We start from the raw sequence: 45,729 nt of genomic DNA, 5'->3' as shown, positions 1-45,729 counted from the left end.
GTCGCAAACGGCTGCCAACCACCCCGCGGGAGAAAAAAACCGCCGCCCCCCCCCCCCCCCCCCCCCCCCCCCCCCCCGCTCTCCTGCGCGGACCGTCTGCACGCAGACCGTCCTCCGCGCGGACCGTCCTACACGCAGCTGAACTTCGCCGCCGCCCAGTCCCCGTGGTCCCCGCTCTTGGAGCCGTTGGTGTCGGTCACCTTCAGCTCCACGTGCCGCGCCCCGCTCACATCGACGTCCACCGGCACGGTCGCCGAGGCCCCCGTCACCTTCGGTGAGGTCCACAGCACCTTGCCGTCGGCCTCGACCGAGAAGGCCACCTCTCCGTAGCCGTTGATCTCGTCGTCGATGCCCACGTCAGCGGTGAACCTCGCGCACTGCCCGCCCGCGTAGACCTCGACGGCGGAGTCAGCGTGGGTGCCGATCCCCTTCTCGTACGTCTTTCCGGCGAGAGTCAGCGGGTGACCGTCCGCGGCGCCCGACTCCCCGTTGCTGCGGTCGCGTTCGGCGGGGCCGTAGCCGTTCGCCGACTTGAGCCACACCATGTCGCTCGCCCAGGTGTCGCCCTTCGGCGCCGGAGGCATGACGGCGACCGCGATCCGCTGGGTCGCGGTGCGGTCCTGGCCCGCCGAGCGGTGCCGGGCCGTCGCCGTCAGCGGCTGCTCGCCGGGCTCCGCGTCCTTGGGCGGGGTGACGGTGACCTCGACGCGGCGCGTGGTGCCCGCCGGGACGCGGTCGGCGTGCGCACTCCCCGCGGTCCAGCCCTTCGGCACGTCCAGGGTGACGTCGACTCCGGTGGCGTCCCGCGTCCCGGCCGTGACGTCGACGGCGACCTTGCCCGCCGCTCCCGCGCCGAGTTCCTGTCCGACGGGGGCGCTCAGCGCGGCGCTCGCGCCGGGCACCGCGCCACCGACCGCGCTGGTGTCGTCGAGATCGAGGTCGAACGCCCGGTCCGTACGGAGCGCCGCCGTCTTCACCTTGACGACACCGCCCCGGTCGTCCCGGTCGTAGAACCAGCCCTGCGAAGCCTGCTCGTACGCCTCCTTCGACGCGAGCCGCGGCAGCTTGTGGCCGCCGAGTTCCACGCGGCTCGGCGCGTCACCGGTGTGCAGCGTGAACGCGTACGGCCGCTCGGTCTGCTTGCCGGCGAACTTCCCCTTGCTCGCGCCGATCCGCACCCGTACGTCGCCCGCGCCGGAGCGGGGCGCCTCGACGTCGGCACGCTGGGTGGCGTACTCGCCGTCGCGGTGCTGCCGGGTCACGCCGTCGTCCTCGTACAGCTCGAAGGAGGTCTTCCCCTGCGGGTAGATGTCCCAGGCGAGCGGCGATTCGGCGGTGCGGTCCTTGTAGGACCTGATGCCGCCGGGCCACATCGGCACGGTGGCGCCGCCCTTGACGAAGAGCGGCAGGGTGTCCAGGGGCGCGCTGTAGCCGTCGACGGTCGTCGGCCCCTTGTAGGTGCGCCCGCTCCAGTAGTCGGTCCATGTCCCCTTGGGGAGGTAGATGCCGTCGCGGACGGTCGTGTCCTTGTAGACGGGCGCGACGAGGAAGTCCTCGCCCGTCAGGAACTCGTACTTGGCGGCGTCGGTGGCCGCCTTCGGGTCTTCGGGGTGTTCGAGGGCCAGCGGGCGCACGGCGCCGACGCCGGTCTTCGTCGCCTCGTGGCCGTACGAGTAGAGGTAGGGCAGCAGCGATTCGTGCAGCTTCAGGTACTTGCGGTTGATGGAGGTGTAGGGCTCTCCGTAACGGAAGGGCTGCTTATCGTCGGCCGCCCAGCCGTCCATCGTCATCGTGACCGGCAGGAACGACTTCCACTGCAGATCGCGCGCGTACGTCTTGGCGCTGCCGCCGAAGATGCCGTCCACGTCACCGGTCGTGTAGGCCATGCCGGACATGGTCGCGCCCGCGTACGTCGGGATCTGCCAGCGGATGTACTCCCAGCTGCCGCTCTGGTCACCGGACCACTGCACCCCGCAGCGCTGGGCACCCGACCAGCTCTCGGGGGCCCAGGTGAAGCCGCGGGCATCGCTGTTGTCCTCGATGCCCTTGTACGCGTCCTTGCAGCCGTCGAGCGCCTTCTTGTAGCCGTCGCCGACCCAGGCGACATCGAGCTTGGCGACGCGCTGCCCCGCCTTGACCTGGTCGGCGATCTTGTCGATGCCGTCCTCGGTCCACAGGCCGAGCTGCATGTCGCGGTCCTGCAGGCCCTCGGCGGTCTCGGCGAGGTCTTCGTAGCCGCAGCCGTAGCCGTCGTTGACGAGCATCCAGCCGTTCGGCATGTCGTGCTTCTTGTACTCGTCCGCGATCTTCAGGGAGTCCAGGGTGTGCCGTTCACCCTGGTTGGCGTTGTGGAGATAGCAGTCCGCGTCGCCGATCTCCAGGCCGTAGACGGGCGGCAGGAAGGGCTTGCCCGTGAGCTTCGTGTACTGCCCTATGACTCCCTTGACGTCCTTGTCGGCGCGTCCCGCGAAGTAGTAGGCGTCGAAGCGCTGTTCCTTGGCGGTGGCGGTCACCGGCTCCGCGAAGTCATAGGTGTTCGGCGCGTACGTGTTCCGGAAGACGCCGTAGCCCTTCGAAGACAGGTAGAAGGGAACGGAGTTGGGGTGGCCGCCGTCGTCCCAGTCGTAGTCGACGCTCACCTCGACCTTCTTGCCGCGGTGCGAGGTGTTGCCGCGCCCGTTCTGCATCCCGGCGCCGTAGTACTGCTCTTCGGCGCCGCGGGCCAGGCTCTGCGTGGTGGCGTCCTTCGTCCAGCTCAGGCCCTTGGACTCGGCCCAGACCTGGGTGCCGTCGGCGCGGTACAGGGCGAAGCGGAGCGGGGACTTGTAGGCGCGCAGCGTCACCTTCGACGTGCTCAGTTCATAGCGGTCGCCCTTGTCGGCCCACTTGGTGCGCGGCGGGGCACCCTGCGGCAGGACGATGTCCTTGCCGGTGGGGTCGGTGAAGTCGCCCTCGGGGGCGAGTTCGAGGCGGAACGTCTCCGCCGACACGAAACTGACGCGGGCCTGGGCCTTGCCCGCGGTGAGCCGGTAGACGGAGCCGTCGGCGGTGAAGTCCGTGACGTCCCCGACCGTGGTCGCGGGATCGTCGGCGGCCTGCGCGGCGCCGCCACCGGGACCGGCGAACACCGCGAGGAGACCGAGCAGGGCGGCGGCGACGGCCGCCCGTCTGAAGCGGGTGGGTGATCTCATGCCCGGTGGTCTAGCGCCTCGACAGGTGCCAGGGCCATGGACTTTGATGGGCCGCTCCTGGACTTCCGGAGCGGCCCATTCGGTGGACCGGTGACTACTGCGGTGGCCCGGTGGCTACAGAGCCACGCCGAGCAGCGCGTCGACCGCGCGCGACACGACGCCGGGGGCGCCCTCTTCCGTACCGCCTTCGGCCTCCTGGCGGGCCGCCCACGCGTCGACCGCGGCGAGCGCGGCCGGTGAGTCCAGGTCGTTGGCCAGGGCTTCGCGGATCTCCTCGACGAGGGCGTCGGCGGAGGGTCCGTCGGGACGCGAGACGGCGGCACGCCACTTGCCGAGCCGTGCCTCGGCCTCGGTCAGGACGGCGTCGGTCCACTCCCAGTCGGCGCGGTAGTGGTTCGCGAGAAGGGCGAGGCGGATGGCGGCCGGGTCGGTACCGTCCCGGCGCAGCTTCGACACGAAGACGAGGTTGCCCTTGGACTTGGACATCTTCGCGCCGTCCAGGGCGACCATGCCCGCGTGGACGTATGCCTTGGCGAACGGGTGCTCACCGGTGAGGGCCTGGGCGTGCGACGCGCCCATCTCGTGGTGCGGGAAGGCGAGGTCGGAGCCACCGCCCTGCACGTCGAAGCCCATCCCCAGGTGGTCCAGGGCGATGGCCACACACTCGATGTGCCAGCCGGGGCGGCCGCGGCCGAGCGAGGCGCCGTCCCAGCTCGGCTCGCCCTCGCGGGCGGCCATCCAGAGCATCGGGTCGAGCGGGTTCTTCTTGCCCGGGCGGTCCGGGTCGCCGCCGCGCTCGGCGGAGAGCAGCTTCATCGCGGCGACGTCGAGGCGGGACACCTCACCGAAGTGGGGGTCGGACTCGACGGAGAAGTAGACGTCACCCTCCAGGTCATAGGCGGCGCCCATGTCCCTGAGGCGTTCGACGAGCGGCACGATGCCGGGTATCGCCTCGACGGCTCCGATGTAGTCCTGCGGCGGGAGCAGTCGCAGGGCGGTCATGTCCTCGCGGAACAGGGCGGTCTCGCCCTCGGCGAGCTCGACCCAGTCCTTTCCGTCGCGGATGGCACGTTCCAGGAGCGGGTCGTCCACGTCGGTGACGTTCTGGACGTAATGAACCTGCCGCTTGGTGTCGAGCCACACGCGCTGCACGAGGTCGAACGCGTTGTAGGTCGCCGCGTGACCCATGTGGGTCGCGTCGTACGGAGTGATGCCGCAGACGTAGATACGGGCGACGGGACCGGGGTCAAGGGTCACAAGACCATCGGTCGCGGTGTCGTGGATCCGGAGGTCGCGGCCCTTGCCAGGCAGGACGGGGACCTCAGAAGCGGGCCAGGCATGCATGCCTTGAGCGTAACCGGACGGAGCGTCCGTATACGAGCGGGGATCAAGGTTTATCCGGGCGGGGGCGCCTCGGGCCAGGAATCACACCGCCGGTTCGCGGCGGATTCCTCCCCGCCCATCCACCCGTTCGCCCGGCATCGGGACGGCCGGATCCCCCGCGCCGAGGCCGCGAAGCACCTACACCGGCGGCCACGGAATCGCAGGCCACTCCCCGCCGGGCACGGGATGCTTCCCGTTCGCCAGCAGCGCAGCGACCCGCGCGCGCACCGCGTCCACCTCGGCCCCGGTGATCAGCTCCCCCAGCCGGAGGCCGAGCGGCGCGTCGCCCGCGAGCCCGTCCCGCAGGGACTCCAGAACCCCGACCGCCTCGGAGGTCAGCGGCTCCCCCGCCCACCCCCACAACAGCGTCCGCAGCTTGTCCTCGGCGTTGAACGTGACCCCGTGGTCGATCCCGTACAGGCGGTCGGCGTCGGCCAGCAGGTGCCCGCCCTTGCGGTCCGCGTTGTTGATCACGGCGTCCAGCACGGCGAGCCGCCGAAGCCGCTCGTCGTCCGCGTGCACCAGCAGCGCGGTCCGCCCCTCGCCCACGTCCGCGAAGCCGATCGCCTTCCAGCCGTCGGACGGCTCATCGCCCTCGACCAGGGCGAGGAGCTCCGCGTCCGCCGAGCCCTCGATCCACAGCTGGCACATGCCCTCGCCGTGCGGCCCGTCCCGCAGCACGGTCGGCGGGACGAGGCCCCACCCCGTCGCCTCGGAGACCTCGTACGCGGCCACCTCACGCTGCGCGAGCGTCCCGTCGGGGAAATCCCACAGGGGGCGCTCCCCGGCGACCGGCTTGTAGACACAGGCGGCCTCACGGCCCTCGTACGAGACGGAGCAGTAGAGCACCGCGTTCGAGGCCTCGGGGATCCGCCCCCGGACGGTCAGCTCACCCCGGGTGAGCAGGTCCACGACACCGGCTGACGCGTCCACGCCGACGGAGCTCACGCGCCCCGCCGGTATCCGTTCTGCCGCGGGCATACATGTCCTTCCGGGTCGAGCGGGAGGCTGCACAGCGGGCACGGCGGCCGCCCCGCGTTCACGACGTCGAGGGCGCGCCTCGCGAACGCGCGCGCCTGCGCCCCGGTGAGCCGGACGCGCAGCATCGGCGGCCCGTTCTCGTCGTCCTGCAGAAGCCTTTCCTCGGCCTCCGCCAGATCCTCGTCGGACTCGGCGTCCAGCTCGACCAGAGCCTGCGCCTCGACGATCATCCGCTCCTCGTCGCCGTCCCAGGCGAGCGCCATCGTGCCGACGCGGAACTCCTCCTCGACGGGTGAGTCGAGCGGCGCGCTGTCACTGACCTCGGTGGGTGCGACGGCGGGCACGGGGGCATTGCCGCCGCTGCGGCGCACGACCTCGTCGAGCAGTTCTTCCATGCGTTCGGCGAGCGCGGCCACCTGGGTCTTCTCCAGGGCCACACTGGTCACCCGGACTCCGGCGGAGGCCTGGAGGAAGAAGGTACGCCGGCCGGGGAGCCCGACCGTTCCGGCCACGAAGCGTTCCGGCGGGTCGTAGAGGAACACCTGACGCGACACGTCCTGTCTCCATTGGGATCGACTGCGGTTGATCATTTGCGCCTGTTCGGCGCGACGACTGCACCCTACTGCGGGCGACGATCACGGTGCTCCCGCATCGCCACCCACCGCCGCGTCGCTGCCGGGCGGCTCCACGCGGGGCGCGAGCGACCCGAAGTCGCCGGTGTCCCCGAGGCGTACGAGGAAGGGCCGCAGGCGCGTGAAGCGGATCGCGGTGACGGAGCAGGGCTCCACGGAGATGCGCTGGAAGAGATCCAGGTGCAGTCCGATGGCGTCCGCGACGAGGGACTTGATGATGTCGCCGTGCGAGCACATCAGGTACACGGCGTCCGCGCCGTGCTCGCGCTCCACGCGCGCGTTCCACTCGCGTACCGCCTCGGCCGCCCGCGTCTGCATGGCCCGCATGGACTCGCCGCCCGGGAAGGCGGCCGCCGACGGATGCTGCTGTACGACCTCCATCAGCGGTTCGTCGGACAGCTCGGCCAGCTTGCGGCCCGACCAGTCTCCGTAGTCGCACTCCCCGATGCGGTCCTCGGTGTGCGCCGTGAGGCCCGGACGGGCGGCGAGCAGCGGCGCGACGGTCTCCTGGCAGCGCTGGAGCGGGCTCGTGACGACTTCGGCGAGCGGCAGGTCCGCGAGGCGTCCGGGGAGCGCCGCGGCCTGTGCGGCGCCGCGCTCGTCCAGGGCCACGCCGGGGGTCCACCCGGCGAGGAGACCCGCGGTGTTGGCGGTGGATCGTCCGTGCCGGACGAGGATCAGCGTGGGCATGCGGGCCAGCCTAAGCCGCCGACGAGGTGCGCCTCGCGCCGAGGTTCGGAAGAATGCGCTCCGTGATCGTGGACTGCGCGATGTACCGGGAAGGGCGCCGCACCGAGTGCGAGGCGGACTTCTCGGACGCCCTCGACGAGGCGCGCGGCGCGGGGGACGCGTTCGTCTGGGTGGGCCTCTACGAGCCCACCGAGGAGGAGTTCGACGAGGTCAGCAGGGAGTTCGGGCTGCATCCGCTGGCGGTGGAGGACGCCTTGAAGGCGCACCAGCGGCCCAAGCTCGAAATGTTCGACGACTCGCTCTTCGTGGTCCTGAAACCCGTCATGTACGAGGCGGACAGCGACGTCGTCTCGTCGGGCGAGGTCATGGTCTTCGTCGGCGACGCCTTCGTGGTGACGGTCCGGCACGGCGAGGGCTCGCCCCTCGGTGTCGTACGCCATCGTCTGGAGGCGGAGCCCGACATGCTCAAGCACGGCCCGACCTCCGTCCTGTACGCGGTCGCCGACGCCACGGTCGACCACTACCTGGACGTCGCGGGCGAACTGCAGACCGACCTGGAGGAGCTGGAGGCGGAGGTCTTCTCGCCCGAGAACGGGGGCAGCCGCAACACGGCGTCCCGGATCTACCGGTTCAAGCGCCAGATCGTGGAGTTCCGCCGGGCCACGGGACCGTTGGCGATGCCCATGATGCGCCTCTCCGGAACGGGCCCCTTCGCGCCCGATGTGCCCTTCGTCAAGGGAGCCGCACAGCCCTTCTTCCGGGACGTCAGCGATCACCTGACGCGCGTGAACGACTGGGTGGACAGCCTCGACCGCCTGGTGTCCGACATCCTCTCCGCTCATCTGGCCCAGATGAGCGTGCGGCAGAACGACGACATGCGGAAGATCTCGGCGTGGGCCGCCATGGCCGCGGTCCCCACGATGATCGCGGGGGTCTATGGCATGAACTTCGACCACATGCCCGAGCTGCACTGGGTGTGGTCCTACCCGGCCGTGATCCTGCTGATGGTCGCGCTCGAATTCTTCCTCTACCGGCAGTTCAAGCGCCGCGGCTGGCTCTAGCGCTCCGCCCGGTGTCTGGTACCTGGTAACTGGTGCCCGGTGCCCGCTCAGGCGAATCCGGGCGCCGGGGCGGCAGGCCCGCCGAGGGCGTCGCGCCGTCGGGGCATCTTCAGGGACACCATCCGCCGCCAGCCGCCGAATCGTTCGTACGCGCAGACGGCGTGGACGCCCGAGGCGAGCGCCGCGGACTTGGGCTTCGGCCAGCCGAGGACGCGCCCCATGTGGCCCATCACGGCGAGGCTGACGTCGCGGTACACGCGCGTCTCGGCACGGGCGCACTCGTGCAGGGAGTCCAGGATCGTCCGCCCGTGTCCCGCGGCGGCCAGGCGGAGCAACTCCTCGTGGCAGTAGGCGAGGTGGTTGTCCTCGTCGTGGCAGATCATCCTCATGGCCTTGCCGACCTCGGGGTGGTCGCCGAAGTACGTGACCAGCATGTTCATCTGGTCGGCCGCACGCTGTTCGGTGACGCGGCTGTGCGAGAGGTAGACGACGACGTCCTGCTCGGTCAGCGGCTCTTGGCGGCGCAGCTTCTCGTGCGCCAGGCCGATGCCCCGCCGTTCGAGGAGCATGGTGTAGTCGGTCTCGGGCGGGATCGGGACGGGCTCGAGGCCACGCTTCTTGAGAAGGGCGTTGAAGATCCGCCCGTGCTTGTCCTCGTCGGCGCCGTGCCGGGCGACTTTGGGAGTGAGGGCTCGCTGGCTCTCGGGGAGAAGCGCCGCGATGCGCCCGTTCTCCCAGCCGCCCTGCGACTCCCCGCTGGCCGCGATGGAACAGAAGAGCCGGAACGACTCGTCGTTGTCGAGGATCTCCTCGAAGACACTCCTGGCCGAAAGCATCACTGGCACCTCCATGCCCTCTGCGCGATCTCCGCAAAGAACAAGTCAAATGCGGTGGCGCGGGTGTGGCAACAGGTGTCAGGTACAGCTCCGCCAAACGAAGGACAGCCGACCGCGGGCGCGGCCGTAACCGAGAGGCGCCGCGGCGCGTTGTGCTCCGTGACGGCCGTGGCGGGGAAGACCCCCGAGCCCCCACCACGGCCGCAGAACTCCTCTTACGGTCGCGCCGGTACGGTTACGCCAGCCCAGCGCGCTCCAGCGCCTGCGGACCCGCACGCAGGGCCGTGATCCGTTCATCGAGCGTGAAGCCGGCCGGCGCCAGTGTGAGCGTGGTGACCCCGGCAGCCGCGTAGGCCCGCATCCGGTCGGCGATGCGGTCCACGGAGCCGAGCAGCGTGGTCGAGTCGATCAGCTCGCGCGGCACAGCGGCCGCCGCGCCCTCCTTGTCGCCGGACAGGTACTTGTCCTGGATCTCGGCCGCTTCCTTCTCGTACCCCATGCGCTGGGCGAGCTGGTTGTAGAAGTTCTGCTTGCGGCTGCCCATGCCGCCCACGTAGAGGGCGGTGTACGGGCGGAACATGTCCGCGAGGCCACTGACGTCGTCGCCCACCGCGAGCGGCACCGTCGGAACGACGTCGAAGCCCTCCATCGTCTTGCCCGCCTTCTCGCGCCCCGCGCGCAGATGGCGGATGGCGGTGTCCTCCAGGTGCTCGGCCGAGGGGAAGATCAGCAGGGCTCCGTCGGCGATCTCGCCGGTCTGCTCCAGGTTCTTGGGGCCGATCGCGGCGACGTACAGCGGGATGTGCTCGCGCTGCGGGTGGACGGTGAGCTTGATGGGCTTGCCCGGGCCGTCCGGCAGTGGGAGCGTCCAGTGCTCGCCCTCGTAGCTGAGGCGCTCGCGCGTCATCGCCTTGCGGACGATCTCGACGTACTCGCGGGTGCGGGCGAGCGGCTTGTCGAACTTGACGCCGTACCAGCCCTCGGAGACCTGCGGCCCCGAGACGCCGAGGCCGAGGCGGAAGCGTCCGCCGGAGAGCGAGTCGAGCGTGGCGGCCGTCATGGCGGTCATCGCGGGCTGCCGGGCCGGGATCTGGAAGATCGCGGATCCGATGTCGATGCGTTCGGTCTGCGCGGCCACCCAGGACAGCACCGTCGCGGCGTCCGAGCCGTAGGCCTCGGCGGCCCAGCAGACCGCGTAGCCGAGCTTGTCGGCCTCCTTGGCGACGGCGAGGTTGTCCTGGTCCATCCCCGCGCCCCAGTAGCCGAGGTTGATCCCGAGCTGCATGGCCGAATCCCCTTACTGAGCAGTAACGTCCCTGTGCCGGGGACTGTAGCGCGTGGCCCCGCATGCCGTCAGCGGCGGGCAGGGCGGGTGACGGAGCCGGCCGAGTCGTTCAACAGGACACAACTTTGTCCACAGCCCCTCACGCCGCTTGAGCACGCCCAGTAATCTCAGCGCCCATGGAGCAGAGGCATCTCGGCCGCACCGGCCTTCGCGTGTCCCGGATCGGACTCGGCACCCTCACGTGGGGGCACACCCAGGAGAGCGACGCCGCCGACCTGTTGAAGGTGTTCTGGGAAGCGGGCGGCAGCCTCGTCGACACGGCCGATGTGTACGGGGACGGGGAGGCGGAGTATCTGCTCGGCCGACTCATAGAGCGGCTCGTGCCACGGCGTGACCTGGTCATCGCGACCAAGGCGGGCAGCGTGCCCGACCCCGACCGCCGCTTCGACGGCTCGCGTGGCCACCTCCTGACCGCGCTCGACGAGTCCCTGGCCCGCCTGGGGACGGATTACGTGGACCTGTGGCAGCTGCACGCCTTCGACCCGCGCACGCCCCTCGACGAGACGCTCCAGGCCCTGGACATCGCCGTCAGCAGCGGCCGGGCGCGCTACGCGGGCATCTCGAACTTCTCCGGCTGGCAGCTCGCCAAGGCGGCGACGTGGCAGCTCGCGGCCTCGGGGGCGCGGACGCGCCTGGCCAGTGCGCAGATGGAGTACTCCCTGCTGCAGCGGGGCGTCGAGCGCGAGCTGCTGCCCGCTGCGATGGACCTGGAAGTGGGCCTGCTGCCCTCGTCGCCGCTCGGTCGCGGCGTGCTCACCGGGAAGTACCGCCACTCCACCCCCGCCGACTCGCGCGGCGCCTCCGAGCATCTGGCGCCGTTCGTCGCGCCCTACCTCGACGAGGCCGCGAGCCGCATCGTCGACGCGGTCGCCACGGCTGCGGACGGCCTGGCGGCCACGCCGCTGCAAGTCGCCCTCGCCTGGGTGCGCGACCGCCCCGGAGTGACCGCGCCGATCGTCGGCGCGCGCAACGCGCAGCAGCTCGCGGCCGCATTGTCAGTGGAGACCCTTAGTCTTCCTGACGAGATCTGCCAGGCGCTCGACGACGTGTCGGCGCCCGTGCACCGCTACCCCGATCACGACTGGAGCACGCTGTGAGTACGGAGCCGGAAACCGCTGCCGCGCAGGAAGCGGAGGCCGCTGCCGCACAGGAGACCGGGGCACAGGCGCCGGAGGCCGCCGCACCGGAGGCCACCGTGGACGCGGCCGACACCGAAGCCGCCACCGACGGCTCCACCGGTCCTGACGCCGCCGCCGAAAGCGCTGCCGCCACCGAAGAGGCCACCGCCGAGGACGCTGTCACCGAAGACGCGGCCGAAAGCAAGGAGCTCTCGGAGACCGAGGCCGAGATCGCCGCCCAGCGTGAACTGCGGGAGCGGATCGCCGAGCGGAAGGCCGCCAAGCAGGGTCCTGTCGACGCGGGGGCCAAGCTCAGCGGCACGGCCGCCGACCTCCTCGCCGCCGTGCGCGCCGTGGAGAGCGGCGAGCAGCCGACTGCCAGTGCCTTCCGTGAGCCCGAGCCCGCACCGCGCAGGGCCGCGCCCGAGCCCGTGCGGCGACCGCAGCCCGTCGCACCGGCCGCATCGGGACCGGGCGACGAGGCCGTGGACGCGGTCCGTGCCGTGCTCGCCGAAGGAGGAGCCCCGGCCGCCATCGCCGAGCGGACGGCGGCTGCGCTCGGCGAGGGCGCCGACGCCCTGCTGCGGGATGACCCCTGGCAGTTGCTGCGGGTCGGCGGTGTGCGCACGGAACAGGCCGACGGGTTCGCGCGGGCGCTGCTCGGCGCGGAGTGCGGCCCCGACGACGAGCGCAGGGGGCGTGCGATCACCGCCTGGCTCCTCGAGCAGGCGGCCGTCGCGGGGCACACGGCTCTGGACGCGGCGGCGCTCACCGCGGCGCTCGGACAGCGTGCCGTGCCCGATCCGGACGCGGCGGTGCAGAGCGCCATCGCGGAGGGCGACATCCTGGTCTTCCAGGACGCCGTCGAGACACCGGGAGCTCCGGCTCCCGTGCAGCAGGAGGACGACGACGAAGGCGAGGAGACCGAGCAGCCGGTCCGCGTCCTGGTCGGCCTCGAGCAGTACGCCCTCGCCGAGGAGAGCCTCGCCGACGGGATCGCCCGGGTGATCAACTCCCTCTCCAAGGAAACGGGTTCGGGCCCGCAGGCCGACGGCTGGGAGTCGGCCGCGGGCGAGGCGTCCGGTTCCACCGCCGAGCTGATCCGCGCGGTGGCAGGACACGGGCTCGTCCTGCACACCGGCGGCGAGGCGGCGCGCGCCGAGCCCGCCGCGCTCGTGGCGGCCGCCGCGGGCCTGGGCCTGCGGGCGGGGGCGGCCACGCACAGCTCCGCGGGGCGGGGGCGCCTCGCCGGGCTCACGGGCTCGGACGAGGCGGGCGCCGCGACCGTGGCGGGGCTGCTCTCCGGAGCGGAGGGCCCCGGACGGGACAGGGACGGAGCGCTCGACCTCGACCTCCTGGTGGTCCTGGACGCGCCGCAACTGGACGTGGAGACCGCCGCGATCCTCGTGGAGTCCCTGCCGGACGGCGCCCGTCTGGTGCTGAGCGGCGATCCGGGAGTGCTGTGGTCGGCGGGCCCGGGGCGGGTCTTCGCCGATCTCCTCGCGGCGCGCTGCTGCCCGCAGATCGTCTCGCGCGTCCCGGACCCCGGCCCCATCGGGGAGTTGGTCTCCGGCATCGGCATCGGCGAGCTGAACCAGGTCGAGGCGCCGGGCAAGGAAGTCGTGATCGTCCCCGTGCGCGACGCGGGCGAGGCGGTCCACCGCACGGTGCAGCTCGTGGCGGACTCGGTGCCCAGGGCGATCGGGGTGCCCACGCAGGACACCCAGGTCATCACCCCCGGGCACGGCGGCGCCGCGGGCACGCGCGCGTTGAACACCGCGCTCAAGGAGCGGCTGAACCCCGGCCCCGGCCGGTTCGGCGGCTTCGACCCCGGCGACCGTGTCGCCCATGTCCCGGCGCCCGGGCGCACGACCCTCGGCCGGGTCCTGCGGGCCGACGCGCAGGGGCTGCACCTGGAGTGTGACGGCGCCCCCGTCGTCGTACCGAAGGAACAGGTGGAGCAGACGGTGCGGCACGCGTGGGCGCTCACCGCGCACCAGGCCGTGGGCCTGAGCTGGCCCGCGGCGGTCGTGGTGCTGCCCGGCGACGCGACGGCGGCCCTGAGCAGGCCCTGGATCTACACCGCGTTCAGCCGTGGCGAGCGGCACCTGTCGGTGGTCCAGGGCGCGGAGCAGGCACTGCCGCGCGCGGTGGCGGAGATCCCCCCGAAGGCCCGCACGACGCGCCTCCAGACCCTCCTGCGCCCGCAGGTGCCCGCCACGCCCTGACCGTCCCGCGCCTCCGGGTGGCCGCCCCGTGCCCGGCGCCCTCAGGCGCCGGGCACGGCCGGGAAGGGCCGTGCCGCGCCTGAGGGATCAGCGATCGGCGTCCAGGGGGCTTCTGTCGTCGTCGACGTCGACCGAGTCCACCGCGTCTGCCTCATCGACGTCATCGACGTCATCGAGCTCGTCGAGTTCATCGAGGACCGCGATGGCGTCGGGATCGACGCGGACGTGAACATCGGCGTCGACGCCGTCGTCGTCCGGTTCGTCGTCGAAGACCGCGCTGACGTCGAAGCGGCACACGACCCGGTGCGGGTCGGCCTGGTCGAAGGGGGCGTCGAGCCACTCCCCCGGTTCCGCGGGCTCGTCCGCCGCGGTGACCCAGAGCGTGGAGTCGCCCTCCTCCAGGCCGAACTCCTTGTGCCGGGAGGCGATTTCGTCCGGTTCGAACTCGCCGAAGAGCACACCGAGAGCGGCGTGCACACTGCTGCCCGCCGCCGCGCCCGCGGGACCCTCGCCCGCCGTGTCCGCGTCGAGGTCCGCGACCCGCTGAGCCTGCGCGAGGAGCCGCTGCGGCTCCGCCACCGCGTAGTCCCTGCGGATCAGGACGCTCAGCGCGTTCGCGTCCTCCGGGCCCTGGTACGGCGGCAGCACATCGCTCTCCGAGCCGGGGATCTCGAAGGGGGTGACCTCGTCGTAGCGGTCGTAGAGGAGCTCGTCGTACTCCTCGGCCGCGGCGGCCAGCTCGTTGAACGCTTCGTAGACGGCCGGATCGTCCTCCCCCGACCTGCGTTCGACCGCGGCAAGGTGACGGTCGAGCGCGGTCTTGACCGCCTCGGCGGCGGCGCGTACCTCGGCAGCGGTGGGCTGCGCAGCATCAGACATAGTGCAGACGCTATCCGTACCGGGCCCGTACTTGCACAATAGATGCGATGCCGGAATACGAATTTGTCGACGTGTATGTGCCGCGCGGGGTCACCCGCAAGGAAGCAACGCGCCTGCTGACGGACCACGCCGAGTACGGACACTGGGAGTTGGACCGCCTGAGCCTGCACTCGGACGGCAGCCGCAGAGTGCGGCTGAAGCGGCGGATCATCCGCCAGCTGCGGGCCACCTGGTGAAGTGAGACGGCCAGAACGGAGGGCGCCCGACCAGGCGGGACGCCCTCCGTTCCATGCACCGGGTCAGGCGGCGACGCGCCCCCTGATCAGGCGGCCGACCGCGCCCTGCGGTACAGCACCGTCCCCGCGAGCAGCATGCCCGCGCCCACCGGCAGCACTACGCCCATCGGCAGATCGCTGCCCGTCTGAGCGAGCGATTCCGAGCCCTTCGGCATGTCGATGGCCTGCGCTCCCGGCTGGTTCGGCGACCCCGGGTGATTCGGAATCGCCCGGTCGTCCGACGGCTTCTCACCCGGCGTGCCGGGCTTCCCCGGCTCTCCCGGGTTACCGGGCTCTCCCGGGTTGCCAGGCTCCCCAGGGTTGCCGGGCTCCCCCGGATTCCCCGGCTCCCCCGGGTTGCCGGGCTCTCCCGGGTTGCCGGGCTCTCCCGGGTTGCCCGGCTCCCCCGGATTCCCCGGCTCCCCCGGATTCCCCGGGGACACGTCGCCCGAGTCGTTGGCGCATTCGTTGCCGGTGGTCGCGTTACCGAGGCCGCCGATGGTGACGCTGTTGCCGCAGACGTTCACCGGCACGTCGACCGGCAGCTGGACGTCGTTGCCCGAGCCGACGCCCGGCGAGTCGCTGCTGTGCCCGTGCGCCGCGGACCCGCCGCCCGAGGGCTTGTGCGAGCCACCCCCGTGCGAGGTGTTGGCGCAGCTGTTGCCCGCCGCGGGGTTGAGCACCCCGACGACGTTGACGGTGTTTCCGCAGACGTTCGCCGGCACGTGCACCGGAAGCTGGACCGAGTTGCCGGACAGCACTCCCGGAGAATCCGACGCACCCCCGTGGGCGCCCGAGTCGGCGTGTGCGTAGCCACCGCTGATGGCGAGTACGCCCGTCGCGGCCGCCACCGTGATCAGGCCTTTACGAGTGACCTGTCGCATAGGTTTTCCCTGCCTTATGACCTTCAGGAATGCGTACGCGCCTTGGGACACGTACGCGGAATGCCCGAAGGCCCCGGAGTGGCATTGCACGCACTCCGGGGCCGACGAACTCAGCCCCTCATGGGGCGAGACACAACAACGTCACTTGTTGACGCAGGTGTTGCCGAAGGCGGGGTTCAGCAGCCCGATCACGGAGACCGTGTTGCCGCAGACGTTCACCGGCACGTGGACCGGCGCCTGCACGACGTTGCCCGAGAGCACGCCGGGAGACTTCACGGCGGCACCCTGAGCACCGGCGTCGGCAGCAGCGATACCCGCACACGCGAGCACGAGACCACCAGTGGCAGCCGCAGCAGCGACGACCTTCTTGATCATTGTTCCTCCTTGTTGGCAATGCGATCCCAGCCGCGGACCGCACCACCTGTAACGAGGAGGAGGCAACGGGGCTACGAGCCTATGGTCCCTTTCACTCTTTTCAGTCAAGTACGTACGCGCTGACGATTATTGGAGTTTCGCTTAAGCACGTTTTTCCACCGCGCATCCGTCGCCGAAGGGCGCGTGGACCGGCGCTCAGGACGCGTCGATGAACCGGTCGAGCACGCGCACACCGAACTTGAGGCCGTCCACCGGCACCCGCTCGTCCACACCGTGGAACATGCCCGCGAAGTCCAGCTCCGGCGGCAGCTTCAGCGGGGCGAAGCCGAAGCCGCGGATGCCGAGGTCGTCGAAGGACTTGGCGTCGGTGCCCGCGGAGAGCATGTACGGCACGGCGCGGGCGATCGGGTCCTCGGCCTGGAGCGCCGTCTGCATGGCGTCGACGAGCGCGCCGTCGAAGGTGGTCTCGAGGGCCTTGTCCGCGTGCACGTCCGTGCGCTTGACGTTCGGGCCGAGGAGCCGGTCCAGGTCGGCGAGGAACTCCTCCTCGTACCCCGGCAGGAAGCGGCCGTCGACGTGGGCCGTCGCCTGCCCCGGGATGACGTTGACCTTGTAGCCCGCGCCCAGCTGGGTCGGGTTGGCGGTGTTCTTCAGCGAGGCGCCGATGAGCTTGGCGATGCCGCCGAGCTTGGCGAGCGTCTCGTCCATGTTCTCGGGGTCGAGCTCGGTGCCGAGCGCGTCGCCGAGCTCGTCCAGGAAGTGCCGCAGCGTCTTGGTGACCCGCACCGGGAACTTGTGCCGCCCGAGCCGGCCCACGGCCTCGGACAGTTCGGTGATGGCGTTGTCCTTGTGGATCATCGAACCGTGACCGGCCGTGCCGTCCACGGTGAGCTTCATCCAGTGCATGCCCTTCTGGGCCGTCTCCACGAGGTAGAGGCGCAGGTCCTCGTTCACCTGGAAGGAGAAGCCGCCGACCTCGCTGATGGCCTCCGTGACGCCTTCGAAGAGCCCCGGGTGATGGTCGACGAGGTAGCGCGCGCCGTACGTGCCGCCGGCCTCCTCGTCGGCCATGAAGGACAGCACGATGTCGCGCGGAGGCTTGCGGCCGGTGCGCATGCGCTCGCGGACGACCGCGAGGGTCATCGCGTCCATGTCCTTCATGTCGACGGCGCCGCGGCCCCACACACAGCCGTCCGCGATCTCCCCGGAGAAGGGGTGGTGCGTCCAGTCCTGGGCGTTCGCCGGTACGACGTCGGTGTGGCCGTGGATGAGCAGCGCGGGCCGGGAGCGGTCCTCGCCCTCGATACGGGCCACCGTGGAGGCCCGGCCGGGGTGCGATTCGAAGATCTGCGGTTCGAGCCCCACCTCGGCGAGCTTCTCCGCGATGTACTCGGCCGCCTTGCGCTCGCCCGGGCCCGAGTGGTCGCCGTAGTTGCTCGTGTCCATGCGGATCAGATCGCGGCAGAGATCGACGACCTCGTCCTCGCCGGTGACGGGCCGCGACCGGTCCGCCTCGCCCGCCCTGTCGGCCCTGCTCGACTCGCTCACGATGGTTCCTCCCGCTATCGCTCCTGGTGGTCCTCCTCATCCTCCCGCGCCGACCCCTCGACACCCAAGGCCGGGCACCCGCCGTCATACGCCGTTCACGCGGATGACCTGGGTGACCTGGGTGATCGCCCGGGTGATCGGAGGCCCTCGAATGTTTGCTATGGTTTTCCACGTCGCCGCGGGAAACCGCGACAGACCACCGGTCCGGGTGGCGGAATGGCAGACGCGCTAGCTTGAGGTGCTAGTGCCCTTTAACGGGCGTGGGGGTTCAAGTCCCCCCTCGGACACCAAAGATTGACCAACGGAGCGCCGGTCGGGAGAAATCCCGACCGGCGCTCTGCGTTGTCGGCATGTACAGCACAAGTCGGCTGCCGCCGCCACCCCCTTCGTGGAACTGGGCGCGATTACTACTCACGGACGGCCCAAATCTCCGATTTCGTTGTCAGTACCTAGAAAATCTGACGAAAACGACGACGGGGGTAAATATGTCCGTGCTGAGTGCTGCTCGCGACGGGGTGAACCGCGCGCTGCGGCCCTTCGGTGTGCAGATGGTCCGTGGGCACAGCGACGACCCGGCGATACAGCCGTTCCTGTCCGCCCGTAGGACGTTGGCGGCGGCCCGGCGGGCGGGGGTGTCCGTCGAGGACCACATCGACCGCTACAGCGCCGCTCCGGGCGCGACCGCCGAGACCGTGGACGCGCTGCTGCGCCTTGCGGACCTCGGTGAGCACGTGGAGCGCGTGTGCGAGATCGGCGCGGGCTCAGGCCGGTACGCGGCCAGGGTGACCGCGGCGACGCACCCGGACGCCTACGAGATCTACGAGACCGCCGGAGACTGGCTGCCCCGCCTGAGGTCGCTGCCGAACGTGGTCGTGCAGCCCGCCGACGGGCACACGCTGAACGCCACTGCCACCGAGTCGGTGGATCTCGCGCACGCCCACAAGGTGTTCGTCTACATCCCGCTGGTCGTGACCGTCGCCTATCTCGACGAGATGGCCCGGGTCGTACGCCCGGGTGGGATCGTCGCGTTCGACGTGGTGAACGAGGACTGCCTCGACGAGGCGACGACGAAGAACTGGGTCTCCGGTCGAGCGACGCTCTACGGCATGATCTCGCGCACGTGGCTCCTCGACCGCCTGGCTCAACGTGGACTGTCGTTGCTGGGCAGCCATTTCGTGCCGCTCAGCGGCGGGCGGACCGAACTGCTCGTGTTCCGGCGGGCATGAGCCCTGGCGCGGAAACCTGAGTGGTTGCCTCAAGTCGTCCGTTCGGTCCGCCGTCCGTCCGGTCCGTCCGGTCCGTCTGGTCCGTCTGGTCCGTCCGGTCCCTCGTCCGTCAGTCTGCGCCGTAGCCGCTGCTCGTGGACGAGGCGCCCCACCAGCGCCCCGCCGTACACGACGAAGCCCACCCCCACCAGCCAGGACTGCAGGATCAGCACGGTGCCGAACGGGCCGTACGTCACCGCGTTCGACGCGATCAGCGGAGAGAAGACGAACTGCGAGAAGATCCGCAGCCCGAGCAGCCCCAAGGCGGTCGCGGCGGCGCCGGGGGCCAAGGCACGCCATCGGATCCGGCCACAGAGGAGCAGGCGCTGCGACCACCAGAAGAAGAGGAAGACGCCGATGGCGTCGCCCGCGGTGACAAGGACGGTCTCGACGGCGGACGACTCCTTGGGCGAGGGCGCGGTGACGAAGAGCAGCAGGAACAAGACCAGCACGGCCAGCCAGACGACGTGCCGCCACATGGTGTGCCACCGTGCCGAGGGCAGGTCCCAGGCGCGTTCGTAGCCGGTCTGTACGGCGGATCCGAAGGTCACGCCGAACGCGGCAAGGGCGGCGAGACCGAACGCCGTCGTCCGCTGCAACGCCTGCCCCGGCTCGCCGAACAGCCGCTCGACGTCCTCCTCCGGCACCTCGGAGACCCCGAGCCCCTGCACCAGCCAGCGGGCGAAGCCCTCTCCCCTCGCCAGGTCGGCCGCGGCGACGACGACGAGGAGAGGCACGAGGGTCAGGAAGCTGAGCGCCGCGAAGCCCATGGCGCGGTGCATCAGCTCCATCTCGCGCCCACGGTTCCAGGCCAGCCCGACAGCCGACGCCAGGAGACGGCGGTGGAGTCGCCGGAACCGAGGTTCGTGCTGCGCGGAGCCGCCGTGGTGCGGCGTACCAGATGCTGGGGGCATGTCGGATCGCCTACCCGCAATCGTCGGGGAGCCAGTCCGGAGTACCGCCGAACGGGCATGACGTCCCGCAGTCAGATCATCGGGGGCGCGGCAAGCGGTCCGGCCCCGGGGGGCCGGTTCCGCGGTGGGTGTCTGCCTCTGTGCCGGGGTCCAGGGCCCTAGCCGTCCCACAGACCTTGGTGGCGGCGGTGCGCCGGTGTCAGACCCTGGGTGAAGTACTTGTCGTAGTACTCGTTCTCCACGTGGTGGGCCTGGAGCCAGATTCCGGGGACATGGATCGCGTCCGTGTGCGCGGGGAAGCGGCGGTGCGTCTGGAGGATGTACGCGCAGATGTCACGGGCGCAGTCGATCACCCGCTCGTCGTACTCGCTCGCCTCGGCCAGATAGCGCTGCCCGTAGTCCTCCCGGTAGATGCGGCTGAAGACGTCCCTGTCGCTGTAGACGCCCCCGGGGCCGAACTTCTCGCGGATCACCGCGTCCACCGCGTCGGACATCGTCGCGAACGCGGGCGGACACGCGGCGGAGATCAGCTGCTCGCCGCCCGGCGCCTTCAGGCCGACCGGGTGCGAGCGTACGTTCGCGTACTTGGGGAGCGGGATGTGCCAGCGCCACACGTCGGCCGGGCGCCAGCGCGGGGTGACGAAGGTGAAGCCGAGCATTCTGCCGTAGGTGCGAGTGAATTTCGGGTCGCCCAGGGCGATTTGAGGGTTGATGGACGCATGGATCCAGGCGCCGAGGCCCATCGCGTCGGCGACCAGCATCACGTTCTGGAGCAGCAGGTCCGCCTCGATCTGGGTGCGGAGCGGGCCGAGGGACCCCAGCGGCAGCTTCACCTTCTCGTTCAGGAAGCCGTTCTTGATCCACTTCTTCACGCCCGCGGGACGGTAGAAGTTCCGGTCGTCCACCAGGGTGGGCCGCGCCCCGTCCGGCTGTGTGAGCAGGTACATCAGGGCGTTGATGTACTGGTGGGACAGGTCCACCACCGGGAACAGGACCGTCGTGCCCGGCAGGTTGGACAGGAAGCGGTTCGAGTCCAGGTAGGCCGGGAAGTCCCGCAGGCCCTGGGCCACGTCCAGGCGGTGGTCGAGGACCTTGACCTTGGCCTCGCGGGCGCGGGCGGTCAGGGTCGGGGCGTCGAAGGGCTCTTCGGGCGCCGGGGGCAGCTTCCTCAAGTAGTACGTGCCGGTGTCGTTGATCAGGAAGAAGTGCGTGCCCTGTGCGTTGTCGGGGCTGCCCGCCGTACGTCCCGCCATGGTCAGGTTCGGCTTCGCCATGATCGGCTTGCCGTCGCGCGGGTCCTCGAAGGGGCGGTCCGGCATCGTGAGCCCGGTGCAGCCGGTGAGGGCGATCAGGACCGCTTCCTCCAGATCGGTCAGCGGCTGCGGGGCGTCCTTGGAGACGTAACTCATCGATCCCGCGGGGACGCTGGCGCCGCGGCTCACCCGGTGGGTGCGGCGGCGCCAGACCGTCTCCAGGAGGGGGCGTGCGAGGAGGTCGGCAAGGCCGGGGTGGTGTCCGTCCGCCCTGCTGTCGGGGCTGCTCCTGCTGTCCGGGCCGCTCCTGCTGTCGGGCCCGCCCGTGCTGCCGGGTACTCCCTCACCCGGTTGCATCGCTGCCGCCGTCCCGCATCGGCTGCACCTGCCGCCACGGCGCGAACGCGCTCGCGTCGCGCGGCAGCAGGCCCGCGAGGTCCGGGGCGTGCCGCTGGATCACGGACTTCATGCCGCCCTTCTCGACCCAGTCGATGCCGAGCGGTGTGTAGATCTCGGGGCGGTAGTCGACGGTCAGGAAGCGGTCGCTCTGCAGGCGCCGCGTGGCCATCAGGATGAAGATGCGGAAGGCCGTGTCGCTGAAGCCGAAGCCGGTCGGCGGGTTCTCTGCGAACAGGCCGACCACGGTGTCGATCTCGTCGACCGAGTCGTAGACGTCCTTGAGGCGCGCGACGGTCTCGGGGTCCTGACTCAGGTCCTCGAAGCGGCTGATGCGCGGCTTGTGCAGGCCCGCGCGGAAGTCGTTGTAGCGCGGCACGCCCCGCCTGCGGGTGCGGACGAGGTCGACGACCGACAGGTCGATGATCTCGCCGTCGCGCTCGAAGCGCTGGAGCGCGCGGGGGTAGTTGTTGAGGGTGATCGCGCCGGGGTGGGCGATGCCGAACGAGTAGAGGGTGTCGGCGAGGCCCGTCTTGCGGATGGCGGCCTCGGCCGCGCCGCCCTGGATGTCCTGGAAGCTGAGGTTCTCCAGGCGCTGCCCGAAGTGGTGCTCGCGCATCACGTAGTCGTCGGGGATCAGCGGGTGCATCCGGTAGACGGTGACGAAGTCCTCGGTGAGGGAGTACGGCGCCGACTGGTGGTCCGGCAGTGTCTTGGGGATGCCGGTCAGCGAGTGGGATTCCAGGAGCCACAGGCCGAGCTTGTTCAGCCACTTGTTCGGCGGACCCTCCCAGTTGGTGTGCAGACCGAGGTCGATGGCCTTGGTGGCGAGGATCGCCGGGGTCCACTCCACCGTGTGGATCTTGGCGATGAGCGCGGAGACGACCAGACGTGCCGTGTGGTAGATGCTGTCCTCGCTCATCGCGGGGTATTCGTGGCGCAGCGCCGCGCAGACCGCGTTGTGCTCGCGGGCGAAGAGCGTGTGCATCGCGCTGAGGCCGAGCCACCAGCTCTCGTTGAAGCCGGTGAGCGGGATGCCGTTCTGGCCGGTGGGCAGGTGGCCGTCCTCCAGGCGCAGGTCGGCGCTGCCGTTGGCCTCGCGCAGGAACTTCGCGGTGAGCTCGTCCGCGCCGTACACCTCGGAGCCGTCCCACCAGTGGGATGCGGTGTTGGCGAAGAGGATCGGGGGCTGGTTGCCGGGCAGGTGGATGCCGTCGTTCTCGGCGAAGCGCATCACGTTCTCGGCAGGGCCGCCGGGGGTGTTGTGCCAGGTGCTGCCGCCCGGCAGCGGGACCTCGACGGCCTGGCCGCCGACGGGGTGGCGACGGTGGTTGACCCAGTCGTGGACCTGGAACTGGATCCAGGCGGCGGCCAGGATGTTGAGCGAGGTCGCGGGGACGAAGGTCTCGCGCTGCAGGAGGGTACGGCTGACGGTGACCGGGTTCGGGGTGTCGAAGAGGTCGGGCCGGTAGTCGGGCTTCAGGTTGCGTCCGAAGGCCGCGCCCACGGCTCCCATGGAGGGCTTGGAGAGGTCGTTGTACGTCCCGTCGAACGACCGGGCCGTCCGCAGCCGCTCGTCGACCGGCGCGGGCACGGGGACGGCCTTCGGCGGCGCCTCGGGGATGTCGGTGTCGATGAGGTTGAGGCGCCTGAGCACCTTGCGCAGGTAGACCAGGTTCAGCAGGCTCGCGTCCACCGGCAGCCTGTACCACGGCACATAGCGGTTGAGCGCCGCGAAGAACCGGCCGACCGGGATGCCGAGCACCGTGTTGCGCAGCGGCTCCCCCGTGGTGAAGCGCAGGCCCTGACGGTGGGCGGCGCTCGCTTCGTACGCGGCTTTGCGGGCGCGGTTGAGATTGCCCAGGGGGCGGAAGTCCTCGGTCGTGTACCAGGGGTTGAAGGCGAGCTCCTCGACCCGTCCCGCCGCCGCCATGGCATCGGCGGTGGCCAGGTCCTGGCGTGGCACGGTGAGGCGTCCGACGGGCACCGCGGGCGTGATGATGTCCTTCCACTCCACGGAGCCGTCCTCGACGGGCGTGCGCTTCTCGTCCACGTACCGCTGGACGCACAGCTCGAAGGCGACGTCCGACGTGACGAGGCGGTGCGCGAGCTCGCGGTGGAGGAAGCCCGGGTCGCGGCGCTCGGGTTTCGGCTCGGGGGCGCTGCCCACGACGGGGCGCAGGAGGTAGCGGACCGGGCCCGCCTCACCCCAGAGGATGGCGCCGCGGCTCCAGTACGTCTCCCTGGCGAGGCTGTTGACCGTGTGCCGGGTGGCGGCCTGGATGTTGCGCCGCATCCGGGTCGCGGTGGACAGACCGACGGCGAGCGGGAGCTTCACGAGCAGGCCGAAGGCCTTCTGCACCGGATGGGTGGCGCCCGCCATGGCCTTGGCGAAGGCGACGAACTCACGGGCGTCACGGGCGTGCGACACCGGGAAGTTGGTGGCGAGCAGGTCGTGGCTCTCCTCGTCCGACACCGTCACGCGCACGGCCACGCCGCGCAGGTCGGCCGCGGCGTCGGGCTGCCGGGTGCCGCTCGCGTTGGAGAGCCGGACGGTCGCCCGGTACTCGGCGCCCGGCTGGGCGAATCCCGAGCGCAGGGCCTCGGGCAGGTCGTCGTGGAAGGTGAGGCGGGCGTTCTCCACGGCGAGCGCGGGTTTCGCGTGCTGGGTGCGCGCGAGGGAACCGGCGCCGCCGGCGCGCCGGTTCTTGTCCTGGACCTTCATGATGTCGCGGGCCAGGCGCTCGAAGAGACGGTGCTCCGCCTCGGGGCTGCCGCCCGCGTATCGCTCGTAGGTCTGCTCGTACTGTCCGGTGTCGGCCATCAGGCGCTTCCTTCGCACGCAGGCGTACGGGACGGGGCAGGGTCCTGTCGTCGGGTTCCCGCCCTCCGCCCGGTGCGGGGCAGGCGGGGATCCGACGACAGGGCCTAGGACGCTACTGGCGGGGCGGGACGACCGCAGCGTGGGTTCCCGCCTATGTGCGGGGCGCGGCCCCGGTGTCGAACAGGCACGCGGTGAAGGGCATTTGGGCCCGTCGGGGCGCTGGGGTGGCCGTGCGGGGGCGGCTCGGGTGATCGTCCGGTCGTCTCTCTGGGGTCTCCGCCCACAGCAACCCCACGAGTGGAGCGCACCGATGGCCGGACCGTGACGGGCGCACGCGGACGGAGCGCGCACGAGTTGACCGCGGGTCAGGCCCGGTGGTGTGCTCGCAACTCCCTTGCCGCCAGCGCACGTTCCGGGGGAAGACATGCGGGATCAGTACGCCAAGGCGCCGTCCTTCACCGATCTGCGCCCGTACAAGGAGGTCACCGGAACCGGCCCCACAGGGGCCTTCCCTGTCTATCCGGACCTGGTGGAGCGGCTGTTGGCGAACACGTCGCAGCCCGATCCGGAGGGCGTCGTCCCGCACGCCCTGGCGACCTGCGCGGCCTACGCGTACGCGGGCACCCCGCAGGCCGCCGACCCTCAGACGCTCGCCATGATCATGGCCAGGGTCGGCCTGGAGGAGAACCGCTGCCGGGTCTTCGAGCAGCGGGTGGACGCGCTCTACATCACCTCGGCGGCGTACCTGCTGCAGGACAAGGACCGGCGGGTGGTGATCCTCTGCTACCGCGGCACCCAGCCCGAGGACATCATCAGCATCCTCACGGACGCCGACGTACGGCCCGAGACGCTCCGCGTGGACCTCGACGGCGAGCGGTACGAGGTCCACGCGGGGTTCTACCGCAACATGCGGGCCTCGCGGTACCTGGTCATGCAGGCCCTGGAGCGGGCGATGCGCGGCGAGTCGGTCGACCCCGACGAGCAGGGCACGGTGGGCGAGGGGATGGAGGCGCTCTACATCACCGGGCACAGCCTCGGCGGTGCGATGGCGGCGCTGATGGGCGTCGTCCTGATGCACGAGCCCCGGTACGCCGCGGTCGCGGAGAAGCTGAGGGCCGTCTACACCTTCGGCCAGCCCATGCTCGGCGGGCCCGACTTCGCCGCCGCCTGCCACCGGGTCTGCGACCGGCAGGGCGTCCACGTGCTGCGCGACCGGCTCATCCGCTACATCTACGACCGCGATGTCGTGCCGGCCCTGCCGCCGCGCCCGGTGGGGCCGTACGCCCCTTTCGGCCGCGAGTTCCACTATCGGCGCCGGCAGGGCGTGGTCGACGGCGCCCTCACCCTCGTGGCCGACGCGATGATCGAGGCGCTGTCGCTGCCGGGTGATCTGCTCGGGGGCCGGCTGCGTGCCACGGCGCGGAGCCGGGTGAAGACGATGGGGCGGGCCGTGGCGGGGCTGGTGCGGGGGCCCGGCAGGCAGCCCGGCTGGGTCGAGGTGCGGGACCCGGCGCCGCACTACCCGCAGATGGACAGCCTCGCGGGGCTCGCCGTGGTGGCGCCCCTGGCGTTCTTCGCGGCCCGGCTCGCGCTGACGCGGAACGTCCCGTTCACGTACTCCTTCGAGGACCACGGTCCTGGGCACTACGTGAACGCGCTGGCTCCGCCCGGGGTCATGAGCGAGTTCGGGGACGTCCGCTAGCCCGCCGGTCCGCTAGTCGATGAAGGCGCCGTCGACGTACACCCAGGCCCCGTCGAGCCGCTCGAAACGGCTGCGCTCGTGCAGGGCGTCCTTGCGGCCCCCGTCGGTGTAGCGGGCCCGGAACTCGACCGTGCCGGTGGTGTGGAACGCGGTGCCGTCCGCCGTGTCCAGGATCTCCAGGCCGACCCAGCGCAGGTTCGGGTCGAACTCCACGCGCGGCGGCCGGGTGCGCGGATGCCAGGAGCGCAGGAGGTACGCCTCGTCCTTGGCGGCGAAGGCGCAGTAGCGGGAGCGCATCAGCTCCTCGGGCACGGCGGCCACGGCCTCGCCCCGGTGCAGCCGTCCGCAGCACTTCTCGTACGGCTCGGGGTGGCCGCAGGGGCAGCTGGTCTGGGGACGGGGGGCGCGTCGGGACATGCGGACCATTGTCCCCGACGCGGGTACGTGCTCCGGAGCCGCTACGGGGCGAGGATGTCCAGCTCGTGCAGGGCGCCCACGGCGATCTCCCGCGTCAGCTCCTCGGCACGCGCCGCGTCGCCCTCACGCACCGCCTCCGCGAGCCTGACGTGCAGGGTGACGGCCGCCGGGTCCGGGTCCTCGAACATGACCTGGTGGTGGGTGCGGCCCGCGAGGACCTCCGCGACGACGTCGCCGAGGCGGGCGAACATCTCGTTGCCGGACGCGTTCAGGACGATGCGGTGGAAGTTGATGTCGTGGAAGAGGTAGCCCTCAAGCTGCTGCCCCCGCGAGGTCGCGACCATGCCGAGGGCGCACTCGGTGAGGGCCGCGCACTGCTCGGGAGTGGCGTGCCGGGCGGCGAGCCCCGCGGCGGCCGGTTCGATCGCCGAGCGCAGGACTGTGAGCGAGCGCAGCTGGCGCGGCCGGTCGGCGCCCGCGAGACGCCACCGGATGACCTGCGGGTCGTAGACGTTCCACTCCGCCGTGGGCAGTACGGTCACACCGACCCGGCGCCGGGACTCGACGAGGTGCATCGACTCCAGGACCCGCACCGCTTCCCGTACGACGGAGCGTGACACCTCGAAGCGCTGGGCCAGCTCGTCCGTGCGCAACACGCTGCCCGGCGGGTACTCGCCTCCGGTGATGGCGGGCCCGAGGCTTTCCAGTACGCGAGCGTGCAGCCCACGGGCCTGTGCGGTCATGACGTCAGGGTATGCGGGGACCTTCGGGAACAAAAAGTCAGACTTTTGTGTCACAGGCTCTTGAATTTGTCAGACCTAATGGGTTTCAGTGACGTGAACGAGCCACGGGTCCCCCCCGTCCCGTGGCTCGTTCTCGGACCGATGTCGAAGAAGACAGCGAGGCAGGACAGCGATGAGCACCCCCCACGTCGTCGTAGTGATGGGCGTGGCAGGAACCGGCAAGACAACGATCGGTCCCCTGCTCGCGGCCCAGCTCGGCGTTCCCTACGCCGAGGGCGACGACTTCCACCCCCCGGCGAACATCGCCAAGATGTCGGCCGGGACCCCGCTGACCGACGACGACCGCTGGCCGTGGCTCGACGCCATCGGCGCCTGGGCCCACGGCAGGGCCGGGCTCGGCGGTGTGGTCAGCAGCTCGGCGCTCAAGCGCAGCTACCGCGACCGCCTCCGGTCCGCGGCCCCCGGCCTCGTCTTCGTCCACCTCACCGGCGACCGGTCCCTCATCGAGGACCGGATGTCCCACCGGGAGGGCCACTTCATGCCGACGGCCCTGCTCGACTCGCAGTTCGCCACGCTGCAGCCGCTCGGCGCGGACGAGGCGGGCGTCGCGGTCGACGTCACCGGCGGTCCGGAAGAGATCAGCGAGCGTGCCTTCAAGGCACTGGGCGCGCTCGGCCAGTAGTTCCCGTTCCCCCGAGTTCCCGTTCCCCCGCACCCCCCTCCCCTGACGCACAAGGAAAAGCACCGTGACCAGTCTCAGCGTTGAGATGCTGGCAGCGGACGCCGTCGAGCCGATCACCGACGCTGGCCATGCCCAGCTGGGTATCGCCGTCCTCGCGGGCATCGCCGTCATCGTCCTGCTCATCACGAAGTTCAAGCTGCACGCGTTCCTGGCCCTGACCATCGGGTCGCTCGCCCTTGGCGCCTTCGCGGGCGCCCCGCTCGACAAGGCGATCGTCAGCTTCACCAAGGGCCTCGGCGACACGGTCGCGGGCGTGGGTGTGCTGATCGCTCTCGGCGCGATCCTCGGCAAGCTGCTCGCCGACTCCGGCGGCGCCGACCAGATCGTCGACACGATCCTCGCCAAGGCGGGCGGGCGTTCGATGCCGTGGGCCATGGTCCTGATCGCCTCGGTGATCGGGCTTCCGCTCTTCTTCGAGGTCGGCATCGTGCTGCTGATCCCGGTCGTCCTGATGGTCGCCAAGCGCGGCAACTACTCACTGATGCGGATCGGCATCCCGGCACTCGCCGGTCTGTCCGTGATGCACGGTCTCATCCCACCGCACCCCGGTCCGCTGGTCGCGATCGACGCGGTGGACGCGAACCTGGGCATCACCCTCGCCCTCGGCGTGCTCGTCGCCATCCCCACGGTGATCATCGCCGGGCCCGTCTTCTCGAAGTACGCGGCGCGGTGGGTGGATGTCTCCGCCCCCGAGAAGATGATGCCGCAGCGGCCTTCGGAGGACCTGGAGAAGCGTCCCGGGTTCGGCGTGACGGTCGCGACCGTGCTGCTGCCCGTCGTGATGATGCTGGCCAAGGCCCTGGTCGACATCATCGTCGACAACCCCGACCACACGGTCCAGCGGGTGTTCGACGTCGTCGGTTCGCCGCTGATCGCGCTGCTCGCCGCGGTGCTCGCGGGCATGTTCACTCTCGGCCGTGCGGCGGGCTTCACCAAGGGCCAGCTCTCGACCACCGTCGAGAAGTCGCTCGCGCCGATCGCCGGTGTGCTGATGATCGTGGGTGCGGGTGGCGGCTTCAAGCAGACCCTCATCGACTCGGGTGTCGGTCAGATGGTCCTCGAGATCTCCAAGGACTGGTCGATTCCGGCGCTGCTCCTTGCGTGGTTGATCGCCGTGGTGATCCGTCTCGCGACGGGGTCGGCGACGGTGGCCACCATCTCGGCCGCCGGCCTCGTGGCACCGCTGGCCGCGGACATGTCCGACTCGCACACGGCGCTGCTCGTGCTGGCGATCGGGGCGGGGTCGCTCTTCTTCTCGCATGTGAACGACGCGGGGTTCTGGCTGGTGAAGGAGTACTTCGGGCTTGACGTGGGGCAGACGATCAAGACCTGGTCGGTCATGGAGACCATCATCTCCGTGGTCGCGGGTGGGCTGGTGCTGTTGCTGTCGCTCGTGATGTAGCGGGGGCGGAGCGGGGTTCCTGTCCGGCTTCGCCGAGTTCATCCTCGAATGCCGGACGGGCTGGAGTTCCAGCCCGTCCGGCGTTCGAGGACGTCTTGTACCGCCCCAGGCCCTACCTGCGCCACAGCGGATGCTCCCGCTCCGCCCACTCCGGGTCCACAGACCCGGTCCGCATCCCTCGCCTCGCCTCCGGGTCCGCCCACGCCATCCCCACATGGCCCGCGATCACCACGCCCAAGGCCAGCGCGAGCCAGTCGTGGACGAACGTGCTTCCCGTGCGCCAGGCCAGGGGGGTCAGGTGCGTGAACCACATCAGCAGGCCCGTGCACAGCATCACCAGGACCGCTCCCGCGAGCCAGCCCGCGTACAGCTTCTGGCCCGCGTTGAACTTGCCCGCCCGCCGGGTGCGGCGCCGCAGCCAGGCCCGGTCGTACGGCCCGAAGCGGTTCAGGAGGCGCAGGTCGCCGCGGAACGCGCGGGACGCCAGGCCCGCGAGGAACGGGGCGGGGAGCAGGAGGCCCGACCATTCGTGGACGGTCACCACGAGCGCGCGGCGCCCCACGAGCTCGGCCAGCTGAGGAATGTACAGGCACGCGGCGGTCCCGACGCACACGCCCATAAGGAGCGCCGTCATCCGGTGCACCCAGCGCTCCGCCGGGCTGAACCTGCGCACCCGCGCCGCAGCCGCCTCAAGCCGTGGGCTCGTCGTCCCTGCCATTCGAATCACCCACCCACGCGTCGACGTCGTAGCCCCGATTCTCCCAGTACCCCGGCTCCACCTCGTCGGTGAGCGTGATCCCGGAGAGCCACTTCGCCGACTTGTAGAAGTACATCGGGGCGGCGTAGAGGCGGGCCGGGCCGCCATGGGTGTGGCTCAGGTCCTTGTCCTGCATGCGCAGGGCCACCAGGACGTCCTTCCGCCGCGCCTGTCGCAGCGTCAGGCTCTCGCTGTACGTACCGTCGAAGCAGGTGAAGCGGATGGCGCGGGCAGTGGAACGTACCCCCGCCGCGTCCAGGAGGCGGGAGAGGCGTACGCCCTCGAAGGGTGTGCCCGGCACGCGCCAGCCCGTCACGCACTGGACGTCACGCACCAGACGGGTCTGCGGCAGGGCGCGCAGTTCGGCGAGGGAGTACGTCGTGGGACGGTCGACCAGGCCGTCGATCTTCAGGCGGTACGTCGACGCGCTCTTGTGCGGGACGGACGCGGCCACCGAGTAGTAGCGGAAGCCGCCGCCGTTCGGGAGCAGGTCCGTCAGGCCCGTGGGGTCCTTGTCGGACGCGGCGCCCAGGAAGGATTCCAGGCCCCGCTGGAGCGGCTGCGCGGCGGCCACGCCCACAGCGCCGATGCCGAGCATGCCCAGGACCAGGCGGCGGCCGACCGGCGTACCGCCGCCGTCCGTGCCGTCCGCGCCGTCCTGGGCGGGCCTGCGGAGAGGGGGAGTTGTCACCCCTCGATTCGAGCACCCGCGGCCCCCGGGGTACAGGGGCCGCGGGAATCCGTCAGCGTTCCGTCACACCTTGTTCCGTCACAGCGTGTTCCGTCACAGCGTGTTCCGTACCTTGCGTCATACCTTGCCGGACGGTTCCTCGGACGCCTTCTCCAGCTGGAACGCCTCGTTGCCCAGGCCGATCCGCGCGTGCGCCTCCGGCTTGGTCGAGCGCAGGATCGCGCCGTAGACCACGCCGATCACCGCCGCGAGCAGGATGATGCCCGGAAGGACCCAGCTGAGCGCCGAGCCGGGGCCCGCGCCGACCAGGACGTCGAAGTCCTTGACGGTGAAGCCCGCGATGACGAGCAGGCCGACCGCGGCGAGCGCCGACGCGGCGATGCGCCAGGCCTGCGTACGCGCGGCCCCGCGGCGCACGAAGAACACGATGACCGCGACGGAAGCCGTGGCCATCAGGAGGATGACGCCCAGGGCGCCGATGTTGCCGCCCCAGGTGAACAGGTGCAGGACCGGCGCGGTCGGGTCGCCGAACCCGCCGTCGTCGGTCACCGCGAAGGCCACCACGACGACGACGGAGACGACCGTCTGGAGCAGGGAGCCGGTGCCGGGTGCGCCGGTCGATGTGTTGGTCCTGCCGAACGTGGCGGGCAGCAGATTCTCCCGGCCCATGGCGAAGGCGTACCGCGCGACGACGTTGTGGAAGGAGAGGATCGCCGCGAACATGCCGGTCACGAACAGGACGTGGAGTACGTCGGTGAAGGTTCCGCCGAGCCGGGACTCGGTGAGCCCGAAGAGCAGCCCGGCGCTCTGTTCCCGTGCCGCCGGGACGATGCCGGAGGGGCCCGCCGCGACCGTGAGCGCCCACGAGCTGATCGCGAAGAAGAGGGCGACGAAGCCCACCGCGAAGAACATCACGCGGGCGACGACGACCTGTGGGCGGCTGGTCTCCTCCGCGTACACGGGAGCCTGCTCGAAGCCGGTGAAAGCGGCGATGCAGAAGCAGAGCGAGGTGGCGACGCCCGCGCCCGTGAGGGTGTCCGGGTTGAACGCGTGCAGGGACAGGCCCTCCTTGGCCGGGTCCGCGATGGCCGCGATGTCGAAGATGACGACGAGCGCCACCTCGATGAGCAGCAGCACGCCGAGCACGCGCGCGTTCAGGTCGATCTTCAGCCAGGCGAGTACGGCGACGACGGCGACGGTGACGAGTGCCGGTATCCACCAGGCGACTTCGACGTCGAAGTACGTGTGGAGCAGCCCGGAGACCTCGAAGCCGAGGAGCCCGTAGAGGCCGGCCTGCAGCACGCTGTAGGCGACGAGCGCGACCAGCGAGGCGCCCGCTCCTGCGGTACCGCCCAGGCCCCTCGATATGTACGCGTAGAAGGCGCCCGCGTTGTGGACGTGGCGGCTCATCTCGGCATAGCCGAAGCTGAACAGGCCGAGGACCACGCCGAGGATGAGGAAGAGCAGCGGCTGTCCGACGACGCCCATCACGCCGTATGTGGTGGGCATGACACCCGCGACGACCATGAGCGGGCCGGTCGCCGCGAGCACGGACAGGAGGAGGCCCGCCGTGCCGAGACGGCCGGCGCGCAGTGCCGTCTCCTGACCCTTGTAGGTACTGATCCCGCTGCCGTCGGCGGCTTCGCTCGCGGATCTCGTGCTGCTCGAACTGCCCGTCGCCATGGCGCGGTTGTCCTTTCGGGTGGGCGGGTTGGTGCGGTGGGTCAGGCGGAGCCGAGTGCGGCGCCGCGCGCGGCGGTGAACGCCTTGTACGGGTCCCGGTCCGGGTACGACCAGGGTGCCGGGGTCGCGTGCCGCCCGATGCGGTGGAAGAGGGCGGCCGACTCGGCCGCCCTGCCCCCGCAGAATGTGGCGTGGGCGAGGAAGTTGAGGTCGACGCGACAGCGCGGGTGGGCTCTGCTCTGAGGCATCTCCCACTCCAGCCACCAGTCGAAGGCGGCCTTCATGACCTGGCGGGCCCGGCGTCCCGTCCAGTGCCCGGAGGCCACGGGGTCGGCGGGCTCGCTGCCCGCGGTGGCCAGGACGCGGTAGCGCTCGGCGTGCGCGACGACGGGCAGGACCGCCAACGGCGAATCCGCGGGCGCCTGTTCGGCCGCCCAGGCGGCGAAGTCGTACACCTCGTGCAGCGGATCCTGGCCCGCGCCGGGGCGCCGCTCGGCGAGCCTCGCCACCATCAGGTGGTGGGCGTGGTGGTGCTGGGGGTGCCGGTGGCGGACCTCGTCGAAGAGCCGGACCACGTCCTCCTCGAGGCCGAGGGAACGCTCCAGGGTCAGCAGCGCGAGCCACGGCGTGGGGTCGGCGGGAAGCAGCGCGGCCGCTTCGCGGCAGGCGTCCCGCGCCTTCTCCGAGCGCCCCTTGCCGCGCAGCGCGAGGTGCACGGAGGCGTGGGCGAGCAGCAGGACGGCGTCGGCGCTCTCGGGCTCGGCGAGCCGCCAGTCACGGGCCCAGGCGGTGGTGGTGTGCTCCTGTGCGAGTACGTCGAACCGGTGGCCCCTGCGGTCCCAGTCGTCGCCGGTGTCGGCGAGCAGCGCGCGGACCTCGGTCCAGCGGCCCTGGGCCAGTGCGGTCCTGGCGGCGGCGAGTTCGCCGTCGTCGAGCGCGGGGTCGAAGGCGTGGGCCGCCCGCTTGCGGGAACGGCCCAAGGGGGGTGGAGGTGGTGACACCGCGGGACTTCCTCCCCGGCGCGGTTCGCGTACGGATGATCACACACAGCAAACCGGTCGGTAGCCGTCCAGTCAAGGCGCACCCGTGTCCGGGGCTTTCACCAACTCGTTTCAGAATCCGCAGAATTCGCCCCCGACCTGCGCGGTCGCAGGACGGGACACGAATCGGACATGAGGCGACGATCATGCCGCGATACGACGAACGCGCCTTTCAGCTCACCGACTTGGCGGCGGCACGGCCCGCCGCGCGTCCCGAGAAGAGGCAGCCGCCGAGGAACGTGCCTTCGAGCGAGCGGTAGCCGTGCACTCCCCCGCCGCCGAATCCGGCGGCTTCGCCCGCCGCGAACACGCCGGGAAGCGGCTGACCGCCCTCGGTCAGGACGCGCGATGACAGGTCGGTCTCCAGGCCGCCGAGGGTCTTGCGGGTGAGGATGTTGAGCCGCACGGCGACGAGCGGGCCCGCCTTGGGGTCGAGGATCCGGTGCGGGGCGGCGGCCCGGATGAGCCGGTCGCCGAGGAACTTGCGGGCGCCGTTGATGGCGGTGACCTGGAGGTCCTTGGTGAAGGGGTTGCTGACTTCCCGGTCGCGCGCGGTGATCGTGCGGCGCAGCGCCGCCTCGTCGATGAGGGGCTCCTTGGTGAGCGCGTTCATACCGCGCACGAGGGAGGAGAGGTCCTTCTCCACGACGAAGTCGGCGCCGTTGTCCATGAACGCCTTCACCGGGGCGGGCACGTCGGCGCGGGCCCGGTCGAGGACGCCGCGCACGGACTTGCCGGTGAGATCGGGGTTCTGCTCCGAGCCGCTGAGCGTGAACTCCTTGCCGATGATGCGCTGGTTGAGCACGAACCACGTGTACTCGTACCCGGACTTCATGATGTGTTCGAGCGTGCCGAGGGTGTCGAAGCCGGGGAAGAGCGGCACCGGCAGCCGGTCGCCGCGCGCGTCGAGCCAGAGCGACGAGGGGCCGGGCAGGATGCGGATGCCGTGGTTGTCCCAGATGGGGTTCCAGTTCTGGATGCCCTCGGTGTAGTGCCACATGCGGTCGCGGTTGATGAGGCGCGCTCCGGCGTCCTCGGTGATGCCGAGCATCCGTCCGTCGACGTGCGCGGGCACGCCGGAGACCATCCGCTCCGGTGGCGTGCCGAGCCGCTCGGGCCAGTTGGCGCGTACGAGATCGTGGTTGCCGCCGATGCCGCCGGAGGTGACGATCACGGCCTGGGCCCTGAACTCGAAGGACCCGGTGACCTCGCGGCTGCTCGCCGTGCCGCGCACGGCGTCGGAGGGTTCGAGGATCTCGCCGGTGACCGTGTCGATACTGCCCGCGCTGCGGGAGAGCCCGGAGACCCGGTGGCGGAACTTGAGCTGGACGAGGCCGCGGGCGACGCCTTCACGGACGCGGCGCTCGAAGGGGGCGACGAGGCCCGGGCCCGTGCCCCAGGTGATGTGGAAGCGCGGCACGGAGTTGCCGTGCCCCTGCGCGTCGTAGCCACCGCGCTCGGCCCAGCCCACCACCGGGAAGAACCGCACGCCCTGCCCGTGCAGCCAGGACCGCTTCTCGCCCGCGGCGAAGTCGACGTACGCCTCGGCCCATTTGCGGGGCCAGTGGTCCTCGGGCCGGTCGAAGGCGGCCGTGCCCATCCAGTCCTGCATGGCCAGGGCGTGCGAGTCCTTGATGCGGAGCCTGCGCTGCTCCGGGGAGTCGACGAAGAAGAGACCGCCGAAGGACCAGTGCGCCTGGCCGCCGAGCGACTGCTCGGGCTCCTGGTCGACGAGGATGACCCGGCGGCCCGCGTCGACGAGTTCCGCGGTGGCCGCGAGACCGGCGAGACCGGCGCCGATCACGATGACGTCTGCGTCGTGGGCCATCCGGGGGTTCCTCCTCAGCAGGGACTTACTGGTGAGTTCAGATCCTGAGTAACCGCGGGGTCGGCGTCAACCGTCTGGCTCGCTGAACAGCGTCTCGCTTTTAATAATGGCCAGCATTACAGTGGCGCCATGGCCAGGACCTCAGGACCCGAGACCCGGGAGAAACTGATCCGCGCGGGCGAGGAGGTCTTCGCCGCGCAGGGCGTGCACGGCGCGCAGCTGCGGGACATAGTCCGGCTCGCGGGGCAGAGCAATCCCTCAGCCGTGCAGTACCACTTCGGGAGCCGGGCCGGACTGCTCGACGCCGTCATGGCCGAGCGCCAGACCCGCACGGAGAAGGTGCTCACGGCGGAGCTGGAGCAGGCCCCTGACGGACTCCGCGGGCTCCTGCGCGCCCTCGTCGCCGCGGAGGCCACCGAGCTGCGCACCGAGCGGGGCCGCCGCTGCCTGCGCATCTCGACCCAGCTCAGCCACGAGAGCGGCGTGCGCACCCGCACCCCGCACCCCACGATCGACGGCACCGTCTACTGGGACCTGATCGGCCGCGTGGAGGAGTGCCTCACCGCGCTGCCGGAGCCGATCCGGCTTGAGCGCCTCGACCTGGCTCTCACCCTCGTCGGCGCCGCCATGGCCGACCGCGCGGGTCAGTACCTGGCCGGGACCACCCCGCTGACCGGCGAGGACCTCTTCCTCGCGGACCTGGTGGAGACCACCGCGGCCCTTCTGCACGCCCCTCACCACGCACTGGGAGACACTTCATGACCGACTCGAACCCGCACGACCTCACCGGCAGGACCGTCGTCATCACCGGCGCCGCCCGCGGCCTCGGCGCCGAGGCCGCGCGCCAGGCCGTCGCCGCCGGTGCGAACGTCGTCCTGACCGACGTCCTCGACAAGGAGGGCGAGGTCACCGCCGCCGAGCTCGGCGAGCGCGCACGCTTCGCGCACCACGACGTGACGTCGGAGGAAGACTGGCAGCGCGTCGTGGAGCTCGCGATCACCGAGTTCGGTGGGATCCACGGCCTGGTCAACAACGCCGGTATATCCACGGGCCAGTTCCTGGAGTCGGAGTCGGTCGAGCACTTCCGCAAGGTGCTCGACATCAACCTCACGGGTGTCTTCATCGGCATGAAGAGCGTCATCCCGGCCATGAAGGAGGCGGGTGGCGGCTCCATCGTCAACATCTCCTCCGCGGCCGGGCTCATGGGCCTCGCGCTCACCGCCGGTTACGGCGCGTCCAAGTGGGGCGTGCGCGGCCTCACCAAGACCGGCGCCGTGGAGCTCGGCACCGCCCGCATCCGCGTCAACTCCGTCCACCCGGGCATGACGTACACCCCGATGACCGCGCAGGTCGGCATCGAGAAGGGCGAGGGCAAGTACCCCAACACCCCGATGGGCCGGGTGGGCGAGCCGCACGAGATCGCGGGCGCCATGATCTTCCTGCTCTCGGACGCCGCCTCGTACGTGACCGGCGCGGAGCTCGCCGTCGACGGCGGCTGGACCGCGGGGCCCACCGTGAAGTACGTCATGGGCCAGTGAGGTCGAAAGGCCGGTACGGCCGTGAGGTTGGATGGTCGGCATGACGACGAACGACCGGCGGCCCGCGCCCGACCCCAGTGAAGAGATCCTGGCCATCGTCGACGAGAACGACGAGGTGGTCGGCGAGGCCCCGCGCGGTGAGGCGTACGCGCGCGGCCTGCGCCACCGCTGCGTGTTCATCCAGGCGCGGGACGCCGAAGGCCGCGTCTTCGTGCACCGGCGTACGCCGATCAAGCTGGTCTACCCCTCGATGTACGACATGTTCGTCGGCGGTGTCGTCGGAGCGGGCGAGTCGTACGACGACGCCGCGCTGCGCGAGGCCCAGGAGGAACTCGGGGTCGAGGGGCTCCCGCGGCCCACACCGCTGTTCAAGTTCCTGTACGACGACGGCTTGGGGCACACCTGGTGGTCCTACCTCTACGAAGTGCGCTGCGACCTGCCGGTGAACCCGCAGGTCGAGGAGGTCGCCTGGCACACCTTCCTCACCGACGCGGAGCTGGCGGAGCGGCTCGGCGCGTGGGCGTGGGTGCCGGACGGGCTCGCCGCGTACGAGCGGCTGCGGGAGTTCCGTGCGGGATAGAACCGCCGGTTAGGGTGCGACGAGTGAGCAACTTCGTACAGAGCCTGCGCCTGTGGTTCGCGCCCGAGCGGATCCGCGACGAGGGCGACACCCCCGACTACCGCTTCTCGCTCGCCAACGAACGCACCTTCCTCGCCTGGCTGCGCACCGCGCTCGCCCTCATCGGCGGCGGTTTCGCGGTGGACCAGTTCCTGCCGGACCTGCGCTGGGGGTGGCGCATCGGGCTCGCCCTCGCTCTTCTCGCCGCGGGTGTGCTCAGTTCGCTGCGCGCGGTCAACCACTGGGTGCGCTGCGAGCGGGCCATGCGGCGCGGCGCCGATCTGCCCGTCTCGCGGTTCCCGACCGTCCTGAGCCTGACCGTCGCGGTCGTGGCGCTCGCCATGGTCGTCGTCGTGCTCTTCGGGTGGGAAGGGTGACGGACCGGGCCGAGGGTGCCGAGGGGGCCGAGGGACGGGTGCCGGGCCGTGATCCGGGGCTGCAGCCGGAGCGTACGAGGCTCGCGTGGCGGCGTACGACCCTGTCCTGCACCGTCGCCTCGTGCCTCGCGGCGCGGGCCGCCCTGCAGGAGGGAACGACCGCGGCGGGCGTCGTCGCCTGCGCCTTCTGCCTGCTCCTGTGGCTCGGCTTCCTGGGCGTGGCGCACCGCAGGATGACCGAGCTCGCCGCCACCAGCAGGCCGCTGCGGCTTCCGGCGCGGGCCGCGGCGACGGCGGCGCTGTGCACGATGGCGCTCGCCGCGTGCGCGACGGTCATGGTGTTCTGAGCGTCCTGAGGGTTTTGAGCGTGCCGGGTCCTCAGTCCGTCGCGGGCCCGTCCTCGGTCGTCCAGTCCACCGTGACGACGATCTTGCCCCGCGTGCGGCCCTCCGCGTTCAGGCGGTACGCGTCCGCCGCCCGCTCCAGCGGGAACGTGTCGGAGACGTGCACCGTGACGACGTCCTGCTCCGCGAGCCGCGTCAGGTGATTGAGGTCGTCGGCGTCGGGACGTACGAAGCAGTAGTGGCCGCCGAGGCCGATCACCGCGCCGTCCGCGATCGACGCGAGACGGCCGTCGGGCGCGAGGAGTTCGGCGGACACCTTGAGGGTGTCGCCGCCGACCGTGTCGAAGGCGGCGTCCACGCCGTCCGGCGCGAGGCCGCGTACCCGATCGGCCAGGCCGTCGCCGTAGGTGACCGGTTCCGCGCCGAGTTCGCGCAGGTAGTCGTGGTTGCGCTCGCTCGCGGTGCCGATGACGCGGGCGCCCGCGTGCCGGGCCAGCTGGACGGCGATCGAGCCGACGCCGCCGGCCGCCGCGTGCACGAGGACGACGTCGCCCCGCGCCACCGCGAGCGCCTTGGTGATCACCTGGTAGGCGGTGAGCCCGGCGAGCGGCAGACCCGACGCCTCGGCGAAGCTGAGGTTGCGCGGCTTACGGGCGAGGGTGCGCACGGGGGCGGCGACGTACTCGGCGAAGGTGCCGCGCGAGAGGAAGTCCTCGCGCACGTAGCCGATGACCTCGTCCCCCACCGCGAACTCCGGCACGGAGGCGCCCGGCTGCACCACGACGCCCGCAACGTCCCAGCCGGGAATCACCGGGTAGACGGGGTCGAGGATGGCGTCGAGGTGACCGCCCATGCACTTCCAGTCGACGGGGTTGACCGACGCGGCGCGGACTTTCACCAGGACGGAGTCGGGGCCGACCTTGGGGTCGCGCACGTCGCCGTACTCGAGGACTTCGGGTCCGCCGTAACGGCGGTAGCTGATCGCCTTCATGGGGTCGGCTTCCTGGGAGTGCGCGGTGGGGGAAAGCTGAAACATCAACAAGGCTTCCATATCCCCATCAAACGGGCATCGAGTACTAGCCTGAGAGGGTCATCCCTCCCCCACGCCTCCCCCACACCTCCCACAGAAGGTGCACGCGCCATGACCACGCTCCACCACGAACATCCCGTCCACGAGCACGTCCACGGCCCGGCCTGCGGACACCCGGAGGTGCCGCACGGCGACCACGTCGACTACGCGCACGACGGACACATGCACCGCCTGCACTCCGGCCACTGGGACGAGTGCGAGCCCGCCGAGCACGCCGTCCACGAGGCGCACGACCACCAGCACGGCGAGGGCTGCGGGCACAGCTCGGTGCTGCACGGCGACCACGTCGACTACGTCCACGACGGACACCGGCACGCGGCGCACGACGGCCACTGGGACGATCACTGAGATTCACCGCCGCCTTCCCCCGCGCGGACGCCGAGTGGCAGTCTGTGGCGGGGGATCGCCATGTCCGGGACCCTGGGGGCGCCGCGATCCCGATCACGTTCCCACTGCGCTCTGGACTACATACCGACTGGTCGGCATCATGAACGTCAGCGCAACGCAGCGCGGCATTCGACGACGACCGTCCGACCAGGAGCGAAGATGAGCTCAGACCATCCACCAGGCCTCGATCTCGACCAGTTGCGCGGCCATCTGGACAGCGTGCGGCCTGGCCTCGTGGGCGGGCCGCTCTCCGCCCGCCTGATCGAGGGCGGCCGGTCGAACCTCACGTACGCGGTGACGGACGGCTCCTCGCGCTGGGTCGTACGGCGGCCACCGCTCGGGCACGTGCTCGCGACCGCGCACGACATGAAGCGCGAGCACCGGGTGATCAGCGCGCTGCACGGGACCGCCGTGCCGGTGCCGACGCCGCTGCTGCTCTGCGAGGACGACGCCGTGATCGGTGCGCCCTTCTACGTCATGGAATTCGTGGACGGCACCCCGTTCCGCACCGCCGAGGAGCTGGCACCGCTGGGCGCCGAGCGCACCCGGGCCGCGGTCCTCGGGCTCGTCGACACCCTCGTCGACCTGCACTCCGTGGACCCGCAAGCGGTCGGCCTCGGTGACTTCGGGCGGCCCGACGGCTTCCTCGACCGGCAGCTGCGCCGCTGGGGCAAGCAGCTGGACGCCTCGCGGGGCCGCGACCTCGCGGGCATCGACGAGCTGCACGCCGCCCTGGGACGGCAGCTGCCCGCCTCCCCCGCGGCCACCGTCGTCCACGGCGACTACCGCCTCGACAACGTCCTGATCGGCGAGGACGACCAGATCAAGGCGATCCTCGACTGGGAGATGTCCACCCTCGGTGATCCGCTCACCGACCTGGGCCTGCTCGTCATGTACAGCACCAAGCTTGAGCTGCCCGACTCCCCCATCAGCACCACGGCGGGAGCGCCGGGCCACCCGGAGGCCGCCGAGCTGATCGAGCGGTACGCCGCGCGCTCGGGGCGCGACGTCTCCGCGATCGCCTGGTACACGGCGTTCGCGTGGTTCAAGCTCGCCGTGATCCTGGAGGGCATCCACTACCGGTACACGCTCGGCCAGACGGTCGGAGCGGGCTTCGACCGCATCGGGGAGCTGGTCCCCGTCTTCATCGAGCACGGCCTCACCACCCTCCAAGGACGACAGGAAGGCTGAGACAGCCATGGACTTCGCATTCGACGCCCGCACCGAAGAGCTGCGCGACAGGCTCCTCACCTTCATGGACGAGCACGTCTACCCGGCGGAGAAGACCGCCGACGAGCAGCGCGCCCTCCTCGCCTCGCCCTGGGACACCCCGGCGATCGTCGGCGAGCTGAAGGCCGAGGCCCGCAGGCAGGGCCTCTGGAACCTTTTCTTCGTAGACCAGCACAGCCTGCCGGACGCCGGGCACGGCGCCGGGCTCACCAACCTCCAGTACGCCCCGCTCGCCGAGATCACCGGCCGCTCCCCGCACCTGGCGCCCACGGCGCTGAACTGCGCGGCCCCGGACACCGGCAACATGGAGGTGCTCGCCCAGTTCGGGAACGACGAGCAGAAGAAGCAGTGGCTGGAGCCCCTGCTCGCCGGTGAGATCCGCTCGGCGTTCGCGATGACCGAGCCCGAGGTGGCCTCGTCCGACGCCACGAACATCACGACGCTCATCGAGCGCGAGGGCGACGAGTACGTCATCACCGGGCGCAAGTGGTACATCTCCGGGGCGATGAACCCGGACTGCCAGATCTTCATCCTGATGGGCAAGACGGACCCCGAGGGCGCCGACCCGCGCCGCCAGCAGTCCATGGTGCTCGTGCCGCGCGACACCCCGGGTGTCGAGGTACGGCGCGCCATGCAGGTGTACGGCTACGAGGACCACTCCCACGGAGGACACGCCGAGGTGGTCTTCGACCGGGCCCGGGTCCCCGTCAGCAACCTGATCGGCGAGGAGGGCGGCGGTTTCGCCATCGCCCAGGCGCGCCTGGGTCCCGGCCGTATCCACCACTGCATGCGCCTGATCGGCATGGCCGAGCGGGCCATCGAGCTGATGTGCCGGCGGGCGGTGGCGCGTACGGCCTTCGGCAAGCCCCTCGCGCAGCAGGGCGTCGTCCAGGAGTGGATCGCGGACGCCCGCGTCGCGGTGGAGCAGCTGCGGCTGCTCGTCCTGAAGACCGCGTGGCTGATGGACACCGTCGGCAACAAGGGTGCGCACACGGAGATCCAGTCCATCAAGATCGCGACCCCGCGCACGGTCGTCGGCATCCTCGACCAGGCGGTCCAGCTGCACGGGGCGGGTGGCGTGAGTCAGGACTTCCCGCTCGCCGAGCTGTGGGCCGCGGCGCGTACGCTGCGGCTGGCTGACGGGCCTGACGAGGTGCATCAGCGGTCGCTGGCCCGGCGGGAGCTGAAGAAGTACCTGTAGGGCCCCTTCCGGGGCCCTCGTCCTACGGTCGCAGGGCCCTCAGCAGCAGGTCCGCCAAGTGGTCCGCCACCTCCTGCGGGGTGAGCGGGCCGCCCGGGCGGTACCACGTGGACAGGTGGTGGACCGAGCCGAAGTGGTAGTCCACCACCAGGTCCGCCGGGGTCGCCTCGGAGAAGACGCCGGCCTTCTGGCCCTCTTCGATCAGCGCGCGGAACCGCTCGTGGTAGCGGCGGCGCTCCGAACGCACCTGCTTGTTCTTCTCCGGGCTCAGGTGGTGCATGGAGCGGAAGAAGATCGAGGCGTCGTCGAGGTTGTCGATCGTCGTGACGACCACGTCCGCCGCCGCGTCCCGCACCCGCTGCTCGATGGGCGCGTCGGCGTCCGCGAAGGCGTCAAGGCGCTCCTGCTGCACACGCAGGACGCGGGCGTACACCTCGTGCAGGAGATCGTCCTTGGAGCCGAAGTAGTGGTAGAGCGCGCCCTTGGTGACGCCTGCCGACTCCACGATCTCCTGCACCGATGTGCGGTCGTAGCCGCGGTCGGCGAAGAGCCGCGTGGCGGCGGCGAGCAGCCGCTGAGGGACGGGCGTGCCGTCACCGTCCGTCGTCCTGGCCACTGCCGCCACCTGCCTTTCGAGTTTGGCTAGCTCTCGTCTCGCCGAGAGCCCGTGTTGGTGTGGGAACGCAGTTCCCGCCGGAGGATCTTCCCACTTGTGGTCTTCGGGAGCTCCGGCAGGATCTCGACCGCACGCGGGTATTTGTAGGCGGCCAGCCGCTCCTTGCAGTACGCGGCCAGCTCGTCCGGTGCCGCCTGAGCACCGGGACGGAGACTGACGTAGGCCTTGACCGTCTCGCCGCGGTAGCTGTCGGGGATGCCGATGACCGCCGCCTCACGGACCGCCGCGTGACTGTAGAGGACGTCCTCCACCTCACGCGGCCAGACCTTGAAACCGGACGCGTTGATCATGTCCTTCTTGCGGTCGACCACGTAGAGCCAGCCGTCGGCGTCCATGAAGCCGATGTCGCCGGTGCGCAGCTCGCCGTCGGGGAACGCCTCATCGGTGGCGTCGGGGCGCTTCCAGTACCCGGGCACGACCTGTGGGCCGCGCACGGTGATCTCGCCCTGCTCCCCGAAGGGCACGTCCGCGCCGTGGTCGTCGACGATCCTGACGACCGTCTCCGGTCCCGGGACGCCGACGGCCAGCGTGCCGGACACCGGGTCGACCGGCGCCTCCTGGCCCGGCGGCACGGAGGCGCAGGGCGCGGTGCACTCGGTGAGGCCGTAGCCGTTGTGGAGGTAGGGGCCGAGGCTCGCGCGGAACTTCTCCACCAGGGCGGGCGGCAGCGGCGCGCCGCCCGAGGAGATCATCTCGAAGGAGTCGAAGTGCTCCCGCGTCACGGAGGGGTGGGCGGCCAGCGCCATGAAGGCCGTGGACGGGCCCACGGTGTACGCGGGCCTGTGCTCGGCGAAGGCGTCGAGCACCACCCCGGCCTCGAAGCGGTAGGCGAGCGCGAGGGTGCCCGCGTTGGTCAGGGCGCCCGCGACCTGCGCGACCATGCCCGTGATGTGGAAGAGCGGCGCCATCGCGAAGTAACAGGCGCCTTCCGGGATACCGGAGCCCGTGCGCTGCCGCTCGGCGTTGTAGGTGATGTTGCCGTGGGTGTTCATGGCGCCCTTGGGGGTGCCGCTCGTACCCGACGTGTAGCTGATCAGGGCGATGTCGGAAGGGCCGAGCCTGCGGTCTCCCGGTGCGGGCAGCCCCTGCTGTGCGACCGTCACCAGGTCATCGGCGTCGGCGGCCTGCGGGAGGCGTTCGAAGTCGAGGACGCGCGTGTCGCCGCGGGTCTGGAGGTCGAGCTGGCACGCGGTGAGCACGATGCGTACGGGAGAGGGCGCGGCGCTCTCCCGCAGATACGTCTCCCAGGCGCGGTCCGAGCAGATCAGCGCGGTCACGTCGGCGTCCGCGAGGACGTGCCCGACCTCCGCCGACTTGTACATCGGGTTCACCGGCACGACCGTGGCGCCCGCCTTCCACGCGCCGAGCAGCGCGATCACGAAGTGCGGGGTGTTCTGCAGGAGGATCGCGACCCGCTCGCCCCGCGCGAGCCCGCGCGCGGCCAGGTGTCCGGCGACGGAGTCGGTGAGGGCGTCCACCTCGCGGTAGCTCAGGCGGCCGTCGAAGTAGGCGAGGGCGGTGTGCTCGGGGGCTCTGAGCACCGAGGCGCGGAAGGCGTGCACCACGGACTCGGCCGGTTCGACCGGGGCGCGCTGGGCCTCGTTGAGGCGGGCGAGCCAGGGCTTGGCGGCGTAGATGGACGCGGTCGGGGTCGCGTCGCTCACTGCTCCGTCGCCTCCCACTTCTGCTGGATGTGGTTCATCCCGGTGAGCCATTTGTCCGGTTCGGCGGCGCGGATCCGGTAGTACTCGGCGACCTCGGGGTGCGGCAGGATCAGGAAGCGGTTCTCCTCGATCCCGGCGAAGAGCGCGTCCGCGACGTCGTCGGGCTCGATCGCGGTGGGCGTGAGCACGAGGTCGCCCGCGGTGCCGGTGGCGGCGAGCATGTCGGTGCGCACGCCCTGGGGACAGATCGCGTGGACGTCGATCCCGCGGTGCCGGTAGGTGAGCGAGAGCCACTCGGCGAAGGCGTACGCGCCGTGCTTGGTGACGCTGTAGGGCGCCGCGCCGATCATGGTGAGCAGCCCCGCCGCCGAGACGGTGGAGACGAAACGGCCGCTGCCGCGCTCCAGCCACTCGGGCAGCAGCGCGTGGGCCGCGCGGACATGGGCCATGACGTTGACGTCCCAGGCCGCCGCCCAGACCTCCTCGGGGGCGGCCTCGGAGCCGCCGGAGCCGAGGCCCGCGTTGGCGCAGTACACGTCGACGGTGCCGCTGAGGGCCTCTCTCGCCTCCGGCACGATCGTGGACGCGTCGCCCGGCACGGCGACGGCGCCGATCTCGTCGGCCACCGCCCTGGCCTTGGCCGCGTCCAGGTCGTTGACCACGACGCGCGCCCCGGCGGCGGCGAACCGGCGGGCCAGCGCGGCCCCGATCCCGCCTCCGGCGCCGGTGACGACAACTCCCTTGTCCTGCAGGGTCTCCACGATCGGTCTCCTTCGACTGCGGCTCCGCTGTGATCGCAGACTAACCAGTCGGTATGTCGCTGGGGAAGGGGGTCGGGCCAGTCGGTATGCAGCTGGGGAAGGGGGCGGGCAGCCAGGTTCGTTCCCCGGCGGGGGTCCGCGCGCTAGCGTGCGTGGCCATGACAGCCACCGCGCTCACGGAGGTCTCCGCATGAACCTGTCCCGACGCAGTCTGTCCAGGCGGGGCCTGCTCGCGGCCACCACCGCCTCGGCCCTCACCACATCGGCGGCCCCCGCCGCCGCGGGAGGCGGCGGCTCGGGCGCGGGGCGACGGCTGCGCACCGGCTTCGAGCGGCTCGCCGCCGACGGGTACGCGCTCCTGGACGGGGAGCGGGTCGGGATCGTCACGAACCCGACCGGCGTCACCAGGGACGTACGCCACATCGTCGACGTCATGCACGCGGACGAGCGCGTGAACCTGGTCGCGGTGTTCGGCCCCGAGCACGGCTTCCGCGGAACGGCGCAGGCGGGCGGCTCCGAAGGGCGCCACGACGACCCGGCGACCGGGCTTCCCGTCTACGACACGTATCAGAAGAGCGGCAAGGCGCTTGCCGACATCTTCACGGCCGCCCACGTCGACACGATCGTCTTCGACATCCAGGACGCGGGGGCGCGCTTCTACACGTAGTGCGACCTGAAAGTCGCTCTCTCTTAGTGCATTACGGAAAGGAGAGTTTCCAATGCCGAACTTGTAGCCGGAAGTTCGTCCCCACTCCCACA

At 71.0% G+C, this 45,729-nt stretch carries 41 protein-coding genes, 1 tRNA gene and 1 pseudogene; 18 read left to right on the top strand and 25 right to left on the bottom strand.

Going from position 1 to position 45,729, the window contains the following annotated elements:
• Positions 1-128 precede the first annotated feature (128 nt).
• From ACZ5CR_RS08390 to ACZ5CR_RS08370, 5 genes are all read right to left on the bottom strand, one after another.
• Positions 129-3,191 carry an NPCBM/NEW2 domain-containing protein gene (locus tag ACZ5CR_RS08390; protein ID WP_468854933.1) on the bottom strand — a complete coding sequence of 1,021 codons (3,063 nt, stop codon included), beginning with the start codon at positions 3,189-3,191 and terminating at the stop codon, positions 129-131.
• Positions 3,192-3,305: 114 nt separating this feature from the next.
• Complete coding sequence (mshC, locus tag ACZ5CR_RS08385) at positions 3,306-4,535, bottom strand: cysteine--1-D-myo-inosityl 2-amino-2-deoxy-alpha-D-glucopyranoside ligase (RefSeq protein WP_468854931.1); 1,230 nt, start codon at positions 4,533-4,535, stop codon at positions 3,306-3,308.
• Positions 4,536-4,712: 177 nt separating this feature from the next.
• A complete protein-coding gene (locus ACZ5CR_RS08380; RefSeq protein ID WP_468854929.1) occupies positions 4,713-5,555 on the bottom strand; it encodes an SCO1664 family protein in 843 nt (280 codons plus the stop codon).
• On the bottom strand, positions 5,519-6,109 hold the full coding sequence (locus tag ACZ5CR_RS08375; protein ID WP_453530606.1) for a DUF3090 domain-containing protein: 591 nt from the start codon (positions 6,107-6,109) through the stop codon (positions 5,519-5,521). The genes ACZ5CR_RS08380 and ACZ5CR_RS08375 overlap by 37 nt, the downstream gene beginning before the upstream one ends.
• A gap of 81 nt (positions 6,110-6,190) precedes the next feature.
• Positions 6,191-6,877 (bottom strand): histidine phosphatase family protein, encoded by a 687-nt coding sequence (locus ACZ5CR_RS08370; protein WP_453530609.1) that lies wholly within the window; start codon positions 6,875-6,877, stop codon positions 6,191-6,193.
• Between the two features lie 62 nt (positions 6,878-6,939).
• Between ACZ5CR_RS08370 and corA the strand changes: the two genes are divergently transcribed.
• A complete protein-coding gene (corA, locus tag ACZ5CR_RS08365; RefSeq protein WP_468855513.1) occupies positions 6,940-7,938 on the top strand; it encodes a magnesium/cobalt transporter CorA in 999 nt (332 codons plus the stop codon).
• A 47-nt stretch (positions 7,939-7,985) separates the two neighbouring features.
• Here corA and ACZ5CR_RS08360 read toward each other — a convergent pair whose 3' ends face one another.
• Both ACZ5CR_RS08360 and ACZ5CR_RS08355 read right to left on the bottom strand, forming a co-directional pair.
• Positions 7,986-8,774, bottom strand: coding sequence for a ferritin-like domain-containing protein (locus ACZ5CR_RS08360; protein WP_468854926.1), 789 nt, complete (start codon positions 8,772-8,774; stop codon positions 7,986-7,988).
• A 235-nt stretch (positions 8,775-9,009) separates the two neighbouring features.
• Complete coding sequence (locus ACZ5CR_RS08355; protein WP_468854924.1) at positions 9,010-10,059, bottom strand: LLM class F420-dependent oxidoreductase; 1,050 nt, start codon at positions 10,057-10,059, stop codon at positions 9,010-9,012.
• A gap of 176 nt (positions 10,060-10,235) precedes the next feature.
• Here ACZ5CR_RS08355 and ACZ5CR_RS08350 point away from each other — a divergent pair, with 176 nt between their 5' ends.
• Entirely contained in the window at positions 10,236-11,216 is a 981-nt protein-coding gene (locus tag ACZ5CR_RS08350) for an aldo/keto reductase (RefSeq protein ID WP_468854921.1), read from the top strand.
• Positions 11,213-13,465 carry a helix-hairpin-helix domain-containing protein gene (locus ACZ5CR_RS08345; protein WP_468854918.1) on the top strand — a complete coding sequence of 751 codons (2,253 nt, stop codon included), beginning with the start codon at positions 11,213-11,215 and terminating at the stop codon, positions 13,463-13,465. The genes ACZ5CR_RS08350 and ACZ5CR_RS08345 overlap by 4 nt, the downstream gene beginning before the upstream one ends.
• Positions 13,466-13,552: 87 nt before the next feature.
• On the opposite strand, the gene ACZ5CR_RS08340 is transcribed toward ACZ5CR_RS08345, so the two are convergent.
• Positions 13,553-14,344, bottom strand: coding sequence for a hypothetical protein (locus tag ACZ5CR_RS08340; protein ID WP_468854917.1), 792 nt, complete (start codon positions 14,342-14,344; stop codon positions 13,553-13,555).
• Between the two features lie 47 nt (positions 14,345-14,391).
• On the opposite strand from ACZ5CR_RS08340, the gene ACZ5CR_RS08335 reads away from it, so the two are divergent.
• On the top strand, positions 14,392-14,580 hold the full coding sequence (locus ACZ5CR_RS08335; RefSeq protein WP_055544534.1) for a DUF5703 family protein: 189 nt from the start codon (positions 14,392-14,394) through the stop codon (positions 14,578-14,580).
• Positions 14,581-14,666: 86 nt separating this feature from the next.
• Here the strand turns inward: ACZ5CR_RS08335 and ACZ5CR_RS08330 are convergent, their stop codons facing one another.
• The 3 genes from ACZ5CR_RS08330 to ACZ5CR_RS08320 all read right to left on the bottom strand — a co-directional run bounded on the left by ACZ5CR_RS08330 (position 14,667) and on the right by ACZ5CR_RS08320 (position 17,426).
• Positions 14,667-15,503, bottom strand: coding sequence for a chaplin family protein (locus ACZ5CR_RS08330; protein ID WP_468854915.1), 837 nt, complete (start codon positions 15,501-15,503; stop codon positions 14,667-14,669).
• 141 nt (positions 15,504-15,644) lie between these two features.
• Positions 15,645-15,878: a chaplin ChpH gene (chpH, locus tag ACZ5CR_RS08325; protein WP_389911664.1), complete on the bottom strand. Its 234-nt coding sequence runs from the start codon at positions 15,876-15,878 to the stop codon at positions 15,645-15,647.
• A 195-nt stretch (positions 15,879-16,073) separates the two neighbouring features.
• Positions 16,074-17,426, bottom strand: a complete 1,353-nt coding sequence (locus ACZ5CR_RS08320) for a M20/M25/M40 family metallo-hydrolase (protein WP_468854913.1) — start codon at positions 17,424-17,426, stop codon at positions 16,074-16,076.
• Positions 17,427-17,628: 202 nt separating this feature from the next.
• Between ACZ5CR_RS08320 and ACZ5CR_RS08315 the strand changes: the two genes are divergently transcribed.
• Together ACZ5CR_RS08315 and ACZ5CR_RS08310 are read left to right on the top strand one after the other, a co-directional pair.
• Positions 17,629-17,716, top strand: a tRNA-Leu gene (locus ACZ5CR_RS08315).
• 195 nt (positions 17,717-17,911) lie between these two features.
• Positions 17,912-18,652: a methyltransferase domain-containing protein gene (locus tag ACZ5CR_RS08310; protein ID WP_468854911.1), complete on the top strand. Its 741-nt coding sequence runs from the start codon at positions 17,912-17,914 to the stop codon at positions 18,650-18,652.
• 29 nt (positions 18,653-18,681) lie between these two features.
• On the opposite strand, the gene ACZ5CR_RS08305 is transcribed toward ACZ5CR_RS08310, so the two are convergent.
• The 3 genes from ACZ5CR_RS08305 to ACZ5CR_RS08295 all read right to left on the bottom strand — a co-directional run bounded on the left by ACZ5CR_RS08305 (position 18,682) and on the right by ACZ5CR_RS08295 (position 24,078).
• Positions 18,682-19,605: a YhjD/YihY/BrkB family envelope integrity protein gene (locus tag ACZ5CR_RS08305; protein ID WP_468854908.1), complete on the bottom strand. Its 924-nt coding sequence runs from the start codon at positions 19,603-19,605 to the stop codon at positions 18,682-18,684.
• Positions 19,606-19,763: 158 nt separating this feature from the next.
• Entirely contained in the window at positions 19,764-21,215 is a 1,452-nt protein-coding gene (locus ACZ5CR_RS08300; RefSeq protein WP_468854906.1) for a hypothetical protein, read from the bottom strand.
• Positions 21,202-24,078 carry a peroxidase family protein gene (locus ACZ5CR_RS08295; RefSeq protein WP_468854904.1) on the bottom strand — a complete coding sequence of 959 codons (2,877 nt, stop codon included), beginning with the start codon at positions 24,076-24,078 and terminating at the stop codon, positions 21,202-21,204. The genes ACZ5CR_RS08300 and ACZ5CR_RS08295 overlap by 14 nt, the downstream gene beginning before the upstream one ends.
• Positions 24,079-24,502: 424 nt before the next feature.
• Between ACZ5CR_RS08295 and ACZ5CR_RS08290 the strand changes: the two genes are divergently transcribed.
• A complete protein-coding gene (locus tag ACZ5CR_RS08290; RefSeq protein ID WP_468854902.1) occupies positions 24,503-25,780 on the top strand; it encodes a lipase family protein in 1,278 nt (425 codons plus the stop codon).
• A gap of 12 nt (positions 25,781-25,792) precedes the next feature.
• On the opposite strand, the gene ACZ5CR_RS08285 is transcribed toward ACZ5CR_RS08290, so the two are convergent.
• On the bottom strand, positions 25,793-26,197 hold the full coding sequence (locus tag ACZ5CR_RS08285; protein ID WP_468854900.1) for a YchJ family protein: 405 nt from the start codon (positions 26,195-26,197) through the stop codon (positions 25,793-25,795).
• A 41-nt stretch (positions 26,198-26,238) separates the two neighbouring features.
• Complete coding sequence (locus tag ACZ5CR_RS08280) at positions 26,239-26,940, bottom strand: FadR/GntR family transcriptional regulator (protein WP_468854897.1); 702 nt, start codon at positions 26,938-26,940, stop codon at positions 26,239-26,241.
• 172 nt (positions 26,941-27,112) lie between these two features.
• Here ACZ5CR_RS08280 and ACZ5CR_RS08275 point away from each other — a divergent pair, with 172 nt between their 5' ends.
• Both ACZ5CR_RS08275 and ACZ5CR_RS08270 read left to right on the top strand, forming a co-directional pair.
• Positions 27,113-27,622, top strand: coding sequence for a gluconokinase (locus tag ACZ5CR_RS08275; RefSeq protein ID WP_468854894.1), 510 nt, complete (start codon positions 27,113-27,115; stop codon positions 27,620-27,622).
• 64 nt (positions 27,623-27,686) lie between these two features.
• Positions 27,687-29,084: a GntT/GntP/DsdX family permease gene (locus ACZ5CR_RS08270; RefSeq protein WP_468854891.1), complete on the top strand. Its 1,398-nt coding sequence runs from the start codon at positions 27,687-27,689 to the stop codon at positions 29,082-29,084.
• A gap of 112 nt (positions 29,085-29,196) precedes the next feature.
• On the opposite strand, the gene ACZ5CR_RS08265 is transcribed toward ACZ5CR_RS08270, so the two are convergent.
• The 5 genes from ACZ5CR_RS08265 to ACZ5CR_RS08245 all read right to left on the bottom strand — a co-directional run bounded on the left by ACZ5CR_RS08265 (position 29,197) and on the right by ACZ5CR_RS08245 (position 35,083).
• Positions 29,197-29,802 carry a cytochrome b/b6 domain-containing protein gene (locus tag ACZ5CR_RS08265; RefSeq protein ID WP_468854889.1) on the bottom strand — a complete coding sequence of 202 codons (606 nt, stop codon included), beginning with the start codon at positions 29,800-29,802 and terminating at the stop codon, positions 29,197-29,199.
• Positions 29,774-30,439 carry a molybdopterin-dependent oxidoreductase gene (locus ACZ5CR_RS08260; protein ID WP_468855511.1) on the bottom strand — a complete coding sequence of 222 codons (666 nt, stop codon included), beginning with the start codon at positions 30,437-30,439 and terminating at the stop codon, positions 29,774-29,776. The genes ACZ5CR_RS08265 and ACZ5CR_RS08260 overlap by 29 nt, the downstream gene beginning before the upstream one ends.
• Before the next feature lie 210 nt (positions 30,440-30,649).
• Positions 30,650-32,215, bottom strand: coding sequence for an APC family permease (locus ACZ5CR_RS08255; RefSeq protein WP_468854887.1), 1,566 nt, complete (start codon positions 32,213-32,215; stop codon positions 30,650-30,652).
• 41 nt (positions 32,216-32,256) lie between these two features.
• Entirely contained in the window at positions 32,257-33,216 is a 960-nt protein-coding gene (locus ACZ5CR_RS08250; RefSeq protein WP_468854885.1) for a hypothetical protein, read from the bottom strand.
• 211 nt (positions 33,217-33,427) lie between these two features.
• The gene (locus ACZ5CR_RS08245) at positions 33,428-35,083 is read right to left on the bottom strand and encodes an FAD-binding dehydrogenase (RefSeq protein WP_468854882.1); all 1,656 of its coding nucleotides are present in this window, start codon (positions 35,081-35,083) and stop codon (positions 33,428-33,430) included.
• A 129-nt stretch (positions 35,084-35,212) separates the two neighbouring features.
• On the opposite strand from ACZ5CR_RS08245, the gene ACZ5CR_RS08240 reads away from it, so the two are divergent.
• From ACZ5CR_RS08240 to ACZ5CR_RS08220, 5 genes are read left to right on the top strand one after another with little or no spacing between them, the layout of a single operon-like run.
• Positions 35,213-35,845 carry a TetR/AcrR family transcriptional regulator gene (locus tag ACZ5CR_RS08240; RefSeq protein ID WP_468854880.1) on the top strand — a complete coding sequence of 211 codons (633 nt, stop codon included), beginning with the start codon at positions 35,213-35,215 and terminating at the stop codon, positions 35,843-35,845.
• Positions 35,842-36,621, top strand: a complete 780-nt coding sequence (locus tag ACZ5CR_RS08235) for a glucose 1-dehydrogenase (protein WP_468854878.1) — start codon at positions 35,842-35,844, stop codon at positions 36,619-36,621. The genes ACZ5CR_RS08240 and ACZ5CR_RS08235 overlap by 4 nt, the downstream gene beginning before the upstream one ends.
• A 40-nt stretch (positions 36,622-36,661) precedes the next feature.
• The gene (locus tag ACZ5CR_RS08230) at positions 36,662-37,201 is read left to right on the top strand and encodes an NUDIX hydrolase (protein ID WP_468854875.1); all 540 of its coding nucleotides are present in this window, start codon (positions 36,662-36,664) and stop codon (positions 37,199-37,201) included.
• A gap of 23 nt (positions 37,202-37,224) precedes the next feature.
• A complete protein-coding gene (locus ACZ5CR_RS08225; protein ID WP_468854871.1) occupies positions 37,225-37,617 on the top strand; it encodes a YidH family protein in 393 nt (130 codons plus the stop codon).
• Complete coding sequence (locus ACZ5CR_RS08220; RefSeq protein ID WP_468854870.1) at positions 37,614-37,964, top strand: DUF202 domain-containing protein; 351 nt, start codon at positions 37,614-37,616, stop codon at positions 37,962-37,964. Before ACZ5CR_RS08225 ends, ACZ5CR_RS08220 begins: the two co-directional genes overlap by 4 nt.
• Before the next feature lie 31 nt (positions 37,965-37,995).
• On the opposite strand, the gene ACZ5CR_RS08215 is transcribed toward ACZ5CR_RS08220, so the two are convergent.
• Positions 37,996-38,952, bottom strand: coding sequence for an NADP-dependent oxidoreductase (locus ACZ5CR_RS08215; RefSeq protein WP_468855509.1), 957 nt, complete (start codon positions 38,950-38,952; stop codon positions 37,996-37,998).
• A 150-nt stretch (positions 38,953-39,102) separates the two neighbouring features.
• On the opposite strand from ACZ5CR_RS08215, the gene ACZ5CR_RS08210 reads away from it, so the two are divergent.
• From ACZ5CR_RS08210 to ACZ5CR_RS08200, 3 genes are all read left to right on the top strand, one after another.
• The gene (locus tag ACZ5CR_RS08210) at positions 39,103-39,399 is read left to right on the top strand and encodes a hypothetical protein (protein ID WP_468854868.1); all 297 of its coding nucleotides are present in this window, start codon (positions 39,103-39,105) and stop codon (positions 39,397-39,399) included.
• Positions 39,400-39,597: 198 nt separating this feature from the next.
• The gene (locus ACZ5CR_RS08205) at positions 39,598-40,629 is read left to right on the top strand and encodes a phosphotransferase family protein (RefSeq protein ID WP_468854865.1); all 1,032 of its coding nucleotides are present in this window, start codon (positions 39,598-39,600) and stop codon (positions 40,627-40,629) included.
• Positions 40,630-40,636: 7 nt separating this feature from the next.
• The gene (locus ACZ5CR_RS08200) at positions 40,637-41,869 is read left to right on the top strand and encodes an acyl-CoA dehydrogenase family protein (protein ID WP_468854863.1); all 1,233 of its coding nucleotides are present in this window, start codon (positions 40,637-40,639) and stop codon (positions 41,867-41,869) included.
• Positions 41,870-41,891: 22 nt separating this feature from the next.
• Here ACZ5CR_RS08200 and ACZ5CR_RS08195 read toward each other — a convergent pair whose 3' ends face one another.
• The 3 genes from ACZ5CR_RS08195 to ACZ5CR_RS08185 are packed head-to-tail and all read right to left on the bottom strand — an operon-like array spanning position 41,892 to position 44,973.
• The gene (locus tag ACZ5CR_RS08195; RefSeq protein ID WP_468854860.1) at positions 41,892-42,485 is read right to left on the bottom strand and encodes a TetR/AcrR family transcriptional regulator; all 594 of its coding nucleotides are present in this window, start codon (positions 42,483-42,485) and stop codon (positions 41,892-41,894) included.
• A 26-nt stretch (positions 42,486-42,511) separates the two neighbouring features.
• Positions 42,512-44,209, bottom strand: coding sequence for a class I adenylate-forming enzyme family protein (locus ACZ5CR_RS08190; protein WP_468854858.1), 1,698 nt, complete (start codon positions 44,207-44,209; stop codon positions 42,512-42,514).
• On the bottom strand, positions 44,206-44,973 hold the full coding sequence (locus tag ACZ5CR_RS08185) for an SDR family oxidoreductase (protein WP_468855506.1): 768 nt from the start codon (positions 44,971-44,973) through the stop codon (positions 44,206-44,208). The genes ACZ5CR_RS08190 and ACZ5CR_RS08185 overlap by 4 nt, the downstream gene beginning before the upstream one ends.
• A 187-nt stretch (positions 44,974-45,160) precedes the next feature.
• On the opposite strand from ACZ5CR_RS08185, the pseudogene ACZ5CR_RS08180 reads away from it, so the two are divergent.
• Positions 45,161-45,634 (top strand): annotated as a pseudogene (locus ACZ5CR_RS08180) (exo-beta-N-acetylmuramidase NamZ domain-containing protein); the annotation flags it as partial.
• Positions 45,635-45,729: the final 95 nt, after the last annotated feature.

The sequence above is a fragment of the Streptomyces sp. NPDC031274 genome (genome assembly GCF_055570235.1).
The sequence above is the reverse complement of the archived record's forward strand: the minus strand, read 5'-3'. Positions and strand labels throughout refer to the sequence as shown.

What these genes read in the sequence shown, in the direction of transcription:
- ACZ5CR_RS08280 (WP_468854897.1), bottom strand. Translation starts at nt 26,940, where the DNA reads ATGACCGCACAGGCCCGTGGGCTGCACGCTCGCGTACTGGAAAGCCTC.
- ACZ5CR_RS08265 (WP_468854889.1), bottom strand. Translation starts at nt 29,802, where the DNA reads ATGGCAGGGACGACGAGCCCACGGCTTGAGGCGGCTGCGGCGCGGGTG.
- ACZ5CR_RS08290 (WP_468854902.1), top strand. Translation starts at nt 24,503, where the DNA reads ATGCGGGATCAGTACGCCAAGGCGCCGTCCTTCACCGATCTGCGCCCG.
- ACZ5CR_RS08330 (WP_468854915.1), bottom strand. Translation starts at nt 15,503, where the DNA reads ATGCGACAGGTCACTCGTAAAGGCCTGATCACGGTGGCGGCCGCGACG.
- mshC (WP_468854931.1), bottom strand. Translation starts at nt 4,535, where the DNA reads ATGCATGCCTGGCCCGCTTCTGAGGTCCCCGTCCTGCCTGGCAAGGGC.
- ACZ5CR_RS08240 (WP_468854880.1), top strand. Translation starts at nt 35,213, where the DNA reads ATGGCCAGGACCTCAGGACCCGAGACCCGGGAGAAACTGATCCGCGCG.
- ACZ5CR_RS08215 (WP_468855509.1), bottom strand. Translation starts at nt 38,952, where the DNA reads ATGAAGGCGATCAGCTACCGCCGTTACGGCGGACCCGAAGTCCTCGAG.
- ACZ5CR_RS08340 (WP_468854917.1), bottom strand. Translation starts at nt 14,344, where the DNA reads ATGTCTGATGCTGCGCAGCCCACCGCTGCCGAGGTACGCGCCGCCGCC.
- ACZ5CR_RS08205 (WP_468854865.1), top strand. Translation starts at nt 39,598, where the DNA reads ATGAGCTCAGACCATCCACCAGGCCTCGATCTCGACCAGTTGCGCGGC.
- ACZ5CR_RS08295 (WP_468854904.1), bottom strand. Translation starts at nt 24,078, where the DNA reads ATGGCCGACACCGGACAGTACGAGCAGACCTACGAGCGATACGCGGGC.
- ACZ5CR_RS08370 (WP_453530609.1), bottom strand. Translation starts at nt 6,877, where the DNA reads ATGCCCACGCTGATCCTCGTCCGGCACGGACGATCCACCGCCAACACC.
- ACZ5CR_RS08230 (WP_468854875.1), top strand. Translation starts at nt 36,662, where the DNA reads ATGACGACGAACGACCGGCGGCCCGCGCCCGACCCCAGTGAAGAGATC.
- ACZ5CR_RS08235 (WP_468854878.1), top strand. Translation starts at nt 35,842, where the DNA reads ATGACCGACTCGAACCCGCACGACCTCACCGGCAGGACCGTCGTCATC.
- ACZ5CR_RS08210 (WP_468854868.1), top strand. Translation starts at nt 39,103, where the DNA reads ATGACCACGCTCCACCACGAACATCCCGTCCACGAGCACGTCCACGGC.
- ACZ5CR_RS08305 (WP_468854908.1), bottom strand. Translation starts at nt 19,605, where the DNA reads ATGCCCCCAGCATCTGGTACGCCGCACCACGGCGGCTCCGCGCAGCAC.
- ACZ5CR_RS08310 (WP_468854911.1), top strand. Translation starts at nt 17,912, where the DNA reads ATGTCCGTGCTGAGTGCTGCTCGCGACGGGGTGAACCGCGCGCTGCGG.
- ACZ5CR_RS08380 (WP_468854929.1), bottom strand. Translation starts at nt 5,555, where the DNA reads ATGCCCGCGGCAGAACGGATACCGGCGGGGCGCGTGAGCTCCGTCGGC.
- ACZ5CR_RS08260 (WP_468855511.1), bottom strand. Translation starts at nt 30,439, where the DNA reads ATGCTCGGCATCGGCGCTGTGGGCGTGGCCGCCGCGCAGCCGCTCCAG.
- ACZ5CR_RS08360 (WP_468854926.1), bottom strand. Translation starts at nt 8,774, where the DNA reads ATGCTTTCGGCCAGGAGTGTCTTCGAGGAGATCCTCGACAACGACGAG.
- ACZ5CR_RS08285 (WP_468854900.1), bottom strand. Translation starts at nt 26,197, where the DNA reads ATGTCCCGACGCGCCCCCCGTCCCCAGACCAGCTGCCCCTGCGGCCAC.
- ACZ5CR_RS08355 (WP_468854924.1), bottom strand. Translation starts at nt 10,059, where the DNA reads ATGCAGCTCGGGATCAACCTCGGCTACTGGGGCGCGGGGATGGACCAG.
- ACZ5CR_RS08335 (WP_055544534.1), top strand. Translation starts at nt 14,392, where the DNA reads ATGCCGGAATACGAATTTGTCGACGTGTATGTGCCGCGCGGGGTCACC.
- ACZ5CR_RS08245 (WP_468854882.1), bottom strand. Translation starts at nt 35,083, where the DNA reads ATGGCCCACGACGCAGACGTCATCGTGATCGGCGCCGGTCTCGCCGGT.
- ACZ5CR_RS08390 (WP_468854933.1), bottom strand. Translation starts at nt 3,191, where the DNA reads ATGAGATCACCCACCCGCTTCAGACGGGCGGCCGTCGCCGCCGCCCTG.
- chpH (WP_389911664.1), bottom strand. Translation starts at nt 15,878, where the DNA reads ATGATCAAGAAGGTCGTCGCTGCTGCGGCTGCCACTGGTGGTCTCGTG.
- ACZ5CR_RS08255 (WP_468854887.1), bottom strand. Translation starts at nt 32,215, where the DNA reads ATGGCGACGGGCAGTTCGAGCAGCACGAGATCCGCGAGCGAAGCCGCC.
- ACZ5CR_RS08350 (WP_468854921.1), top strand. Translation starts at nt 10,236, where the DNA reads ATGGAGCAGAGGCATCTCGGCCGCACCGGCCTTCGCGTGTCCCGGATC.
- ACZ5CR_RS08200 (WP_468854863.1), top strand. Translation starts at nt 40,637, where the DNA reads ATGGACTTCGCATTCGACGCCCGCACCGAAGAGCTGCGCGACAGGCTC.
- ACZ5CR_RS08300 (WP_468854906.1), bottom strand. Translation starts at nt 21,215, where the DNA reads ATGCAACCGGGTGAGGGAGTACCCGGCAGCACGGGCGGGCCCGACAGC.
- ACZ5CR_RS08275 (WP_468854894.1), top strand. Translation starts at nt 27,113, where the DNA reads ATGAGCACCCCCCACGTCGTCGTAGTGATGGGCGTGGCAGGAACCGGC.